The sequence below is a fragment of the Chitinophaga alhagiae genome, assembly GCF_003568665.1.
GTDB lineage: Bacteria > Bacteroidota > Bacteroidia > Chitinophagales > Chitinophagaceae > Chitinophaga > Chitinophaga alhagiae.
The window spans coordinates 1,038,087-1,095,757 of record NZ_QXMH01000001.1 but is presented as its reverse complement, the minus strand read 5'-3'; the positions used below and the strand labels follow the sequence as shown (position 1 = coordinate 1,095,757).

Genomic DNA, 57,671 nt, shown 5'->3' with positions numbered 1-57,671 from the left:
AGGGTATTTCTTTTCTACGTAGTGCTGGATCTTTTCGCCCAGGTAGCCCACCACAAATACGAACTCACGGATGCCGGCTTCCACGAGCTGATCTACAATGATGCTCAAAATGGTGCGGCCCGCCAGCGGTATCAATGCCTTGGGCTGTGTATATGTGTGTGGGCGCAGTTTGGTGCCGGCGCCCGCCACTGGAATAATTGCCTTCATGTATCGGGTTTAGAAATGGTTCACTGCTGCGAATAAACCGTTGTCACACTTCTATTTGCGGGCAAATTACGGAATCAATCATTAATAACCGATTAGGAAATCAGATAAACCTATTTATATTAGGAATTTGGTCTATATAGCAAGAGTACTCTTTTCGTCAATTCCTAGTTTTATAATTAATAAGAAGATGATTAATTTTGCGTCTTAAATTTTCCTTCACCATGCAAAGAGACCAGCAGATATTTGATATCATTGGCCAGGAACTGGAAAGGCAGCGCCATGGCATTGAGCTGATAGCTTCGGAGAACTTCACCAGCCTTCAGGTTATGCAGGCCATGGGCAACGTAATGACCAATAAATACGCGGAAGGGTACCCCGGCCGCCGCTACTATGGCGGTTGCGAGGTGGTAGACCTGAGCGAGCAACTGGCCATTGACCGCGCCAAACAGATGTTCGGGGCCGTTTATGCCAACGTGCAGCCGCACTCCGGCGCACAGGCCAATGCCGCAGTAATGCTGGCCATTCTTCAGCCCGGAGACAAAATACTGGGCCTTGACCTGAGCATGGGAGGCCACCTTACCCACGGCTCCGCCGTTAACTTCTCCGGCAAGCTGTACCAGCCGTTCTTTTACGGTGTGAACAAAGAGACCGGCCTGGTGGAATATGATAAAATGGAAGAAGTGGCCCTGCAGGAAAAACCGAAGCTGATCGTTTGCGGTGCTTCTGCTTACAGCCGAGACTGGGACTATAAACGCATCCGCGAAATTGCGGACAAGGTAGGCGCCTTTGTGCTGGCAGACATTGCGCACCCCGCGGGCCTCATTGCCAAAGGGCTGCTGAACTCTCCCTTTGCGCATTGCCACTTTGTGACCACCACCACCCATAAGACCCTGCGCGGCCCCCGTGGCGGCATGATCATGATGGGGCAGGATTTTGAGAACCCCTTTGGCCTCAAAACGCCCAAAGGCGAAGTGCGCATGATGAGCTCCCTGCTGGATACCGCCGTTTTCCCCGGCATACAGGGCGGCCCGCTGGAGCACGTAATTGCCGCCAAGGCGGTGTCTTTCTTTGAAGTACTGTCTGACGAATATGATGTATACGCCCGCCAGATGGTCCGCAACGCCCAGGCCATGGCCCGCGCGTTCATGGAAAAGAACTACCAGATCGTTTCCGGCGGTACGGACAACCACCTGCTGCTGATAGACCTGCGCAACAAGAACATCAGCGGCAAAAAGGCCGAACAGGTGCTGGTAACGGCAGACATTACCGCCAACAAGAACATGGTGCCGTTTGATGACAAATCTCCTTTCATCACCTCCGGTATACGCGTGGGCGTGCCCGCCGTTACCACCCGCGGCATGAAAGAAGAGCATATGCCGCAGATAGTGGAGTGGATAGACAAGCTGCTGCTGGATGCCGATAACGACGGCCTGATCAAAAAGGTACGCGGCGAAGTGAACGAATTCATGAAACAGTTCCCGCTCTACCCCGAGCTGGGCTAATATATAATGTGATGCTATGGCATGCAAAGGGCTGGTCGGATGGTTCGATCAGCCCTTTTGTTGATGTGTGCGGAAGCGGAAGCCTTCTTTGGCCTGGCAGCCGCCTGCACTATTGAGAACGCTGCTGCCCTGCCGCGGCAGGCGGGTACCTTTGCATGCAAGTGTTCACAACCGCCTTATTTCCCTACCTGCAGCTCCTGCTGCCGCTGGTTGCGGAACACCACTACCGGTATTGTCTGCTTCCACGCGTGTTCCTGGTACAGGGATACAAAGTCTTTAATGTTGTTAACCGGTGTAGCCGCGATCTTTATCACCACATCGCCCGTTCTCAGGCCGGCTTTATAGGCCTCACTGCCTTCCGGCACCTGTACAAAATAAGCGCCCTTCTCGTCTGGCAGGCCGGTGGCGGAGCGCTCGCCCAGCCCTTCAATATTCTTTACCGTGGCCCCTTTCCAGTGAATGGACGCGCCGCTGTTCCCTTTCTGCAAAAACAGCTCCGCGGGCAACGGCACCGGCGCGGCCAGCGCTTTTAACCGGGCAATGCGGGTGCCAAACTCCATGCTGAAGTTTTTGAAACCTGCGGCCAGCGCTTTGCTGCCGGGTTTTACGCGGTAGTTGCCGGCGGCAAGATCTTCAAACTGCGGGTCGCCCGCCAGGGAGTGCGCGTCTGTGCCGTTGGCCTGCGCGGCTTTCAGCGCGGCCTCATCCGGAAAGAGGTTGTGATCCGTTTCCTGGCCCCACACGGGAACCCGTATAGGTTTGTAGGCGGTGGTAACAATGTTGTGGCGGAATACGTCCCCGCTGTTTTTGAACCATACATGCGGGTGGAAAGAATTGTTGATCATGATATTGTTTTCCACCGTTCTGAAAAAACCTTCGCGGAGCTTCAGGCCGCCGTTGAGGCATATGTTGTTGTAGATGCGGTAGTTGGAGGAGCCATCGTCCAGGTCAATATCCCAGCCATGGTCGCAGCGGAAGCGGTTGTTGTAGATCACGGTGGGCTGCACGGCGTCCAGCAGGGCCAGCTCCGGGTTACGGGCGGTGGCGCTGTCCATCACCCGCCGGTCAGGATGCCAGAAACGGTCACGGCCCCAGGAGTTGAAAGCCCCGTGGTCACCGGTTTCCAGAACGGTGTTGTATACATCGTTAAACCCGATCATGTGGCCGCCCCAGGTACCTTCGCTAACGTTGATGCCTGCCCGCGGCACATTGTGGATGGTGTTGTGCGCTACGGTGATGTGCTGGGCCATGGAGATCTGTACGCCGGCCGACTGTTTTTCCACTTCACCCGTGTACTGGATGAGGTTGTCCCGAACATCACAATCCCGCGGATAATCTTCCGTTTTAGGCCCCTTCGTATAGTCCATCTGGTGGTAAGGCACAAACCGGTTGTACTCAAAAGCAGGGGAGCGCACGGCGGAAGGGTTGCCCACAAAGGCAATGCCGCTGGCCCCGGCCTTGTAAATATGGCAACTGTCTATGTTTACGTTCTTGTTGTAATTATTGACAAATACGGCATTGCCGCCTACTTCGTTGAAAAAGCAGTTGCCGATGTAACAATGCTCCGCGTTCTCCACCAGGAGGGCGCCGCCGCGGTAGATCGTCCAGTCGCTGCGCAGCAGCGGCTCCTGTGTTTGCATGAAGCTGCGGGCGTTCTGGGCAAACTGCAGGTTGTTCAGCATCACCTGCCGCACGGGCTTGCCGGGCAGCCCTTTGATCACCACCAGTTCTTTCAGTTCGGCATAGGCCACGGCGGCCGGCGGCGGCGTGCCGGGCGCGGGTTTATAATACAATTGATGCTGGGCGGGATCAAAATACCATTCATGCGGGGCATCCAGCTCTTCCAGCACATTTTCCACAAAGCGGTATTTTGGGTGCAGGCCCATCTGCCGGTTGTTTTGCCAGCCGCCTTCCAGCACGGCGGCTCCTTTTTCATTCACGCCGGTAACGCGGTAGTGATAGCCGCCCCATTCCGCGCGGTGCAGCGCGTGTACAACAGCGCCTTCCGGTTTTTTCCACTGTTGGATGCGGGCGGGAGCAATAGCGTCTTCCGCCGTGCCGTGATAAAAACGGGCACTGGAGTCATAGTTGGGATAGCGGGCCAATACCTGCTGCCGGCCGTTGATGAACAGCCGGTCCATGCCCTTCACCTGTTCCGGCACGGCGGCCCTGTAAATGCCCTGTTGCCAGTGCTCCCAGCGGGGCTGCAGCGGCCTGGCCCCGCTGAGTACCGCCTGCTGGCCGGCCGCGCCCATGATAAAGAGCACCCGGTCCATGCTGTTATTGTCTTCCGGCGTGATCACCAGCGCGCTGTCCAGGTAATAAGTGCCGCCCGCCAGCACCACCATCACGTTCTGGTGGCTGTTGTCTGCCCGCCAGAGCTGCTGCGCGCGGTGCAAGCCCGCTACCGGCCGCTGCTGGGTGCCGGGGTTGGCATCGTTGCCTTGCGGAGACACGTAAATACGCCGGGTTTGCCCCATGGCGGGAAGGGCCGCCAGCATACAATAAAGAGAAAGCCATTTTAACATAACCGTGAAAATAAGGGCTTCTTTCGGTACAGGGTGATATTTATTGCGCAAAAAGTGAGCGGGATTGAATGTATGGCGGGCAGCGGATGTTCCCTCCGGATATTTATTGCGCAAAAAGTGAGCGGGGTTGAATGTGTTGGCAAGGCAGCGGATATTGCGCAAAGTGAGCGTGTTTCTTCCAGCCCGTTTTACGAAATGGTAAAGCGATTTTTTCCCGGGCGGCCTGCCCTTAAATGCTACTGATACGCCGTCTTGTTCGCAAACTTGTTTGAAAAAACCCGCTATTCCTTCGATGATCCTTCGGTGATCCTTCGGTCAACCTTCGGTTAAACACCCTCAAACCCGTACTGCTACCGAACGCAACCGAAGGATCACCGAAGGATGGCAGCAGGATGTCAGTAGGTTGGCCAAAATGCGTGCTGGTAATCAAGGGGCTATATATATCACGGGTTTCAGCCGGAATGGGGAGGCGGCATGCCGTGTTGGTACAAGTGTTGCAGAAAGGAACAAAGGGCTTTCTTTGGGCTTGAAACCATGAGAGAACCGGCTTTCTTTCCTGCCCGGCAATAACATGTAAATGCCCCTGGCCGGTAAGCACCCTTTGAAAATGACCGCCGCCGCCATCCTCAAAAAAAAATTCCCCGGCGTTTGGAAAATAGAAAAATACGCCTACATTTGTAGTGTACTATTTAACTAGTACACCATGTTGGACCAAAATTTTCAACGATATGATATCCCTGCAAGATCTTACGTTTTCTTACCGCAAAGGCCACCTGGTGCTGAACAACCTGCAGCTCCACTTTGAGCCGGGCCGCATTTACGGCCTGCTGGGAAAGAACGGCGCCGGCAAAAGCAGCCTGCTGTACAACATCTGCGGCCTGCTGTACCCGCAAGCCGGCCAATGCCAGGTAATGGGCTTCAACCCCGCCAAACGGCAGCCGGCTTTCCTGCGGCAGGTATACCTGCTGCCCGAGGCCTTTCACCTGCCGGATGTGGACATTGACCAGTATGTACGCCTGTATGCGCCGTTCTACCCCGGCTTTGACAGCGCCGCTTTTGACAGGCACCTGGATGTGTTTGAAGTGCCCCGCCGGCAACAATTGCACGCCCTCAGCCACGGGCAGCAGAAAAAGGTGCTCATCAGCTTTGCGCTGGCCACCACGGCGCGCATATTGATCATGGACGAGCCTACCAACGGGCTGGACATTCCCTCCAAACGCCAGTTCCGCAAGGTCATTGCCGGCTGCCTGCGGGAAGACCAGTGCATGATCATCAGCACTCACCAGGTGAAAGACCTGGACAGCCTGATAGACGAGGTGCTGATACTGGAGAACGGCCGCATCATCCTTAAAGAACCTGTAACCCGCATTACCGAAAAGCTCTCCTTCCGCCAGGTATTGAGCCTTGAGGAAACAGAAGCGCCCCTCTACAGCGAGGGCGCGCTGAAAGGGTACGCCATAGTGGCCGTTAACCGCAGGGAAGAACATTCCCGCCTCGACATGGAAATGTTTTTCAACGCTGTAATGGTTGAAAAAGAAAAGATCCTTCCCTTGTTCACCCGGTAAAACTTTTTGTATGCAATTTTCATTTTCCCGTTTCATTCATCTTTGCAGGCTGCAACTGGCGGCCAACCGCAAGCTCTACCTGCTCGGTATGGCCGCGCTGGCGGGCATGCTGCTGGCCTTCATGCTGTTTTTCCTGATCACGGACGATGAGCTGAGTTATAACACGCAGCAGACCATATACATGATCGGCCTCGTACTTTCTTCCGGCGTGTTCACCACCACCATTTTTAAACAGTATGCGGAAAAAAGCCAGCGGACCCAGGCGCTTATGTTGCCGGTATCCGCGCTGGAAAAAATGGTGCTGGCGGTGCTGCTCACACTGGTGGTGTACCCGCTGGTGTATACGGTTATTTGCCTCTCCTGCCTGAAGGTGATGAATTACATAGACATCTACTGGCTGGGCAACCCCAATGCCCTGTATTGGCTCAATGCCTCGTATACCCCGGGCCTGCTTATCATGTATGTCTACGTGCAGTCTTTCGTGTTGCTGGGCGCCATCTGGTTCAGGAAACAAACGTTCGTAAAAAGCGCCGTCATGATCTGCCTGATCATTATCGGTATACACGCCGTTCACAGTTTCCTGGGGAGAAAGATCATAGGCAGCGCGCAACCCGCCAACGTGGAGGCCGTTGGGCAAAAACTGGGCGCCACCGGCATCAGCAACTTCAGGTATGATGGCGGTATGCCATATATCAACACATTGCTGACGGCGTCTGCCAAGATCAATGGCAAATGGGACACTGAATATTACATGGTGGAACTGCCCCGGCCAGGGTTTGCCATCATGGCTACGGTGCTCATACTGGTGCCTTTTTTCCTCTGGTTCATCACCCTGCTGAAATTGCGTGAGCAGCAGCTTTAAACTCTGACAAATGGAATTTAACAATACGCAGGCCATTTACCTGCAAATAGCAGATTACGTGTGTGACCGGGTGCAGCTGCGCCAATGGCTGCCGGATGCCAAGGTGCCTTCCGTACGGGACCTGGCGGTAACGCTGGAAGTGAACCCCAACACGGTGATGCGCTCTTACGAGCACCTGCAGCAGCAAGGGGTGATCTACACCCGCCGGGGCATGGGGTATTTTGTATCGGAAGATGCGGTGAAAAAGATAGCGGCGCTGCGCAGGGAGCAGTTCCTGCAGGAAGAGCTGCCGCAGTTCTTCCGCAAAATGTACCTGCTGGGCTTTGAGCTGGACGAGCTGAAAACACGGTACGAAAAATACAAGCAGCAGCATGCCAAATCCATTCACTAAAAATGATGTTTACTTATGAAAGCAAGTAATAAATTATTGATCGCCTTCTTTGTTTTTATGCCCCTGTTGTTACTGGTATTTCTCCTGCTGATCAAAGAGCAATACGTGAAAGGCAACATCAGCAAACGGATAGTGATCAACAAACAGCAACCCGTTGTGCATGCGCTGAAACCTTTCCGCCATGTGGTGTTTGACGGGCGGGTGATATACAAGATCGGCAACCTTGAGAAACCGATGGGCAGCACGGAGCGCCTGGAGATGAATGTAGGCGGGCCTGGAAGTTTCCGGCTGGAAGTAGACCGGAACAGGGAGCAGATACTGAGATACGCATACGTTGGGGATACGCTTTTCATCCGGTACAGGCTGGAAGACTTTAACGGCAGGGACCATTGGTGGCGTGGCGGTGTTACCCTTTATGCGCCTGAACTGGCGTCTGTTACCGGCACCGCGGGCAGCGTAGTATTGCAATCTTTCCGGCAGCATGCGCCGCTGGTGCTGCATACCGGCTGGGCCGGGGAGTTTTCCGCATTCAACCTGCGCGTACCGCTGCTGCAACTCAACATGGAAAGCGCTTCAAAGCTGGAGCTGCAGGGAGCGGAAATAGATTCACTGGCATATGATATGCAGGAGGCCAGCGAGCTGATCATCAAACAGCCGTATACTATCCGTGCGTTAAACCCCGGAAAGGTGGACAGCCTGAGCAACATCACCCTGTCCGGCAGGGCATCGCTGATGCGGCCGCTGGTGCCGTTTGAAATGAAGCTGGGAAAGAAGATAACTACAAAACAATAATTCTAGTCTCAAAAGATGCAACAACCGTTCCGATGTCTATCGGAACGGTTTTATATTTTTCAGAACTGTGTAGCGAGGTAAGCCATGGTGCCGCTGCCAATTTCCAGCGCGCTTTCGTCTACGTCAAAGAGCGGGGTATGCACGCCGTGCGTAATGCCGCGCGCCTTGTTGCCGGTGCCCAGCCTGAAGAAGCAGGCGGGGATCACCTGGGAGTAGTAGGCAAAGTCTTCCGCGCCCATGCGCAGCTCCGTATCTTCCACATTGTTTTTGCCCATATAGTCTTCCGCCAGCGAGCGGGCGGTAGCGGTAACGGTTTCGTTGTTGTACAGCATGGGGTAGCCCACCAGTATGTCTATGTCTATTTCCGCGCCCATGGCCTGTACCAGTTCCGTGCTCTGTTTGCGGATCAGCTCATGCGCCTTGAAACGCCAGGTTTCGTCCATGGCCCTGAAGGTGCCCATGAGCTTTACTTCGCTGGGAATCACGTTAGTGGTGAAACCGCCGTTGAAAGCGCAAATGCTGAGTACGGAAGGGGAGAAAGGGTTGTTGTTGCGGCTGATGATCTGCTGCAGGCTTACCACCAGGTTAGACGCGATCAATATTGTATCCGCGGTGAGGTGGGGCGCTGCCGCATGCCCGCCTTTGCTTTTTACCGTAATGTAAATTTCATCCGCGCTGGCCATGTACTGGCCGGCCCTGAAGCCCAGCTTGCCGGTTTCCATGGCGGGCAGTACGTGCAGCCCCAGGATGGCGTTTGGCTTCGGGTTTTCCAGCGCGCCGTCTTTGATCATCAGGCTGGCGCCGCCGGGGTGTTTTTCTTCTCCCGGCTGGAACAGTATTTTGATGGTGCCTTCAAACTCGCTGCGCACTTCCTGTAAGATACGCGCGGCGCCCAGTATAACGGTGGTATGCACATCGTGCCCGCAGGCGTGCATCACGCCCGGGGTTTGCGATCTGTAAGGTACATCGTTGGCTTCTTCTATGGGCAGGGCGTCTATGTCCGCCCGCAGGGCAATCACCTTCTTTTCCGGGTTTTTGCCTTTGATGAGGGCCACCACGCCGGTGCCCGCCACGTTTGCCGTGTAGGGGATACCGTATTCGTCCAGTTTGGACCGGATGAACTGGGATGTTTCATATTCCTGGAAGGAAAGCTCCGGGTGGGCGTGTAAATGTCTTCTGCAGGCTATCAGGTCAGAGGCATAGGTTTTGGCCAGGGATTTGATCCGCTCCTTCATTCTAATTCTTTTTCCGGTGATACGTTGATAATGGTGGGCACTACAAATACGCCCCCGCTGAACTGGCCAGATAATTTTTCGCGCAGTTCTGTGGCCTCCGGCCTGGTTTTAAAATCCCCCACCCGCACTTTGAAATAAGGCGCTTCCCAGTCCAGGTAAGTACGGAACTCCGGGTACAGCTGCATGGCCCTGGCCTTGGCATCATTGGCCTCATTGCGTTTGTTGGTGGTGAGTATCTGCACCCTGAAGCCGGGCTGGTTACGGATGGCCAGGGTATTGATATAGATCTGTTTCTTGATGAGGATGTCTATCCGGCTGTCTTTCACTACTTTCACGCCTCCTGTGGTACCGGTGTTGTCCTGTGCCCGCAGCATGCCCGCCGCGGAAAGCAATACGATCAATAAACAGCCTGTTCTTAACATCATATATAAATAGTTAGTTTTCAGTTTTATGGGCTTGGGCGGCTTCTTTCATCAGGGCCACGCCCGCGCTGGTGCCAATGCGGGTGGCGCCTGCATGGATCAGCTGCTGCGCAAAGGCAAAGGTACGAACTCCGCCGGAAGCCTTGATATGAATACCGGCGGGGAGGTGTTGGCGCATCAGCGCCACGGCTTCCACGCTGGCCCCTTTCTCCGCGTAACCGGTAGATGTTTTGACAAAATCCACCCCGTAGCGGGCATACAGTTCGCAGCACCTGATGATCTCATCCTCCAATAATATGCCACTTTCAATGATCACCTTGATGACCCGCTGTTTATTACGCACCAATGGCATTACGGTGGCTATTTCTTTTTCCAGGTAGGCCCAGTCCCCGTTGCGGATGGCCAGCAGGTTGGCCACCATGTCCAGCTCATCGGCCTCGTCAATAATAGCCAGCACGGTTTCGGCCACTTTGGCCTCAATGGCGGAGTAGCCGAAGGGGAAACCTGTTACGGTAGCCACTTTGGTAGTAGTGCTGCCTACAAACGTTTTGGCGATCTTGACGAAGGGCGGGGGCACGCAAACGGCGGCAAAATCATACTCAACGGCCTCCATGCAAAGTTTTTTAACATCCTCCAGGGTGGTAAGGGGTTTGAGTATGGTATGATCAATGTAGCGGTTCAGGTCCATAGCGGCGGTTTATGCTGAAAGCAAAACGGAGCTACGCGGGCCGGGCCGTGTAACTCCGTTCTGTATGTTTAAATATGGTTATTACACGTCTTTGCCATGACAGTTCTTGAACTTCTTGCCGCTTCCGCAGGGGCAGGGGTCGTTACGGCCTACTTTGGGGCCTACGCGTACCGGTTCCGGGCGGTGCGGCTCTTCGGCGGGAGCGTATTCTTCACGCTGCTGGGGGCCGGCCTTGCCGCCGCCGTTCTCAAACTCCTGGTGAGAGGCGCGCATGCGGCTCATGTCTGTTTTTTCCTCGCGGCCTTCGGTGATCTGGCCGCTGTTATTCTCGCTTTGCTGGCTGGGAATACCTGATTTGCAGAGGAAGGATACAATTTCCTTGCTGTTGTCCGCGCTCATTTGCTTGAACAGTTCAAACGCTTCGAACTTGTAGATCAGCAGCGGGTCTTTCTGTTCATACACGGCGCTTTGTACGGACTGCTTCAGGTCGTCCATGGCGCGGAGGTGTTCTTTCCAGGCCTCGTCTATCAGGGCCAGGGTGATGCTGCGCTCCAGGGCGGCCACGGTTTCGCGGCCTTCTGTTTCCACTACTTTTTTCAGCGGGGCCAGCACGTTGATGCCTTTGCGCCCGTCTGTAAAGGGAATGGAAATATTTTCGATGTGCTGGCCCTGCTCTTTGTGGATCTGTTTGATCACCGGCAGGGTGCCTTCTATCAGCTCCGCTGTTCTGCGGTGATAGTTGGCCACGGCCTCACCGTAGAGTTTCTCCGCAATTTCGTTGGGTTGGCCTTTTTGCAGCTCTTCTTCGGAAATAGTGGTGTCTACGGCAAAGTTCATGATCACGTCCAGCTTGAAGGCTTCATAGTCCCCGCTTTCACGGTGGGTGGTCACAATGTTCTCCGCCACTTCGTAGAAGGAGTTGTCCGTATCAATGGCCAGGCGCTCGCCAAACAGGGCGTGGTTACGCTTGGCATAGATCACGGTACGCTGCTTGTTCATCACGTCATCATATTCCAGCAGGCGTTTACGGATGCCGAAGTTATTCTCTTCCACTTTTTTCTGCGCTCTTTCAATAGAGCGGGTGATCATGCTGTGCTGTATCACTTCGCCTTCTTTATAGCCCATACGGTCCATCAGCGCGGCAATACGTTCTGAGCCGAACATGCGCATCAGGTCATCTTCCAGGGATACAAAGAACTGGGAGCTGCCGGGGTCTCCCTGGCGGCCCGCACGGCCGCGCAACTGGCGGTCTACACGGCGGCTTTCGTGCCTTTCCGTACCAATGATGGCCAAACCGCCGGCTTCTTTCACACCGGGGCCCAGCTTGATGTCCGTACCACGGCCGGCCATGTTGGTGGCAATGGTCACAGCGCCGGGCAGGCCTGCTTCCGCAACTATCTGCGCTTCACGGGCGTGCTGTTTGGCGTTCAGTACGTTGTGGGGTATCTTTTCGAAGGTGAGCATTTTGCCCAGCAGCTCGGATACCTCCACGGAGGTGGTCCCTACCAGTACGGGGCGGCCTGCGGCCTTCAGTGTTTTGATCTCTTCTATAACGGCCTTGTATTTGTCCCGCTTGGTCTTGTACACCAGGTCTTCCGCGTCTTTACGGGTAATAGGCAGGTTGGTGGGGATGCTCACCACATCCAGCTTGTAGATCTCCCAGAACTCACCGGCTTCCGTGGTGGCCGTACCGGTCATGCCGGCCAGCTTGTGGTACATCCTGAAATAGTTCTGGAGGGTAATGGTGGCAAATGTTTGCGTGGCCGCTTCCACTTTCACGTTCTCCTTGGCTTCAATGGCCTGGTGCAAACCGTCTGAATAACGGCGCCCGTCCAGTATACGGCCGGTCTGCTCGTCTACGATCTTCACCTTGCCGTCCATCACCACGTATTCCACGTCTTTATCAAAGAGCGTATAGGCTTTCAGCAGTTGCTGCACGGAGTGGATGCGTTCTGATTTAATGGCAAAGTCTTGCAGCAGCTGGTCTTTCCGCGCCAGTTTCTCTTCGGCGGTAAGGTCCAGTTTTTCCAGTTCCGCAATTTCGGAGCCTACATCTGGCATGAGGAAGAAGTTGGGATCTTCCCCGGCGCCGGTGATCAGGGCAATGCCCTTTTCTGTCAGCTCCACGCTGTTGTTCTTTTCTTCAATATGGAAATACAGCCCTTCATCCACTTTCGGCATTTCGCGCTGCTGGTCCGCTATGTAATAGTTCTCTGCTTTTTGCTGCAGCACCTTGATGCCGGGCTCGCTTAAGTATTTAATGGTGGCGCTGTTCTTCGGCAACCCGCGGTGTGCCCGCATCAGGGCCAGGCCGCCGGTTTTGGGATCGTCTTTCCCTTCCGCTATCAGCTTTTTGGCTTCCTGCAGGTAGCCGTTCACCACTTTCCTTTGTTCTTCCACCAGGCGCTGGATGCGCGGTTTCAGCGCATGAAACTCCTGCTCGTCACCGCGGGGAATGGGGCCGGAAATGATGAGCGGGGTACGCGCATCGTCAATCAGCACGCTGTCCACCTCATCCACCATGGCAAAATGGTGTTTGCGCTGCACCATTTCTTCAGGGCTGTGTACCATGTTGTCACGCAGGTAGTCAAACCCGAACTCGTTGTTGGTACCGTAGGTGATATCTGCCTGGTAGGCGGCGCGGCGGTCTGCCGAGTTGGGCATGTGTTTGTCTATACAATCTACCGTAAGGCCCAGGAACTCGAACAGGGGGCCGTTCCACTCGGAGTCACGTTTTGCCAGGTAATCGTTCACGGTTACAATGTGTACGCCTTCCCCGGCCAGCGCGTTGAGGTAGGCCGGCAGGGTGGATACCAGCGTTTTACCTTCGCCCGTGGCCATTTCGGCAATCTTGCCCTGGTGCAGTACGGAACCGCCAATGAGCTGTACATCATAATGCACCATGTTCCAGGTCACAGGCGTGCCGTTGGCATCCCAGGAGTTGGCCCAGGTCACTTTGTCACCCTCAATGCGGATATACTGGCGCGTAACCGCCAGCTGCCGGTCCAGCTCCGTGGCGGTGGCCGATATATGGCTGTTCTCTTTCAGCCGGCGGGCAGTTTCCTTTACTACGGCAAACGCCTCCGGTAAAAGCTCCTGCAGTATCTCTTCAATTTTTTTGTCGCGGTCTTTGGTGAGCTTGTCTATTTCGCGGTAAGTGAGGTCTTTGGTGTTTACATCTTCTTCAATGTCGGCGGCGGCTTTTTTATCGGCCAGCTGCCCGTCAATATCTGCCAGGTGTGATTGTATACGGGCACGGAAATCCTGCGTTTTACGGCGCAGATCGTCTATAGGCAGGGAAGACAGTTTTTCATACTCCTCAGTGATCTGCTTCACAACAGGGAGGATCAGTTTGATATCTCGGTCAGACTTGTTGCCTCCAAAAAGCTTTGTTAAAAAACCTAGCATGTTAAAATTTTCGATTTCGTAAGATAAAAGTAACCTCTGCGGCCGTTCTGCTATACAGTCAAATATTGCGCCCGGCCGGGAGGTTGTGCCAAGGTGTCAGGCCGGGCCTGTTTTCCGAGGCTCGTAAAATTAGGAATTTTTGGGTGAAAACATTGAAAATAGCGGGCTATGCCGGGTTTTAATAAAAATTTAAGGGAAAGCGGTGACAGCCGTTGATCAAAAAAAGTTTAATTTCCCGCTCTTTCCGGGAACGGATTGTTAATTTGTTCAATAATCCGGGGTTATCCGTCATAAAAAGATAACAATGTGTAAATACTTTTTATAAATTTAAACGTTTTAAACGAGCTATTGAATTTTGTACAAAACACGTCTATGAAGCAGATACGGCCTGGGAGTCTTTTTGTTGCAAGTTGTCTTGCCTTGCTTGTTACGTCACTATCATTCGGCATCCGCGCCGGTATTCTCGGCCAACTGGGGGTAGAATTTCATCTCAACGGCCCGGAGATCATCCATGTAACAATGGTGATCCCCATGGTGCTCATTGTGGCATTCGGCGGCCTCTTTTTCTACAAGAGAGGCCATAAAATAAAACAAGCATTACAAACCGCATAAAATCATACGTGAACATATGAACAGGAAACTTAGAATGGGAATGATCGGCGGGGGGAAAGACGCTTTCATCGGCGCCATTCACCGCATCGCCGCCAATATGGACGGCCTCATTGAACTGAAGGCCGGCGCTTTGAGCATCAACCCTGACATTGCAAAAGATTCAGGACGCTCCCTCTTCCTTGATGAAGACCGCACCTACCTCGACTTCAAAACGATGCTCGAAAAAGAAGCGGCCATGCCGGCAGACAAGCGGCTGGACTTCGTCACCATCGTTACGCCCAACTTTGCGCACTTTGAGCCTGCCATGATGGCGCTGGACAAAGGGTTTCATGTAGTGATCGAAAAACCCATCACCTTTACGCTGGACGAGGCCAAACAACTGAAGGCCAAGGTAGCGCAGACAGGCCTTACCCTGCTGCTCACCCATACTTACACCGGCTACCCCATGGTGAAACAGGCCCGCCAGATGGTGAAGAACGGCCTGCTGGGCAAAATACGCAAGGTGTGGGTGGAATACCCGCAAGGCTGGCTCAGCAAAATGAGCGAGCGCGAAGGCAATGCCCAGGCTGCCTGGCGTACAGATCCCAAACGCTCCGGTAAAAGCGGGTGCATGGGAGACATTGGTACCCACGCCGCCAACCTGGCCGAGTATATTTCAGGGCAAAAAATCGATAAATTGTGTGCCGATCTTAATATTATGGTAGAAGGCCGTGCGCTGGACGATGATGGCGCCGTACTGCTCCGCTTTGACGGCGGCGCGGCCGGCGTGCTCATGGCCTCCCAGGTGGCGGCCGGTGAAGAGAACGCACTCAAGATACGCGTGTATGGCGAAAAAGGCGGCCTTGAATGGGCGCAGCACGAACCTAACACGCTGCTGGTGAAGTGGCTGGAGAAACCGACCGAAATTCTCCGCGCCGGCGCCGGCAACCCGCACCTGGACGCATTTGCCACGCATAATTGTCGCACCCCCGGCGGCCACCCGGAAGGGTACCTGGAGGCATTCGGCAACCTGTACCGCAACTTTGCGCTCACCCTGCAGGCGAAAATAGACGGGCAGCAGCCCACCAACGCCATGCTGGACTTCCCGGGCGTAGATGACGGTATCCGCGGTATGGCTTTCATAGACAACGTGGTGAAGTCTTCCGCCAGCGACGCCAAGTGGACAAAGTTCGAGATATAGGAACTGAGCAAGATCAGGTCCCAACAAGAGGCAGATCAGCAGCGCCCTGAAGGAAAGCACTGATCTTGGTCCATCAATCATAAGGAAGAGCACATATGAAAACGGGGCACGATGTGAATGCGAGATTCCATCCGGCCCGTAAAAAATCAAAATTAACAGATGAAAACTATCAAAGGACCCGGTATTTTCCTGGCGCAGTTCCTTGACGATAAAGCGCCTTTCAACGCCCTGGAAAGCATCTGTAAATGGTCGGCAGGCCTGGGTTTCAAAGGCGTGCAGATACCCACGTGGGACAGCCGCGTGATCAACCTGCAGAAAGCCGCCGAAAGCAAGACCTACGCAGACGAGATCAAGGGAACGGTGGAAAGCGCCGGCATGCAGATCACAGAATTGTCTACCCACCTGCAAGGGCAACTGGTGGCCGTACACCCGGCCTATAACGAGCTGTTTGACGGGTTTGCGCCCAAAGCGGTGCATGGCAATGCCAAGGCCCGTACAGAATGGGCGGTACAACAGTTGAAATACGCCGCTAAGGCCAGCGCCAACCTGGGCCTCAATGCCCTGGCCACTTTCAGCGGCGCGCTGCTGTGGCATACCGTATACCCCTGGCCGCAGCGCCCCGCGGGCCTTGTAGAAACGGGTTTCAAGGAGCTGGCCGCGCGCTGGCTGCCCATCCTGAACGAGATGGATGCCCATGGCGTAGACCTCTGTTACGAGATACACCCCGGAGAAGACCTGCATGACGGCATCAGCTACGAACAGTTTCTGGCGGCTACCGGCAACCACGCCCGCGCCTGCCTACTGTACGATCCCAGCCACTTTGTGCTGCAATGCCTGGACTACCTGGCGTACATAGACATCTATCATGAAAAAATAAAGATGTTCCACGTAAAAGACGCGGAATTTAACCCCACCGGCCGCTCCGGCGTGTACGGCGGGTACCAGGGCTGGATAGACCGGCCCGGCAGGTTCCGCTCCCTGGGAGACGGGCAGGTGGATTTTAAAGCCGTTTTCAGTAAATTGACCCAGTACGGCTTTGCCGGATGGGCGGTGATGGAATGGGAGTGCTGCATGAAGCACCCCGAAGACGGCGCCCGCGAAGGCGCGCCTTTCATTAAAGAGCACATCATCCGCGTAACAGAAAAAGCGTTTGATGACTTCGCAAATACAGGAACGGACGAAAACTTAAACAAAAGAGTGTTAGGTTTGTGAATACAGAATGCTAAAACGATTTTCTCAATTATAACAAACAACCAAATAAAGATGAAGAAAAACATATGGATGCCGGCTTGCCTCAGCCTGGCAATGTTCCTGGCAGCGTGCGGGGGCAGCAGTGACAAGAAAGCAGAAGAAAAAAAGGCAGAAGAAACAGTAGCGCCTGCGGCAGATAACTCCATGGTGCAAAGCGTGGAAGGCAAAGGCAAAGAGCTGATGGCGGCGCAGGATTGCGCTACCTGCCACAAGGAAACTGAAAAAGTGATAGGCCCGTCCTTCAAGGAAATTGCGGAAAAATATCCTAATTCAGACGAAAACATCAATACCCTGGCAGACAAGATCATCAAAGGCGGTTCCGGCAACTGGGGAGAAGTACCCATGGCGCCGCACTCCGGCATTACGCACGATGATGCCAAGGAAATGGTGAAATACATCCTCTCGGTTAAATAGCGCTAAACATCATTTATGAAAAAGATACTATCCTCCGCGCTGCTGGTAGCCCTGCTTGCAGGTTCCGCAGCCACATACGCCCAGGGCGGCCCGGCACTCAGCAAAAAAGAGAAAAGGGCCGGCTGGAAACTGCTGTTTGACGGCGCCTCCACCGCAGGCTGGCGCGGCTACCTGAAAAATGAGGCCCCCGGCGCCTGGAAGGTGCAGGACGGCGCGCTGTTCCTGGATACCGACGCCAAAAAGGCCGGTGCTTCCGGAGGCGACCTGATTACAGACGGCGAGTACGAAAACTATGAGCTGGAGCTGGAATGGAAAATATCCGAAGGCGGCAACAGCGGCATCATCTTCGGCGTGCATGAAGACAAGAAGTTCAAAGCCACGTACGCCACCGGTCCGGAAATGCAGGTGCTGGACGATGACAAACATGCAGACGGCAAGATATACAAACACAACTCCGGAGACCTGTATGACCTGATCGCTTCACCCGCCCGGTACGCAAAACCCGTAGGTGAATGGAACAAGGCCAAGATCATCAAAAAGGACGGCAAGCTCACCCTCATCTTCAACGGCCACAAAACCGCGGAAGTGACCATGGGCAGCGAGCAGTGGAAAGAACTGGTGGGCAAAAGCAAGTTCAAGGCCTGGGAAGGTTTCGGCGCGTATGCCAAAGGCCACATTGCCCTGCAGGACCATGGGGACAAAGTATGGTACCGCAATATCAAGATCCGCCAACTCTAAACTATGGCAAGGCATAAATACCTCCTGCTGCTGGCAGGGCTGCTGATAGTGGTGGCCGGCTCCGCCTTTAAAAAAGCGAAGCCCCGCCTGCTGGTGTTTTCCAAAACGGCCGGTTTCCGGCATGATTGCATCCCCGATGCCAAACTCGCCATGCTCAGGCTGGGCGCGGAAAACGGCTTTGAGGTGGATACCACGGAAGATGCCGCCCTGTTCACGGAAAAGAACCTGCAACGGTACAAGGCCGTGATGTTCCTCAACACCACCGGCAATGTGCTGGACGATGCGCAGCAATCCGCCATGGAATCGTACATCCGCAAGGGTGGCGGTTACATAGGGGTGCATGCGGCCACTGACACGGAGTATGACTGGCCCTGGTACAACCAGCTGGTAGGCGCGTATTTCCTCAGCCATCCCAAACAGCAAACGGCAACCCTGCATGTGGTAAACCGCCGGCACCAGGCTACCAGGCACCTGGATGAGACCTGGGTGCGCAGGGACGAATGGTACAATTTCAAAAGCATCGTGCCCGGCCTCAACGTGCTGATCAGGATCGATGAAAAATCTTACGAGGGCGGCAAGAACGGAGAGGATCATCCTATGAGCTGGTACCGGGAGTTTGACGGCGGCCGTACATTTTACACAGAACTGGGCCATACCAAAGAATCCTACAAGGAAGAAGCATTCCTGAAACATGTGCTGGGAGGAATTGAATATGTAACCCGTAAAAAGAAATGATCCGGCCACCCGGCATACAATATTACCGTAGAGACGCATCCACATGCGTCTCTACGCACTTTAACAACCGCCACGTTTACATTACAACACAATCAAGCATTCATTCATGAAACAATTATCTCTCGTTCTGTTGCTTGCAGCCTTCGGTTTAGGCATGGCGGCATGCAGCAAATCCCGCCCCGGCAAACCCAAGGTGCTGGTATTCACCAAAACGGCCGGCTTCCGCCATGCGTCCATACCGGAAGGTATCAAAGCTATTCAGCAGCTGGGCCAGGCAAACGGTTTTGATGTAGATACCACGGAAAATGCGGCCCGCTTCACAGAAGATTCCCTGCAGCAATACTCCGCCGTGATCTTCCTCAATACCACCGGCGATGTGCTGGATAACCGCCAGGAAGCGGACTTTGAACGCTACATACAGTCCGGCGGCGGTTTTGTGGGTATCCACGCGGCCACAGATACGGAGTATGACTGGCCCTGGTATGGCAAAATGGTAGGCGCCTATTTCAACGGCCACCCGGAAGGAATGGCCAAGGCAAAACTGGTGGTAACAGATAAAAGCCACGGCTCCACCAAAGACCTGCCGGATACCTGGGAGCATACAGACGAGTGGTACAATTTCAAGAACTTCAACAAGGAAACCAAAGTGCTCATCAAGGTAGATGAGAAAACATACAAGGGCGGCACCATGGGAGACGATCATCCCATCAGCTGGTATCACGAGTATGACGGCGGCCGCGCGTTCTATACCGAACTGGGCCACACCACGGAGTCATATACGGAAGATAATTATCTCAAACATGTGCTGGGCGGCATCCAGTATGCCATTGGCAAAAACCTGGTGCTGGATTACGCAAAGGCCACATCTCTGCGCGTACCGGATGAAGACCGCTTTACCAGGCAGGTGCTGGCCGGCGGCGAATTTTTTGAGCCCACGGAAATGGCCATCCTGCCTAACCTTGATGTACTGGTGGCGCAACGCCGCGGTGAAATACTGCTGTACAACAACGCCACAAAAGCGCTCACGCAGGTGGGTTTCCTGAACGTGTACCACAAAACGGACGTGCCCAAGGTGAACGCGGAAGAAGGCCTTATGGGCCTGGCGGCAGACCCTGACTTTGCCAAAAACAATTTCATCTATGCTTTTTATTCCCCCGCGGATACTTCCGTGAACCGCCTGAGCCGCTTCGAGTTCAAAAACAACAAGGTGGTGCCGGAAAGCGAAAAAGTGATCCTGCAATTCTATTCGCAGCGCCAGATCTGCTGCCACACCGGTGGTTCCATTACCTTTGGCAGCGACGGGCTGCTGTACCTCTCTACCGGAGACAATACCACGCCCTTTGACGAACCGGGCCAGCCCTACGTCAGCAAAGGTTACGGCCCGGTAGACGACCGCCCCGGCCACCTGCAGTACGACGGCCGCAGAACGTCTTCCAACACCAACGACCTGCGCGGGAAAATTCTCCGCATCCGCGTTAAGGCAGACGGCTCTTATGAAATACCTGAAGGCAACCTCTTCAAGGCATCCGATAAAACAAAACCGGAAATTTACGCAATGGGTACCCGCAACCCCTACCGCATTTCCGTAGACCCGAAAACGAATTACCTCTATTGGGGCGAAGTAGGCCCCGATGCGGCCAACGATGATTCTACCCGCGGCCCGCGCGGTTATGATGAAGTGAACCAGGCCAAAAAGGCCGGGTACTACGGCTACCCGCTGTTCATTGCGGATAACAAGCCGTACCGCGCATATAATTATGAAACCGGCGAATCAGGCCCTTACAACAATCCTGAAAAGCCCATCAACAACTCCCGCAACAACACCGGTTTAACAGCGCTGCCGCCCGCGCAGAAAGCCTTCATCTGGTACCCGTACGCCAAATCTGAAGAGTTTCCGCTGGTGGGGAGCGGTGGCCGCAACGCAGAAGCCGGCCCCGTGTATTACAGCGACCTGTACCCCGCCGCTACCCGCTTCCCGGACTATTATAACGGCAAGCTGTTCATTTACGACTGGATACGCGGCTGGGTAATGGCCGTTACGATGGACAAGGACGGCAACTACCAGAAAATGGAAAAGTTCATGCCGTCTACCAAATTCAACGCGCCCATAGATATGGAAATGGGGCCTGACGGGCGCATGTATGTGCTGGAGTACGGCAAAGGCTGGTTCAGCAAGAACCCCGATGCGGCGCTGGTACGCATAGATTACAACGGCGGCAACCGCGCGCCCAAAACAGGTTTGAAGGTAGACAAGATCACCGGCAGCCTGCCCTTTAAAGTGAAGCTGGAAGCTGAAGGCGCTACAGACCCGGATGGCGATGCCATCACGTTCGTATGGAACTTCGGTAACGGCACCACCAAAGAAACAAAAGAACCTTTTGTTGAGCAGACCTACACCGTAGCCGGAGAATACCCTGTGTTTGTAGACGTAACAGACAGCCAGGGCGCCACAGTACGCAGTAAAATGATCAATGTCTACGCCGGCAACGAAACACCGGAAGTGCAGATCAACCTCGCGGGCAACAGCATGTTCTACTTCCCCGGCAAGCAGGTACAGTATAACGTTGTAGTCAAAGACAAAGAAGACAGTGTACCAGACCCGGCTAACCTTTACATCAAGGGCATGTACATAGAAGGGAAAGACAAAGCAGCCATGCCGCAGGGCCACCAGATCGTTTCCGGTACTATTGCCGGCAAGAACATTATTGAATCTTCAGACTGCCGCACCTGCCATAAACCCGATGAAAAATCCATCGGCCCCAGCTTTATGGATATTGCAGGCAAGTACAAAGATGATCCCAAATCTCCGGACTACCTGGCTCAAAAGATCATCAAAGGCGGCGGCGGCGTTTGGGGAGAAACCGTGATGGCCGCACACCCCACTATCAGTACGGGCGAGGCCAAACAGATAGTGGAGTATATTTTTTCCCTGGCCGGCAAGGCCCGGCAAGAGCCCTCGCTGCCGGCCTCCGGCAGTGTATCTCCCACCATGGGCGGCGAGCTGAAAGATGGCGGCATCCTTTACCTGATGGCCAGCTATACAGACAAGGGCGGTGCAGGCATACGCCCCATCACCGGTTTGGCTGACGTGGAACTGAGAAACCCGCGGTTCCAGGCAGAAAACTACAAAACCGCAGACGGCGCCGCCGTAGTGGAGATCAGCGGTATGAAACTGCTGATACCCACGGCCAATGCCGTAGTGAGATATAAAGACATGGACCTTGCCACGGTGAACGGCATTGAGCTGACCTATTTTATACAGGAGCAGCCGCAGCACGGTTACACCGTGTCAGCGCACCTGGACAAGCCGGACGGTGAAAAGCTGGGTGAGGTGAACATTGGCGCAGGCGCCAGAAAAGAAGCCCCCAACACCGCGGTGATCAGCTTCCCCGCCCGTGCGGACAACAAGCGGCGTTCGCTGTACCTGGTATTCAAGGCAGACGCTGCGGAAAAAGCGCCGGTAGGCATAGATGTGATCAAGCTGCTGTCCAGGTAACCTTCCCGGTTGGCAAAGAAGAAAAAGGCCCGGTGCAATTGCACCGGGCCTTTTTCTTCTTTGTTATCATTTGATTTTCATCATTTTCTTTCTCATTTTTTTGGCCCTTTTCTGCCCGGCGTTCACAAAATTGATCAGTAGTACCAGAACGATGATGAACAGGCCGAAGAACTCGCGGGTATCTTCTATCCAGGGTTTTTCCGCTTTCATGCTGCCGGCAATATTTTCCGCATGATGCTCCGTCATCCAGCTCAGCACGCCGTCTTTCGCAAAGAACAACGTTACCGCGTACACCAGGCAGGCTACGATACCAAACAGGTACCAGCCTTTGTAATACCGGCCGGTAACGGCCAGGGCGCAGAAAATAGCCCCGTAAAGGTAAATAGGCACCCAAATGTACGGGTCAGGGTCATTCCATTGCAGTGCGGCAAAGAGTACAAACAGCACACAAAAAACAACATTGAAGATTTTCATGATAAATTTAAATGAAAATGAAATAGCTAAATTGGTTAAACTTACGTAAATTCCACCATACAAAGCCATTTCCCGTTTTGTAAAAAATATTTTAGAAAAAATGAGCCAGATGTTTGCGGTTGTTAAATTAATGTTATAATTTACAAACAGATCAAACGGAAGTCGAACTAAACCTTTTGCATTATAAGAAACATCCACACCTTGACCGGTTATCCAAAAAAATATTTGCCTTTATAAATTCCACTTTGTTCAGCCTGAATGGCTGATCCACACGCAATAAATGGGCAACCGGTCAATTTTTTTCTTTTCTTGCAAAATCGTTTTTCCAAAGAGAATGTTAATATTTTGACACGTTGGGGTGAGCGTTGAACGGTTTTTAATCATTATATTGCATTCCAAATGCCGGCTTACCACTCTTCCTACCAGGGAAAACGGTTCGCAAGGTGCCATCCGGTCACTGAAACGGATGAAAATACTTGAAAATACGGGGCATAGCCCTTGAAGAATATCCTGGTTACTAATCAGGTTTTAGAATGGCGGAAGGAGAGGCACTAGTTGCCTCTCTTTTATTTTTACGGGAACAGCTTCTCCCCAGCGAGGGTCCGGGCAGGTGGTAAAACCCGGCCGGGGCTTGAGGCGGGGAGAAAAAAATAGTACATTAGCTACATGGGATACGCATACGACGAGCAAACAACAGCAGCACTGTTACGCCAGATCATTTCTCGCCACATTTCGGAAAAGGCCGCACAATGGGTGCAGGACCGCCTCACTGCGTGGCAGCAGCAACAAGCGTTATCCGTTTTCAATATGGCTTTTGCCGCGGCCCCGCGTTTCATTGGCCGGGAGCCGGTTACCGCTACCATAGCGGAAAGCCCGGTTTTGCCGGTAGACCTGGAAGGGTATACGGCAGACCGCCTGTTCCGTATCTGGTGGCTGCTGCAGTTGCCGGTAGACGACAAAAAAAAGTATATCGAAATAATTGAGAATCTTTTCAATACCGCGGAAATGAACGAGCTGGTAGCCCTGTACGGCGCCCTTCCGCTGCTCGCTTTTCCGGAAGCCTGGCAGCTGCGTACCGCCGAAGGCATCCGCTCCAACATCGGCGGCGTACTGGAAGCCATTATGCTGCACAACCCCTACCCGGCGGCCAACCTTGACCAGCCGGCGTGGAACCAGCTGGTAATCAAGGCGTTCTTTACAGAAAAACCGGTGCATCTCATTGCCGGGCTAGACAGGCGCGCCAACCCCGAACTGGCCCGCATACTGCTGGACTACAGTCACGAACGCCGCGCCGCCGGCCGGCCCGTACACCCCATGCTCTGGCGGCTGGTAGGGCCTTTCCTGGAAGAAATGGGATTGGAGGATATAGAACGGCTCTGGCTCTCCGAATACAACGCGGAAAGGGAAGCGGCGGCGCTGGCCTGCCATGCCTCCGGTTACGGCCCGGCCCGGGAACTGCTGGAAAAAAGGCCGGAGCTGAAAGCGGAAATAGAAGCCGGGCAGCTCACCTGGGAAACAGTGGCGCACCGCGTGAATATGGCCAATTAATGCTATTCCCCGGTAGCGGTTTTATGATTAATTTAATGACATTTGTAATTTATAATTCTATATGTGTTGTAGTGCTCAGCTGACGGAAAAAGACCTGGCGCCTCAAGCTATGAACCCGGCTTACCTGGACGCCATTAAGGGAATGCGCTTTTTTGACCCGCATATTCACATGACCTCCCGTACCACAGATGATTACCAGGCCATGGCAGACGCCGGCGTGGTGGCCATTATAGAGCCCGCCTTCTGGCTGGGCCAGCCCAGAACGGGCGTGGATACCTTCAGGGATTATTACAGCAGCCTGGTGGGCTGGGAACGCTTCCGCTCTTCGCAATTCGGCATCAAACATTATTGCACCATTGGCCTCAATTCCAAAGAAGCCAATAATGAAAAGCTGAGCGAACAGGTGATGGAAATACTCCCGCTGTTCCTTTACAAGGAAGGAGTGGTGGGCATTGGCGAAATAGGCTTCGATGACCAGACGGCGCTGGAAGAAAAGTATTACCGCGCCCAGCTGCAGTTGGCTATGGACGGCGGGCTGCCCGTACAGGTACACACGCCCCACCGGGATAAAAAACAGGGCACCCAGCGCAGTATGGACATTGCCATAGAAATGGGCCTTGACCCCTACATGGTGATCGTTGACCATAACAATGAAGAAACGGTGAAAGAGGTGCTGGACCGCGGCTTCTGGGCGGCTTTCACCATCTATCCCTTTACCAAAATGGGCAATGAACGGATGGTGGAAATTGTGAAGCAGTACGGCACAGCACGTATTATGGTGAACTCCGCCGCGGACTGGGGCATCAGTGACCCGCTGGCGGTACCCAAAACCGCGGCCCTCATGCTGGAAAGAGGTATCAGCAAGGCAGACGTGGAACAGGTCACCTACCGCAACGCCATCACTGCCTTTGCGCAAAGCGGGCAGATCAATGAAGCAGACTTTGAACGCACGCAGGACATTGACCAAAGCCTGAAATATAATGGCAGCACTATTTTGCGCGGCGGGCAGCAACCAGCCCCCGATAAACGATCTACCATTATCAGATAGCACCTGCCAGATCCTTTGTACCCGAAAAACCTGACTGAAAACGTGAACTATATCTTGCATAAATTGGGCGGCTACCTCCGTTTAATGAGGCCCGCCAACATCCTGACCGCTATCACAGATATCATGGCCGGCATTGCCATAGCCGGTTTCCTTACTAATGGCCTGCAAGATGTGCAGGGCGTGCTGCAGGTGATTTGCCTGGCCATAGCGGCCATAGGCCTCTATGGCGGCGGTGTGGTATTTAACGATGTATTTGATGCGGCGCTGGACCGCGTGGAGCGGCCGGAAAGGCCCATCCCCAGCGGGGTGGTATCCCGCACGCAGGCTACCGTACTGGGCATATACCTGCTGCTGCTGGGCATACTGGCCGCCTTCTCCGTAGGGGAGTGGCCGGGCGGCCTGGCCACAGGCGTGGCCGTATCCGCGCTGGTATACAACAAATGGGGCAAACACAACGCCCTGCTGGGCCCGCTCAACATGGGGCTTTGCCGGGGGCTTAACCTGCTCATGGGCATGAGCATTTTGCCGGAAGCGCTGGCAGTACATGGCTGGCTGGCCTTTGTACCCATTCTCTACATTGCCGCTATCACCATGATCAGCCGCGATGAAGTGCACGGCGGTAAAAAACGCACGCTTTACCGGGCGGCCATCGGTTACGGCGCCGTGTACGCCATCATACTTGCCGAAGCGGTAAAACAGCACCGGCTGGCCGAAGTAGTGCCTTACCTGCTGGTATTCATCTGGCTGATCATGCGCCCCCTGCTGAGGGCCATCCGCGAGCCTGTTGGCCCCAATATCGGCAAAGCCGTAAAAGGCGGCATTATAGGCCTTATTGCCATGAACGCGGCCTGGGTAGCGGCCTTTGCCATATTTCCCTATCCCCTGATCGTACTGGCCTTTTTGCCCCTGTCTTTCCTGCTGTCACGCGCTTTTGCCGTTACCTGAGGCCTTTTGCCGGCAGGGTAGAAAAATGGCCGCATTATCCCCCTTTTTTGTACATTTAAACGTTTTTAAAATTTCAACGGACCTGCGTAGGGCGATTCAGCTATGTCATACATTCAGCAATCTTTCAAAGTTCAGTTTGAATACAAGGTTTTCTTTACAGAAAAAATATTCGATCCCACCAATACCTGTTTTGCCGGCTTCCTGGGGTCGCTGGCGGATGAAGGAACAAGAAGGAAACTTCTGTTTATTGTAGATGACGGCGTTACCAAACACCATGAGCAACTCCAGAGCCAGATAACGGCCTATTGCAGCGCGCTGGACAATTTTGAACTGGTGGAAGACATTATTGTGGTGCCCGGCGGAGAAGCGGCCAAAAATGACCTCCAGCTGTTTTACTGGCTGGTAAATGAAGTAGACCAGCATGCCATAGACCGGCATTCTTTCATAGTAGGCATCGGCGGCGGCTCTGTGCTGGACCTGGTAGGGTATGTGGCCGCGGTAAGCCATCGCGGCGTAAAACATGTTCGTATACCCACTACCGTATTATCGCAAAATGATTCCGGCGTGGGCGTGAAGAACGGCATCAATTACCATGGTAAAAAGAACTTCCTGGGTACTTTTGCGCCGCCCGCCGCGGTGTTCAACGATGCGCAGTTCCTGGCCACGCTCGATGAGCGTGACTGGCGGTCAGGCATGATAGAAGCAGTGAAAGTAGCGCTCATCAAAGACGCTGCTTTTTTTGAGTGGATGGAAACATACGCGCACCTGCTCTCCGAGGCTGATCCGCAAAGCATGCAATACCTCATTTACCGCTGTGCGGAACTGCATATGGCGCATATTGGCGGCGCAGGAGACCCGTTTGAGAGCGGCTCTTCCCGCCCGCTGGATTTTGGCCACTGGAGCGCGCACAAGCTGGAACAACTGACAGATTTTGAACTGCGGCACGGTGAAGCAGTGTCTATCGGCATTGCGCTGGACAGTGTGTATTCCTGGTTGCAGGGCATGCTCGACGAACAATCGCTGCACCGCATCATTCACCTCCTCAAAACGCTGCGGCTGCCCCTCTACCACCCGCTGCTGGAAATTGAAGACGGGGAATCCGCTATTGTAGCAGGCCTGGAAGAGTTCCGGGAACATCTCGGCGGAAGGCTCACCATTTCCCTGCTCCGCACCATCGGCAAAGGAGAGGAGGTGCATACCATGGACCTTGAGCTGCTGCGCAAGGCCGTCACCATGCTGCGCGAAAAATGGTGATATGCCGGACCTGTTTATTTGAACAACTATATATATCATGAACACTCCATTTGGTCACCTTACGTATTGTACCAACATTCACGCAGGGGAAAACTGGGGAGAGCATTTTTCTCAATTGAAGCAGTACATCCCTGCCGTAAAAGCGCAGGTATCGCCAGATGCCCCCTTCGGCATCGGCCTGCGGCTTAGCAACCTGGCCAGCCTTGAACTGGCCAAAGAACCGGCGCAAGAAGAGCTGAAAGAATGGCTCCGGGCCGCCGGCTGTTATGTGTTCACCATGAACGGCTTCCCCTATGGCGGCTTTCACGGGGAGCGGGTGAAAGACCAGGTACATATACCAGACTGGGCCACCGCGGAACGGGTAGCCTATACGATCCGCCTCTTCCGTATACTGGCCGCGCTGCTGCCCGCCGGCATGCAAGGCGGCATCTCCACCTCACCCCTGTCTTACAAACTGTGGCACCGCTGCGAGGAAGAGCACAATTCCATTATGGAAAGCGCCACGCTCAACATGCTGCTGGTGGTGGAACAGCTCATTGCCATACACCGCAACGGCGGCCCGCTGCTGCACCTCGACGTGGAGCCGGAGCCAGACGGCATGCTGGAAAATTCCAAAGAGTATATAGACTGGTACTTCCAGCACCTCCTGCCTGCGGGAGTGATCATGTTCGGAGATAAATTCGGCATGGGAGAGGAAGAAGCCATAGCCGCCATCAAACAGCATGTGCAGTTGTGTTATGACGTGTGCCACTTTGCCGTGTCTTACGAAGACCCGCAGGTAGTGCTGGAACGCCTGCATTACTTCGGGCTGAAGGTAGGCAAGGTGCAGATCAGCGCGGCGCTGAAGGCCCGGTTGCCTAAAGACGGCGGCCGGCAGCAGATAGTGGCCGCTTTCAGGGACTTCAACGAATCTACTTACCTGCACCAGGTGATAGCCCGCAGGAGCAACGATACAAAGATCCATTACCCGGACCTGCCGGAAGCCCTGGCAGACGCTGAAAACCCGGACGTGGAAGAATGGCGCGCGCATTTTCATGTGCCCGTGTTCGTCAAAGACTTTGGCGTGCTCAGCTCTACGAGAGACGATATCAGTCGCGTGCTGGCCCGGCAAGCCGCCAAACCCTTCACGCAACACCTGGAGGTGGAAACCTATACCTGGGAGGTGCTGCCCGCGGGCCTCAAGCAGGAAATGGGCGGCTCCCTGGCCCGTGAAATGAAATGGGTACTGCAACAGTTGGAATTATCCTGAGAGCGCGGTAGCTTTGGACCGGATTAGAAACGGAGAACGATAGCTATGAGAAAAACTGTGGTATTAGACGTTGTAGGCCTTTCTGCAACACTGGTTGGAGAACATACGCCATTTCTGGCAGCATATGCAAAAAAGCACCATCAATCCACGATAGCGCCCATGCTGCCGGCGGTGACCACCGCTGTGCAATCTACCTACCTCACCGGGCAGTGGCCCGCCGAGCACGGCATTGTAGGCAACGGCTGGTACGACAGAACGGATGCAGAGATCAAATTCTGGAAACAGTCCAACCACCTGGTAGCCGCGGAAAAAGTGTGGGAACGCGCCAGGCGCCTGCATCCCGGCTTTACCTGCTCCAAAATGTTCTGGTGGTACAACATGTACTCCAGCGCAGATTTTTCCGTAACGCCGCGCCCGCAGTATTTGTCTGACGGCCGCAAGATGCCCGATTGTTATGCCCACCCCGCTTCCCTGCGGGACGCGCTCCAGAAAGAACTGGGCCAGTTCCCCCTCTTCCAGTTCTGGGGCCCCGGCGCCAATATTGCTTCTTCCCGGTGGATCGCCCATGCGTCTATGCTGACAGACAAGTGGCATGATCCCTCCCTCACGCTGATCTATCTTCCCCACCTGGACTATTGCCTGCAGAAATACGGTCACGATCATACGAAGATCGCGCCGGAGCTGCGCGCTATTGATGACTTGTGCGGGGAGCTGGTAGCGCACTATGAAAAGCAGGGTTGCGAGATCATCATCCTGTCAGAATACGGCATCACCAATGTAAACCGGCCTATTCACCCCAACCGCCTGCTGCGCGAGCATGGGCTGATAGCCATAAGGGAAGAGCGTGGCCTGGAGCTGCTGGATGCCGGCGCTTCCCGCGCTTTTGCGGTGGCAGACCACCAGGTGGCGCATGTATACATAAACGATGCTTCCTGCTTCCGGAAAGTAAGAGAGCTGATGGAGCAGGTGCCCGGCGTGCAGCTGGTGCTTGACCGGGAGGGTAAACGCCAACACCACCTGGCGCATGAGCGCAGCGGAGACCTGGTGCTGGTAGCAGACGCAGACAGCTGGTTTACTTATTATTACTGGCTGGATGATGCGAAGGCGCCTGATTTTGCCCGCATTGTAGATATTCACCGCAAACCCGGCTACGACCCGGTAGAAATGTTCCTCAACCCCGCGGACCCTTTCGTAAAACTGAAGGTGATCGGGAAAGTGCTGAAAAAGAAACTGGGCTTCCGTTACCTGATGGATGTTATCCCGCTGGATGCCACGCTCATCAAAGGCTCTCACGGCCGGATGGAGGAAGACAGCCGGCACCATCCCGTACTCATTACCACCCAACCTGTCAAAGAGCACGTAGTGGCTACAGATGTACATGACATCATCCTGCAGCACCTCGGGTTGTAAAAGCCCGGGGCAGCGGGGTAAGGTACCTGTGTTTTTGCAATGCCGGCTTTGGGGCGCTGGCTTTCCCTGTAGCACTATACGTGTTGGTTTCACACTTCCATTCATCATAATTTGCGTAAAAATTGAGCAGGCTGTTTTATACCTTTAGTATAACCGGTTGTTATTGGCCGGCATAATTCCACGTAAAAAAGGTATGAACATGAAACGTAGAGACTTTCTCAAAACCGGCGCCATGGCCGGTGTAGGGGCAGGAATTACTATCCTCAACTTTCCCGTGTTCGGGAAGAACGCCCCCAGCAACAAAATTGTAATAGGCGTGATGGGCGTCAACTCCCGCGGTAACTGGGTGGCGCAGGTGGCCTCCAAGCTGCCGGGCGCGGAAATAGGTTTTATCTGCGATGTGGAAGACGGCGCCGTGCAAAAAGGCCTCAAAGCCGTTAGCACGCAGGCCCGCAAACCGGAGGTGATCAAAGACATCCGCGAATTGCTGGCGCGGAAAGACGTAGACAGCATTATGATAGCCGCTCCTGACCACTGGCACGCCCCCGCCGCCATCATGGCCTGCGCTGCCGGTAAACATGTATACGTGGAAAAACCCCTGAGCCACAACCCGCAGGAGGGAGAATGGCTGATAGACGCCTCCCGCAAATATAACCGTCCGGTGCAAATGGGCAACCAGCGCCGCTCCTGGCCCAATATGCAGCAGGCCGCGAAAGAAGTGCTGGAGGAAGGGATCATTGGCCGTGTATACTACGCCCGCGGCTGGTATGCAAATGACCGCAAGCCTATTGGCACCGGCAAAAAAGTAGCCGTGCCTGCCACCCTGGACTGGGACCTCTGGCAAGGCCCCGCGCCGCATACGGATTACCTGGACAATATTGTGCATTATAACTGGCACTGGCGCTGGGTGTGGGGCACCGGCGAAGCCTGCAACAACGGCACGCACGAGATAGACTGCATGCGCTGGTTCATGGGCGTGGAGTATCCTATTAAGGTCACTTCTTCCGGCGGCCGCTTTGCTTATTCCGGAGATGATTGGGAAACGCCGGACACACAATCCATCACCTTTGAATTTGAAGGGAACCGCGCTATTACCTGGGAAGGCCGCAGCTGCAACCCCTACAAGCTGGAAGGCAGCGGGCGCGGCTTTGCCGTTTTTGGTGAGAATGGCGCGCTGTACTGCGATGGCGGAGACAGCTACCGCGTGCTGGACAATAAGGGAAAGGTGGTGAAGGAGGTGAAACAGAACACAACCGCGAACCAGGAATCTACCAACGTGGTAAGCCCTGCCGGGGAGTTCCTGGATGCTGTACATATCAACAACTGGCTGCAGAACATCCGCGGCCAGGCAAAACTTAATTCAGAAATTACAGAAGGGCACAAGAGCGTACTGCTTTGCCAGCTCGGCAACATATCACAACGCACCGGAGACATATTGCATACAGACAGTAAAAACGGTCACATCCTGCAGAATGAGGAAGCGGCCCAACTCTGGGGCCGCAGTTATGAAGGCGGATGGCAGCCGAAAGTATAATACGTAGAAAGGCGGAACGTTTGTTCCGCCTTTCTTTTGCAATACCCCCAAAAAAAGGACATCCCGAAGAATCGGGATGTCGGTTGAAAAACAGTGAACAATGAAATAGTCGCTGACTATCTCAAAATCTTTATCAGAGTGTTTTTATTTTGATGCTGCGGAAGCTCACGGCATTACCGTGGTCTTGCAGCAAAATACGTCCTTTTTCGGCCAGGCCAAAATTATCGAACTTGGCGTATTTACTGCGGGCCACCAGGGCCTTGTAAATATTATCACCGCGCTTGTAGCTCACCACCAGGTGCCCGTTCAGCCAGTGCTCCACCCGGTTGTCCGGGTAAACCACTACCCGGCCATGGTTCCATTCGCCAATCTTTTTGTGGGAATTGGTGAATTTATAGGCCGGTATCAGGTCGTACAGGGAGCCTACCTTGCGGTTGCCTGCTGCGCCCATGTTGGCATCAGGATGCTTGGCATCGTCCAGCACCTGGAACTCCAGGCCAATGGCGGAGCCGGTGTTGCCTTCTTTCTCCGTAACAAAGTATTTCACACCGCTGTTGGCCCCTTCGGTGAGTTTGAAATCAAACTCCAGGTCAAAAGCGCTAAATTCTTCTTCCGTTACAATATCACCGCCGTTGGTAGACTCGCCGCCGTCTGAGGGAGCTACGTTGAGCGTACCGTCTTTAATTTCCCAGCCTTTGGAAGGGAAAGCCGGTTTGTAAGCCCCACGCCAGCCTTTGGAGGTGGTGCCGTCCCACAGCAGGCGTACGCCGTTGCGTTTTTCCTGTGCAGACACGTTGTTGGGGATGTTATTCACCACGTAAATGCTGTCATACGGGGAATACTGGGAAGCCGCCGGATTTTCTATGATCCGGATGTTGCGCCAGCGGATCTTTTTACCCACATCTTCCTGTTTTTTACCGATACCGTGTACCTGCAGGGCTATGAAGCCTGAAGGCAGCTCGGCATCTACCAGGTGCGCCGCCGGAATGCCGTTGATAAATGTACGGATTTCCGGGCCGCGGCATTCAATACGGTACTTGTTCCAGGCATTGGCCTTATAGGCGTTCTGCGCAGACGGGTTCAGGTCCAGCGGGTACAGCCAGCCACGGCGCGCCTCTTCATAAATACCACCGCTCCAGCGGCGGGCAGAGGGGTCTACCTCCATCTGGTAGCCGTACACCCGGCCGTTGTTATACTCCGGTTTGCTCTGGCTGCGGAACTGGATGCCGGAATTGAAGTCCTGGTCCAGCTTGTACTCCACCTCAAAAATAAAATCGCCGTAGTCTTTTTCTGTTGCCAGGAAAGAATTAGGCTCCGCAATTACCGTTGTGCCTATGATCTCGCCACTTTTTACTTCATAGGTGGCTTTACCGTTCAGTTGTTTCCAGCCTTTGAGGTCTTTACCGTTGAACAGGTTCTGCCATTTGCCGTTCTGTGCCTGCGTGGCTGTCATCAGAAGCAATCCACAGCCAAGAAGGAAATACTTTTTCATGGAATTTTGTTTGTATGAGATAAGCCGCTGTCTGCAATACGGGCTTTTTGCACCTGCTGCTCTCTTGTTTAGTTGACCGTTTGCGCACGCTGCCCGTGGTGGCGCGCCGCCAAGGCCCAATACACTGTAAAATTGGCCTCCGCGAAGCCAAGATAGAAAATTCCTCTCAATATTTGCAAACGATTGCAAAAAAGATATTCCACATGATTTCCGGTTCCCAAGATAAGCGAAATCTCGTTTTGGTAGTATGCCCGGGCAGAAATATCTTTATGCAGATAAGTTGACCTTAAAAAAATCATACATATGGCAAAGAAAAAGATAGTGTTCCTGACGGGGGACTACGCCGAAGATTACGAAACGATGGTGCCTTTCCAGATGTTGCAGATGATAGGGCACGATGTACATGCCGTGTGCCCGGACAAGGCGGCCGGGGAAAAGATCATCACGGCCATTCACGACTTTGAGGGAGATCAGACCTACAGCGAGAAGCGGGGCCACCTGTTTGTGCTCAATGCGTCCTTTTCGGACGTGGACCCGGCGGAATACGACGCCCTGGTGATAGCCGGCGGCCGCGCCCCGGAATATCTCCGGCTCAACAAGAAGGTGATTGACCTGGTAAAACATTTTGCGGCCGCTAACAAGCCCATTGCCGCCGTATGCCATGGTATTCAGATACTTACGGCGGCAGATGTGGTGAGGGGCAAAAAACTGACCGCCTACCCCGCTGTGGAGCCGGAGGTGACCATGGCCGGCGGAACATATGAGGCTGTAAATGTATATGAGGCCGTTACGGACGGCAACCTGGTAACCGCCCCCGCCTGGCCCGCCCACCCGCAATGGATGGCCGCTTTCCTGCAGGTGCTGGGCACTACGGTTACTTTGTAAAATCCTGACCAGAATCAGGAGAAATATATCGGGCAGGGATTTCCGAATTATACGGCCTTTGCTTACCTTTGCAGCCAAAATTTCATACATAATATATGTCTGGACAGCTTAAAGAAGTTCGTAACCGCATTAAATCCATCCAATCTACCCAGCAGATCACGAAGGCCATGAAAATGGTGAGTGCTGCCAAGCTGCGCCGTGCCCAGGACGCTATTGTTCAGATGCGCCCCTATGCTGAAAAACTGCAGGAAATGCTGCAGAACATTGTCAGCAACTCGGAAGGTGACATCGATATGGCGCTGGCGGCCAACCGTTCGGTAGAAAAGGTATTGATAGTGGCTATCACATCAGACCGCGGATTGTGCGGGGCTTACAACACCAACGTGATCAAGCTGGCCAAACAGACCATCCGGGAAAAATATTCCGCCCAGTTTGCCAAAGGCCATGTAGAAGTGCTGCCCATCGGCAAAAAAGCATATGAGCATTTTTCCAAGAACGGTTACAAGGTGAACGATCACTTCTGGGGCCTGTTCGGCCACCTCACCTTTGAGAACGTAAAAGAGGCCGCAGCCGTGGCCCTCAACGGTTTCGTAAAAGGAGAGTACGATGCGGTGGATATTGTGTACAGCGAATTTAAGAACGCCGCTACCCAGCGCTTTAAAGTGGAGCAGTTCCTGCCCATTGCCAAAGTAGAACAGCAGGAAGGGGCCAAACAGACCAAGGCAGACTTCATTTTCGAGCCGGAAAAGGAAATCCTCATCACTGAGCTGATGCCGAAGATCCTCAATACCCAGTTTTTCAAGGCCGTACTGGACGCCCACGCTTCCGAGCATGGCGCCCGTATGACCGCTATGGACAAGGCCACGGAAAACGCCGGAGAACTGCTGCGCAGCCTGAAGATAGAGTACAACCGCGCCCGCCAGGCCGCCATTACAACGGAACTGACCGAGATCGTAAGCGGCGCCGCGGCTTTGATGGGTTGATCTTATTCACAACTAATCAACAACAGGATATTTATATTTCTCAAAGAATGTCAAAGGTCTTATTTTCGGCCTTTGACATTTTTGTTTTACGGCCCGCGCCCCGGGCAAATTGAAGGACCATGGAAATTTCCCAGCTCATACCGCATGTAGAAGCGCTGATATTTGCCGCAGACCGCCCGCTGCCGGCGGCAGACATACTGGAGCTGCTCAATAACGCCCTGGCTTTCCTGGAAGACCGCGCCACCCCCGAGCAGGTAGATGCGGCCATAGAAGCCATCCAGGAAAAATATAACTCGGAATTTTATGCCTTCAGCGTGCGCGAAAGCGGCGGCGGCTACCAGTTCCTCACCAAAAAAGACTATTACCAGACCGTGGCCCAGCTTAACGGCGAAAAGTTCCTGAAGCGCTTGTCTACCGCCGCCCTGGAAACGCTGGCCATTATTGCCTATAAACAACCCATTTCAAAAGGGGAAATAGAGCACATCCGCGGGGTGAGCACAGACTATTCCATCACCAAACTGCTGGAAAAAGAACTGATCGTGATCTCCGGCCGCAGCGAAGACCTGCCCGGCAAACCGCTGCTGTATTCCACCTCCAAGGCTTTCATGGACTACTTCGGCCTCAACACGCCGGCAGACCTGCCCAAGCTGAAAGAGGTGTTTGAAGAAGATTTTGTGGCGCCTACCCAGCTGACGCTGGAGAATGTACAACAGCCTGAAGCGGCGGCGGAAGATGAAGACGGCTTTCTGGTAGTGTCCGAAAACGGGGAGCTGACGGAAACCACTACCACCATCATGATGGATGATACCCTGCCCGAAGAACCTACGGAGGAACATGAAGCTGAAGTAGAGGATGTAGCGATGGAGAGCGATGAGGCGGGGGAAGAGCCGGAGGAACCTGGGGGAGAAGATGATGATAGCGAGGAAGAGGATGAAGACGAAGGAAGAGATGATGATGAGGAAGATAACGAGGAAGACGAAGAAGAGGATGACGAGAAGGAAGAAGATGATGATGACAACGATGAGGAAGAAGATGATGACGAGGAGGATGATACTGAGGAAGAGGATGGTGAAGAAGAAGATAATGATGACGATGATAACGAGGAAGACGAAGAAGAGGATGATGAGAAGGAAGATGATGATGACGGCGAAGATGGTGATGACAACGATGACGAAGATGATGACGAAGAAGAGGAAGATGAAGATGAAGATGGTGACGATGATAGCGGGGAGGATGAAGAGGAAAATGGAGGTGACGACGAACCGGAAAACGAAACAGTTGAATTTAAGGACGATGCCTATGACGAAAATGACGTGGAGAAGGAAGACGATGCGGACGCTGAAATAGAAGATGCGGATGACAGGATGACTGACGAGGAATCTGACGACGAAGAAGAGGAACCGAAAAGCTAATTACAATATAAAAATGCTGATCCTTGCAAACGGGCCATATGCCTGCTTGCAAGGATTTTTTTATGCTCGCCGGGAAATGGTATGGACCCTACTGCAATCCTTCCACCACTTCCGCAAATATCCCGCTCAATACTTTATCCGCTTTGGCGGCCACTTCCAATATTTCAGCCAGTGAGACAGGGTGGAGGTTGTCCGGGTCGCACTCATCCGTTACTACGGAAACGGCGGCGCAGGGGAGCCCTATCTGGTTGGCTACAATAACTTCCGGCACGGTGCTCATGCCTACTACGTCCGCTCCTATCATCCGCAGAAAACGGTACTCCGCCCGCGTTTCCAGGTTGGGGCCCATCACGGCGGCATATACGCCTTTGTGCAGCATATTGCCGGAGGCGGCTTGCAGGCGGGCGCTGAGGTCCGGGTCATAAGGCTGGTGCATGTCCGGGAAACGGGGGCCGAAATCGGGAGAATTGAGGCCCCTCAACGGGTTTTCCGGCTGCAGGTTGATATGATCGTCCAGCAGCACCAGGTCTCCCTTTTTCAGGGCCTTGTTCATGCCGCCCGCCGCATTGCTCAGCAGCAGCTTGGCAACACCCAGCGCTTTCATCACGCGGATGGGAAAGGTGATCTGTTGCATGGTATACCCTTCGTAGTAGTGGAACCGGCCCTGCATGGCAATTACGGCCGTTTTGCCGATATGGCCGAAAACGAGATGCCCTTTGTGTGATTCTACGGTAGACTCCGGAAAGTGGGGGATGTCCGCATAGGGAATGCTTTTAACAATATCAATTTTGTGGATCAGTTCGCCAAGGCCGGTACCGAGCACAATGCCCGCGATGGCGCCCTCAAAGCCTTGTTGGCGCAGGTGCAGAACGGTTTCTGCCAGTTGCTGTTGTAAAGTCATGCTGCAAATTAACGGAATAAAAACGGAGCAGGTGCCTGCCGCTCTTGCTGTGGAGACCTCACACCGCCGCGGAAGCGATGAAATTGCCGGGGCGGAAGCAGGTCTGAAAAGCGGCGCGGCCGCTGCCTGGAACATACCGGCGGCAACCTGGCAAAAAAAAGGCGGCTGTGCGGCCGCCTTCAAAAGTTTGTCTGGAATTTATGATTTCAATTCCTTGATCCTGATATTTTTCCAGCGTACCTTGATGCCGCCGCCGGAGTGGATCTGCAGGGCAATCTGTCCGCCTTTGGCGCCGATCTTCTCATCGTTCAGCGTGATCATTTCCACACCGTTGAGGTAGGTGGTAACGTTGTTGCCTTTCACCACTACCTTCATGGTATTCCATTCGCCCATTTTCAGGTGCTTGTCTTTTTCCGCTGCGGGTTTAATGAGCCAGCCGCGGCCGTAAGATTCGTAAATGCCGCCGGTGTTGTTGCCGGGAGGGGCTACTTCGGCCTGCCAGCCGGCTATTTTGGTGCCTTCCAGGGAAGAGTGGAAGAATACGCCGCTGTTGCCGTTGGCTTCCTGTTTGAATTGTACGGTCAGTTCAAAATCCTTGAAGGTCTTTTCTGTGGCCAGGTAGCCGTATTCCTTGTCAGGGCCGCTTTCACATACCAGCTCGCCTTTATCTACGTACCATTTCTCTGTGCCGTGTATTTTCCAGCCATCCAGGTTTTTGCCATTGAACAGCTTTTGCTGTTTTTGCGCAAACACAGTGCTGATGGAGAGCAGGCCCAGCACTGCCAGCGTCATGAATCTTTTTTTCATACAACCGTAGTTTTTTTGATGGGTTGAAAGATACCTATAATTGACATCAGAAGCAATAAAAAAAGGCGCACCGGTAAAGTGCGCCTTTGGAGTGTAAATATCCTGTATAACTAGCGTGCCACGTTGACGGCCCGGCGTTCGCGGATCACGGTCACCTTGATCTGGCCGGGGTATTGCATGTCGTTCTGGATCTTGTTGGCGATCTCGAAGCTGAGGCGGTCCGCATCATTATCTGATACTTTCTCGCTTTCCACAATTACGCGCAGCTCGCGGCCGGCCTGGATGGCGTAGGCCTTTTCCACGCCGTCGTAACCCATGGCCAGGTTCTCGAGGTCTTTGATCCTTTGCAGGTAGCTCTGCATGATCTCGCGGCGGGCGCCGGGGCGGGCGCCGCTGATGGCATCGCAGGCCTGTACAATGGGGGAGATCACGTAGGCCATTTCCATCTCGTCGTGGTGGGCGCCTATGGCGTTCACAATGGCGGGGTGCTCTCCGTATTTTTCAGCCAGTTTGGCGCCCAGCAGGGCGTGGCTCAGTTCAGATTCTTCATCGGGTACCTTGCCAATGTCGTGCAGCAGGCCGGCGCGTTTGGCCAGTTTGGGGTTGAGGCCCAGTTCCGCGGCCATTACGGCGCAAAGGTTGGCGGTTTCCTTGGAGTGCATGAGCAGGTTCTGGCCGTAAGAAGAACGGAAGCGCATTTTACCTACCATGCGCACCAGTTCCTTATGCAGGCCGTGAATGCCCAGCTCTATGACGGTACGTTCGCCTATTTCCATCACCTGTTCTTCCAGCTGGCGTTTTGTTTTTTCCACTACTTCCTCAATGCGGGCGGGGTGGATGCGGCCGTCCTGCACCAGGCGCTGCAGGCTGAGACGGGCAATTTCGCGGCGCAGGGGGTCAAAAGAAGACAGTACAATGGCCTCCGGCGTATCGTCAACGATCAGGTCTACGCCTGTAGCGGCTTCAATAGCGCGGATGTTACGGCCTTCGCGGCCAATGATCTGGCCTTTGATCTCATCGCTTTCCAGGTTGAACACGGTAATGGCGTTCTCAATGGTCTGTTCCGCGGCAGTGCGCTGAATGGACTGGATGATGATCTTTTTGGCTTCCTTGTTCGCTTTTATTTTAGCGTCTTCTATAATTTCCTGGATGTGACTGAGGGCCTGGCTGCGGGCTTCTTCTTTCAGGCTTTCTACCAGCTGGTGGCGGGCTTCTTCAGCGGTGAGGGCCGCTACCTTTTCGAGGCGGCGGATGTGCTCTTCCTGGTGTTTTTCCAGCTCGGAGCGTTTGATGTTTACCAGCTCTATCTGGCGACCGAGGTTTTCTTTGATGGCCTCATTCTCGGTGGCCTGTTTCTGCAGTTGTTCTGTTTTCTGGTTCAGGGTGTGCTCTTTCTGCTTGATGCGGTTTTCTGACTCCGCCAGTTTCTGGTTACGCTGCATCACTTCTTTCTCGTGCTCCGACTTCATCTGCAGGTATTTTTCCTTGGCTTCCAGCAGCTTGTCCTTTTTCAGGGTTTCGGCGGTCTGCTGCCCTTCCGATACTATCCGCTTTGCCTGTTCTTCCGCTTCCTGGATCTTTATTTGGGTGTTTTTTGAGAAAATCAGTTTTCCGAGCAGTATACCTAACGCCAGCGCAACAACTCCGGCCACTATGATCATTAAAGGATCTGTCATATTTTAATTAGTTTAAAAAGTATTTATAAATGCCTTCCCGGCCCATTTTTTTGAACAGGCGGGAACAGACCCGCGAAAATAACAAAAAAATGGCACCAAAGCACAGGAGGTTGTGATAATGAGTTGATTAGGGATTAAAAATGCAGCACCGGCGGTTATTTTAAATGCTCATCCAGCAGATTGTCAAGGTGTTGCAGTTTTTCCAGTAAAAAAGGGGCTACGCCGGCCTGGGCCTTGCCGCCGCTGGTGGCAGGGTGCGTGGCGTACATGATGAGCGCCATGGCAATGTAATCCTGGATGTCTTTGCCCGCATACGCCGCCTTGAATTCGATGATCTTCTCGTTCACCTCCTTCATCACCCGGCGCACGTCTTCTTCCTCTTCCGTCCGGATCTTTATCCGGTAAGTGCGGTCCGCTACTACGATATTTACAGGTATGAGTGTTTCCATTTATTGTTGTTTATACGTGGGTCTGTGACAGTTACAAATGTAACAAAAGGAACGGGATAGGCTGCTTCCGCCACCTTTTTTCATGGGTGCTCCTTTTTTTCATCATCGCCGTTATTTTTTTTCTGCCGGCCCTCCTCCGTCACTCTGCGCTCATGGCTGCTTTGGAATTTTTTCTTTCTTAGCTGTGAATATCTTCAGGTGAAATGATGAAGTCTTTCGATAATATTGGAGAATATTAAGCACAAAAATGTGCAGGTATTTGTACAATATTTAAAATCGCTGTTCTGAATGAGCGCATTGCCTGTTAAGGGCAAATCCGGGCGGGATGAAAGAGGAAAAGGGGCTTTTTTCACAAAAAAAACCGCAGGTGATCTGTTAAGTACATATGAGTCCATCCTGGGTTTGCAAACAATTCCATTTACAGAGAAAGAAAAAATTGTAAAGCGTGGTATTTCGAAAGACGAACTGGCCACGCTCAAGGAGATTTTTGAATTTGACTATAACACGCTCAGTGACCTGCTGGCGGTAACAGACCGTACGCTGCACCTGAAAAAAGGGAAAGACACTTTCAGCCTGATCGTGAGTGACCGTATCATGGCCGTAGTAGAATTGTACAGCCATGGCTATACCGTTTTTGGTGACAGGGAGCTGTTCCATAACTGGATGAAAAGCCCTAACCGCACCTTCGGCGGCCGCACGCCGCTGGAAGTGATAGAAACGCACCCCGGGTTGCTGGAGGTCAGAAGCCTGATCCACAAAGTAAAAAAGGGGGCGTAAGGGATGCGGCTGTACAAACTCGGGCATTGGGAAGAGGCGCATGACCTGAAAGGGGCGTACCTGGAAAGCGGCCGCTGGAACCTGGCAGCAGACAGCTGTATTTACGTGTTCGATTCATGGCCGCTCTGCATTCTTGAAAGCAATATTTACGCCGCTACCGGCAAGCTGCCGCCTACCATGGTCATTTCGGAGCTGGACGTGCCGGACGGCAGCTGTGAGCTGTTTGACGAAGAAAACCTGCCGCCTCACTGGCGGGAAGAGCCGCGCCCGCCGGCCGCGCTGGAATTTGGCTCCGCCGCGCTGCGGGCCCGTCGCACCCTGGTAATAGGTTTCCCTTCCATTTACTGGCCCGGGCAAAAAAATTACCTCCTTAATCCGAAGCATGAGCTGATGAAGGAGGTAAGTATCGTAAAAGTGGATAAATGCAGTTATTGAACAACTACGAGTTCAGCAGCGCAATGCACCGGTCAATTTCCCTGATATAGTCATTGATCTTCCCGCGCACTTCTTTTCTGAAGGCCGCTTCCTCTTCAGACAAACCATTCCCCTGCGTAACCGTAGCTATCTTGGCGAGCTTCAGCTTTTCATCGAGGCCGGTAATAACGGCTTCCTGCCGGCGCAATTCTTCCTGGTGCTCCAGCAATTGTGTGCGCAGCATGGCATTATCTGCCTGCGACTGCTGCAGCTTTTTTATCAGCTGCTGCAGTTTGTCCTCAATGCGTTGTATGGTTTGTTCCAGTGCCATTATTTGCGGATCTCCGCCTGTAATTGCGTTTCAAATGCTTTGATGAATTTGCCCATCAGCGCGTCAGTTTCCTGGTCTGTGAGCGTTTTCTCCCTGTTCTGGAAGGTGAAGCTGACGGCGTAAGACTTTTTACCGGCGCCCAGCTTCTCGCTTTCAAAAACATCAAACAGGTTGATCTGTTGCAACAGGTTTGTTTTTACAGAGCGGGCGGCCGTTTCCACAGCGGCAAAGCTCACCTGTTTGTCCAGCACCAGCGCAAGGTCTCTCCTTACAGCCGGGAATTTAGGTATTTCCTCGAAGAAAGTATCTTTTACCTGCAATTGCTGCAGTATCACGTCCCAATAAAAATCAGCGTACCAAACGGGTTGTTTGATGTCAAACGCCTTCAGTTGTTTACTCTCTACGCCGCCCAGCACGGCCACGGTGCGGCCGTTTACGCTTACTTCAAAGGCCGGCTGCAGGCCATGTACGGTGGTGGCCGTCATTTGCGGAGCGGGCAGGGCCAGTTGCTGCAATATGTTGGCCACGTATCCTTTCAGGTAGTAGAAATCCACCGCCTGCGGTTTGTGCATCCAGTTCTCCGGCAGCTTCTGCCCGGTGAGGTAGAGGCTGAGGTGGGCCGTTTCCGGGTATTGGCCGGTGGCCTCCCGGGCATATGTTTTCCCGAACTCGAAAAACAGCAGGTCGTCGTTCCGGCGGTTCAGGTTATAGGCAATCCGCTCCAGGCCGGATTCCAGCATGGAAGGGCGCATCACGTTCAGATCGGCGCTCAGGCTGTTCAGCATTTTCACCAGGCTGTCAGGGTCCAGGTGCGTGTAATACTGGCTGTTGGTGATGGAGTTGGTGAATATTTCGGAGAAGCCGTTGGCGGCCAGGTAGTCCGCGATCTTTTCCTTCACCCTTTCCTTGTCTGGCTGCGCCTGGCGGGAGGGCACCATGTGTACCAGTTCGGGGATGGGAATATTGTCCAGCCCGTCTATCCGCATAATTTCCTCCACAATGTCTGCCGGGATGGTGATGTCCGGTTTATACAGGGGCGGGCTTACTTTCAGCTCCGCGTCAGCTGTTGCATGAATGGTGAAGCCCAGGCTGTGCAGGATGTTCTGCACTTGTTCCGGCGCGTACTGGTGGCCGCTGAGGCGGTTGATGTACGCATAAGTAACGGTGATGGACGGGCTTTCTATGGGTTTGGGATACACGTCCGTAATACCGGAGGCCGGCAGGCCCTGGGCAATTTCGCCAATGAGGGCTACGGCGCGCTCCAGTGCAAAAGGCGCCAGGCCAACGTCCAGCCCCTTTTCAAAACGCACGGCGGCGTCTGTACGGAGGCCGTGGCGCATGGAGGTTTTACGGATGCCGGTGGCGCTGAAATAAGCGCTTTCCAGGAAGATGTTCACCGTACCGTCTTTCACGCCGGAGTTCAGGCCCCCGAAAACGCCCGCAATACAAAGGCCGTTGTTCTCGCCGTCGCAGATCATCAGGTCTCCCTCATCCAGCTTGCGTTCCTTGCCATCCAGCGATATGAACGGGGTGCCGGTGGGCAGGTTCTGTATCACCACTTTGCCGCCCTTTATCTGGTCCGCGTCAAAGGCATGCAGGGGCTGGCCGGTTTCATGCAGTACGTAGTTGGTGATGTCAACAATATTATTGATGGGCCGCACCCCGATGGCCTGCAGGCGGTGCTGCATCCAGGCGGGGGAAGGGCCGGTCTTGACGCCGGTAATGGTTTGCCCGCAATAACGGGGGCAGGCTTCGGTGTTTTTCACTTCCACGCCTATCTGTAAAGGCTGTTCCGCTGCGCAGGCGGTGTTCAGCCCCGGTTTGCGCACGTGGTAGGCCTGGGTCTTTTCCCGGTTGTTGAGGTAGGCGCATACGTCCCGCGCCACGCCAATGTGGCTCATAGCGTCCATATGATTGGGGGTAAGGCCTATCTCGTATACCCAGTCCTGTGCGGGCTGGAACAGCTCCCGGGCGGTGAGGCCAGGTTGAAGGGCGGGGTCCAGCACCATAATGCCGTCATGGCTGGCGCCAAGGCCAATTTCGTCTTCCGCGCAGATCATGCCGTAGCTTTCTTCTCCGCGGATCTTCGCTTTTTTCATGGTCATGGGCTCTCCGGAAGCGGGGTAGATGGTGGCGCCAACGGGGGCTACCACTACCTTCTGGCCCGCCGCTACGTTGGGCGCGCCGCAAACAATGGCCAACGGTTCCCCGTTGCCGATGTTTACCCGTGTAAGCCGCAGCTTGTCTGCATTGGGGTGTGGCTCCACGCTCAGCACTTCGCCAATTACCAGGCCTTCCAGGCTTCCTTTCACGCTTTCGAACTTTTCCAGGCTTTCTACTTCCAGGCCTATTGCCGTCAGTATCACAGAAAGTTCCTCCGGGCTGGGTTTTACCGGCAAATAGTCACATAACCAGTTATACGAAATTGTCATCTGTTATTCCTGTCAGCACCCAGGGTGCTGTTTTAATTTTGTGAAAATCAATTATTTCCATCACTTTTGCAGCCTTTGCGCAGCCGTGGTGGCGCCGCGTAAAGTTAACAACTTCCGTTGTATGGAACGGGGGAAATTTCCGCAAGCAAAATGTGGAAAATCTTTTTGCACAGGAAATGTGAATAATCGGAACTTTGCTAGGGATTTTTATCGTTTTTGGTGGATAACTCCCCCTTGAACGGTGGATAACCGGGTATACGTGTTGGCATAACCTGTGCGTTACTGATTAATAAATATAGTTCCGGAGAATGAAGGTTATATTGGAAAAATGCCGTTACCTTAGTTTTCCCGGCTTGAAAAAATTTACAATTTGTTAAAGTTGATGCATGCTGCGGCATGTATAAAAGTTGTAAACCTATAGTCCAAGGAACCTTCGGTAACCATTTTTTTAACCTTACTTAACTAACTGATATAAATGGATCTCAATCTTAAGAAAGACCGTAATACGCGTCGCAAGCCGGGTATCGACATTTCCACGATGGTGTATGGCAAAGTTCCCCCTCAGGCCAAAGAGCTGGAGGAGGCGGTGCTGGGCGCCCTCATGCTGGAAAAAGGCGCTTTTGACACGGTCATCGAGATCCTTAAAGCGGAATGCTTTTACGTAGAGGCACACCAGAAAGTATTTGCCGCCATGCAGCGGCTGGCCGCCAAATCCATGCCGGTAGACATCCTTACCGTAGTGGAAGAGCTGAAGTCTACCGCGGAACTGGAAGTAGTGGGCGGCCCTTTTTTCATTACCCGCCTCACCAACATGGTGGTATCTTCCGCCAACATTGAAGCGCATGCCCGTATTGTGCTGCAGAAGTTCATCCAGCGGGAGCTGATCCGGATCTCTGGCGAAATTATCAGTGAGGCTTATGAAGATACGGCGGATGTGTTTGACCTGCTGGATACCGCGGAGTCCAAACTGTTTGAAGTAACCAACAATCACCTTCGCAAAAATTACGATTCCATAGACCGCATTCTCGTTAATACCATCAAACGTATCGAAGACCTGCGGAACAAGGGAGATGATATTACAGGGGTGCCTTCCGGCTTTCCTACGCTGGACAAGATCACCTACGGGTGGCAGCCTTCCGACCTTATCATTCTGGCGGCGCGCCCCGCGGTGGGTAAAACGGCCTTTGCGCTCAACCTGGTGCGTAACGCGGCCATGCACCCCAAGTTTGCGAAAGGCGCGGCGGTGTTCTCCCTGGAAATGTCCAGCGGGCAGATCGTACAACGTATCCTCTCCGCGGAATCAGAAATAAAGCTGGAAAAAATTACGCGCGGCAAGCTGGAAGAACATGAAATGCGCAAGCTGATGACGCATGGTATTGAAAGGCTGGCCAAGGCGCCCATTTTTATAGATGACACCCCGGGCCTCAACATCTTTGAACTGCGAGCCAAGGCGCGCAGGCTGGTGCATAACCATGGCGTGGGCCTCATCGTGATCGACTACCTCCAGCTGATGAGCGGCGCCAATGACGGCCGCAATACCAACCGCGAGCAGGAGATCAGTAAAATTTCGAGAGACCTGAAAATGCTGGCCAAAGAGCTGCACATCCCCGTGATAGCGCTTTCCCAGCTGAGCCGCGATGTGGAGAAACGGAAAGACGGCAATAAAATGCCGCAGTTGAGCGACCTTCGTGAATCAGGCGCCATTGAGCAGGATGCGGACATGGTCATGTTCATCTACCGCCCCGAGTATTACGACATCACCACCAACGAAATGGGCGAGTCTAACAAAGGGGAAACGCACGTGCGCATTGCCAAACACCGTAACGGCCAGCTGGATACCGTGAAACTCCGCGCCATACTGGAGTTTCAGCGTTTTGAAGACGATGGCTTCGTAGACGGCCCCCCGCAAGCCGCCAGTAATCCGTTTGCAGGCATGAAAGGCCATGGTGGCGGCGGGCATGATGAAGCGAAGATCTTCATCCAGAAAGGGTCGAAGATGAACGACATGAATTTTGATGACGACGCATTTGGAGACGCTCCATTCTGACAGAGGGAGCAGAAAACATACCAGGCCGGCGTCAGTACACTGAACGCCGGCTTTTTAATTTGAAAGGGACCATGAAGCAGCTTTATAAGAAATACAAGGCACACTACCAGGACAATTTTCACCTCGCCTACCCCGTAGTTATCTCGCAACTGGGCCATACCCTGGTGGCGCTGAGCGACAGCATTATCATAGGCCACACCGGCAAAGTGCCACTGGCCGCCGTTTCACTGGGCAACAGCATGTTCACCGTGTTCATGGTAACAGGCATTGGCATGTCTTACGGCCTTACCCCGCTCATTGCGCAGGAGAATGGCCGCGGCAACCGCAGCAGCTGCGGCAACCTGCTTTCGCACAGCCTGGTTATCAATATCATTACCGGCATTGTGCTTTTTGCCGCCATCTGGCTGGTAGGCCAAAACCTGGAAAGAATGAACCAGCCGGCGGACGTGGCCTCCGAAGCGAAGATCTTTCTCCGCTACCTGGCCTTCTCTTTTTTGCCGCTGATGATATTTCTCACCTTCAAGCAGTTTGCGGAAGGGCTGGGCTTTACGCGGCAGGCCATGAACATCAGCATCGTCGGCAACATACTCAACATCCTGCTGGGCATTACGCTGGTGTACGGGTTGTTCGGCATTCCGAGGATGGGCATTGCCGGCGTGGGCATTGCAACGTTTACAGACCGGCTGTTGATGGGCGTTACCATGGCCTGGTACGTGATGAGATCGCCGCGTTTCAAGGAATACCTGCAAACCTTCAACCTGCGTAATATCAAGGGCGCCACGCTGCGTAAAATTGCGGGCCTGGGCACGCCTGTGGCGCTGCAATATATTTTTGAAGTGAGCGCTTTCAGCGGCGCGGCACTGATGGTGGGGTGGATAGGCGCTACAGAACTGGCGGCCCACCAGATAGCCATCAGTCTTGCCGCCATGACGTACATGATGGCCAGCGGCATTTCCGCCGCTGCAGGCATCCGCAGCGGCAACAACCTGGGCCGCGGCAATTTTACCGACCTGCGCCGTTCCGCCATTGCCAGCTACCACATGGTGCTGGTGCTGATGGGCATTACCGCGGTCATTTTTATGCTTGGCAACCGCCTGTTGCCCGCCATGTACATCAACGATCCGGCGGTGATCCACGTAGCGTCTGGCCTGCTGCTCATTGCGGCCTTCTTCCAGTTGTTTGACGGTACGCAGGTAGTGGGCCTGGGCGTGCTCAGGGGCCTGGGAGACGTGAAAGTGCCCACCATTATCACCATGCTGGCTTACTGGGGGCTGGGGCTTCCGGTAGGGTATGTACTGGGCTTTCACCTGAACTTTGGCGTACAAGGCATCTGGTGGGGCCTGTTGCTGGGCCTGCTGGGCGCTTCCGTGCTGCTGTTCTTCCGTTTCCAGACCATCACCCGCGGTCTGGAAAGGCAGGCAGACAACCGCGGGGTACCGTCCGGCCATTAAAAAATCAGCAATGAAAGCTATAATTTTACGGCATGGAGTTACCGGTTTTTTACGCCAGGGATGCACAGTCCGGCTTTTATACCATGGATGAGCCAACATCCAAATATTGCATACAGGTGTTACGGAAGGAAAAGGGCGATGCGGTGCTGCTGGCCGATGGCCGCGGCTCGCGGTACGAAGCCGTGATAGTGGACGATCACCGGAAGAAGTGCGTGGCGGAGGTGACCGCTCAAACCCTCATGCCCGCGCCCGCCGTGGCGCTGCGTATAGCCATTGCCTTTACCAAAAACGCCGCCCGCATGGAATGGTTCCTCGAAAAAGCGGTGGAGATAGGCGTACAAGAAATCATACCCCTCATTACACTGCGCACCGAGAAAGAAAAGCTGAAGGCCGAACGGCTGCAGAACATCCTGGTATCAGCCATGCTCCAGTCCCGGCAATGGCATTTGCCCGTGCTGGCGGAGCCTGTACCGCTGGAGCGCCTGATGGCCTCCACAGAGCAGCGTTTCATTGCGCATTGCCTGCCCAATGAAAAAAAGCACCTGCTGGATGCCATGCAGCCGGGGCAAAATACCCTGTTGCTGATTGGCCCGGAGGGAGACTTTGCACCCGCTGAAATAGCGCTGGCGTTGCAATACGGTTTTGTGCCCGTAACACTGGGCAATACCCGGCTGCGCACGGAAACGGCGGGGCTGGTGGGTTGTACGCTGATGGCGGCGGTGAACAGGTGATGATGGCGTTTGGGCGCAAGTACGGCAAAAGCTGATAGTATTGCTGTAAACGAACGCCCGCTGCAAAGCGGTACAACCGCAGCACCGTATTTTTAATCCTTATTGTCCCTGATCTTCGGTTCCCGCAGTTCCACCGGGGGCGGCGCCGTTTTCTTCCGCATCCGCATGTTCAGCAGCTCTACAGAGAAAGAGAACGCCATAGCAAAGTAAACATAGTTCTTGAGGTGCAGATCATGCACTACGGTGGGGTTCCAGCCTTCAATAATAAGAATGCCGCCTACCATGATGAGGAAAGAAAGCGCCAGCATTTTAAGCGTGGGGTGCTTGTGAATGAAATTGCTGATGCGGGGCGCAAAAGAGAACATGATGAACATGGCAATGATCACCGCCACTATCATGATCTCCACATGTTTGGCGAGGCCTACGGCGGTGATAATGCTGTCAAAGGAGAATACCATGTCAATGAGAATGATCTGTCCCACCACGTTCATCAGCGTGGCGGCCCCTTTGCCGCCTGCTTTTGGAGAGGCCTCTTCTTCTCCTTCCAGCTTGTGGTGTATTTCCAGCGTGGTCTTTACGAGCAGGAAGAGGCCGCCGGCCAGCATGATGAGGTCGCGGAGGCTGAGGCCTTTCCCGAAAATATAAAAGAGCGGGTCTACAGCTTTTACAATGTAGCCGATGCAGAGCAGCAGTACCACGCGTACGGCTATGCCGGTAAACATCCAGATGCGGCGGGCCTGCAGCCGTTTTTGCTCCGGCAGGCGGTTCATAACAATAGATACGAAAATAACATTGTCTATGCCCAGCACTACTTCCATGAGCGTGAGCGTAAGCAGGCTGACGAGTGCATCGAGGGTGAGGAGGTCTTGCATATAATTATGGATGTTGAGATAATCCCTGGCAGATCTTCTTCACAATGGCAGGCCCTTCATAAATAAAACCGGTGTATACCTGTACGAGGGAGGCCCCTGCGTTCAGTTTTTCCTGTGCGTCTGCGGCGGTGAAAATGCCGCCTACGGCAATAATGGGAATTTTACCGCCTGATTGCCGGTGAATGTAGCGGATCACTTCCGTGGCCCTTTCCTTTACCGGCAGCCCGCTCAGCCCGCCGGCGCCTATCTGCTCCAGCGTTTCGGCCGGTGTTTGCAGGTGCTCGCGGCTAATGGTGGTATTGGTGGCTACAATGCCCGCCAGGCCGGTTTCCGTCACAATTTCAATGATATCGTCCAGTTGCTCGTTAGTGAGGTCGGGCGCTATTTTCAGCAAGATGGGTTTCGATCTGCTTTTTTGCGTGTTCAGCGTTTGCAGGTGGTGCAGCAGTTGCTTCAGCGGTTCCTTTTCCTGCAGGGCGCGCAGGTTGGGCGTATTGGGCGAGCTTACGTTCACCACAAAGTAGTCTACCACGTCAAACAGGGCATGAAAACATTTTTCGTAGTCACTGATGGCCTCTTCGTTGGGCGTGGTTTTGTTTTTGCCGATGTTGCCGCCGATGATGATGTTGGTACGGCGCTTTTGCAGGCGCTTGGCGGCGGCCCTGGCCCCTTCATTGTTGAAGCCCATGCGGTTGATGAGCGCCTGGTCTGCCGGCAGCCTGAACAGCCGCGGCTGGTCGTTACCGGGTTGGGGCAGGGGTGTTACGGTGCCGATTTCCACGAAGCCGAAACCCAGCCGCGCCAGCTCGTCTATATATTTACCGTCTTTATCGAAGCCGGCGGCCAAACCAACGGGATTGGGGAAACGAAGTCCCCACAAAGTTCTTTCAAGCCCGGCATTTTTAGGCTGGCAGAAAGCGTCCAGCAGGTTTTTTCCGAACGGCAGGCCGTTCACGATCTTTAAGCCCCGCATCACGCTGTGGTGAATGCTTTCAGGAGGGAAACCGAAGAGTATTTTCTTGATGAAACCGTACATGTAGGGGCAAAGATATAAAATCAGTACCTATTTGGTTAATCAGCCGTAGCCGCCTAATTTTGCCAGCGTTGTAACATGCTGGACCTCCGCACCTTCGAACGGCTATTCAAAGAGCATCACCCGCACTGTCTCGCCTTCGCCATTCATTACACCGGCGATCCCCACGACGCAGAAGAAGTGGTACAGCTCGTTTTTTCCCAGTTGTGGGAGAAGCGGGCAGGTATTGCCATTACGGGCTCGGAACGTTCCTACCTGTTTACGGCCATTCGCAATACGGCTATCAGCCAGTGGCGCAAACAGTCCGTACGGTCGGAAAAAGAACAGTCTTTCGGCCAGATGCAGGAGGTGGAGGTCCATTTGTCCGTACAGGCCCGCGAGCTGGAAAACCGGCTGGAGCAGGCGCTGAAAAAGCTGCCGGAGCGTTGCCGCGAAGTGTTTCTCCTGAGCCGCCGCCAGCAGTTAAAGTATGCTGAAATTGCCGCGGTGATGGGTATTTCTGTTAAAACTGTTGAAAACCAGATGGGTAAGGCCCTCAAAATACTCCACCAGGAGCTGAGAGAGTACCTGCACCTGTTTTTATAAAGCGCCGGCATAGGGGGAGCGCGCCGCCGCAGGCGTCCTCTAACCGGAAATCTGTTAACATTACAACTGTACATGAGCAATTTGCAACCTGAAGAGGCTTTATATTCCCTGCTTTGCAAGTATCTGCTGAACGAAGCGGATGCTACGGAGCGCCAGTGGGTGGAAGCATGGCGCATGCAACAGCCTGTTAATGAAGAGGTGCTGAATGCCATTGGCCGCGTACTGGAGGCTTCCGTACCGGCTGCCGCTTACCCCGGCCTCAATACGGAAACCAGCTGGCAGCGGTTGCTGAAGGGGATCAACGGCGGGCAGGCAGATGGAAGGCAGGAAACACCGGCAGCAAACCAACAGGAAGAAATTATTTCACATAAACCGGCAGACAGCCGTCAGCCCACCCCCGCGCAGAAAGCAATCATCATCCCCATCCGCCGCCGTTCCCCCTGGCCGAAAATAGCGGCCATATTAGTAGTAGCGCTCGGCCTGGGCTATTGGCTCTGGCCGCGCCCCGCCGCGGAACCGCAGGTATTTGCCGGCGGCCGGCCGGCCGTGCTGGAAGACGGCAGCCGCGTAGCCCTGGAACAGCATGCCACGTTGAAAGTGGTGGCCGGCTTCGGGCAGAAAGAACGCCGCGTTCAATTTTCCGGCAAGGCGGTTTTCAATGTGGCGCAAAACCCGGAAAATCCCTTTGTGGTAGAAATGGGGCAAACGGAGATCAAGGTGCTGGGCACAGAGTTTACAGTGGATTACGACGGGCGGGCGGAACTCACCGTACACGTCAGCAGCGGCAAAATACTGGTAACAAACCGGCAGCGGGGAGACAGTGTGGTGCTGACCGAGGGCATGATGCTGCGGCGGGAAGAAAAACAGCCCCATTTTTCAGTGGCGGAAAATATTACGAACTTGTCCAGCAAACAATTGGTGTTCCATAATGTACCTTTACACAAAGTGCTGGCCGCCGTTGAAGCCGTGTACCATGTACAGGTCTCTGTGGCGGACTCCACACTGTTGCAGAAAGAGGTAACCGCCAATTTTGAGAATGAGTCTGTAGATAACGTGATGGCCACTATCGCCTATATGACCAACTCACAGGCCGAGAAGACCGGTGAGCAGCAGTTTTCCATCAAATAGAGGACCTAACTAAAAAAACTTTTTATAATGTCGTTGGCGAGGAAACTCCTGCTCGGCCTGGTCATTGCTTGTATTCCCATGCAGGTTTTTGCCTGGAACTGGCGCACAAAAATTTCTTTATCGCTCAAAGACCAACCCCTTTCCGTTGCCTGCGAATGGATGGAGAAAGAATACGGCATTCATTTCTCCTACAGCCGTGATGTGGTGACCATGACCCGCCGCGTAACCCTCCGGGTAAAAGACGTGCCCCTTCGCCGTGTGCTGGACCAGCTGTTTACAGAGAACGGCATCCAGTACAAGCGCATCGGGGACCAGTTGGTGCTCACCGTGAAACATGCCGCCAGCCGCACTATCAGCGGGTTTGTGGAAGATGCCGTAACGGGCGAAAAACTGATCGGCGCCACCGTATACGCTCCCGGCCTGCATACCGGCACCACCTCTAATCAATACGGTTTTTACAGCCTCACTACCGCCAAAGACACCAGCAGCCTGTCTGTTTCCTACATCGGTTATAAACCCGTCAGCATCCCGCTGAAAGACGGGGAAAGCCGCCGTGTGAACATCAAACTCTCCCCCGCCAACACCCTGCAGGAAGTGGAAGTAACAGACAACCTGCCCAAGCTGCAGGAGCAAACGCAAATGAGCAAGGTGAACCTGGCCGTGTCTCAGACCAAAACCATGCCCCGCATGCTGGGCGAAGCGGACGTGCTGCGCACCATCCAGGCCATGCCCGGCGTAAGCGGCGGCATGGAAGGCTCCAGCGGTATTCATGTGCGCGGCGGCAGCCCTGACCAGAACCTTATTTTGCTGGACGGTACGCCGGTGTATAATTCCACCCACGCCTTCGGCATCTTTTCCGTGTTCAACCCGGATATGGTCAAGAACGTGGAGCTGTACAAGGGAGCGTTCCCCGCCCGGTATGGCGGCCGTCTTTCTTCCGTGGTGGACATTTCCATGAAAGACGGCGATATGCATGAGTATCACGGGGAGGTATCGCTGGGCCTGCTGGCCTCCAAGGTGATGGTAGAAGGGCCTATTGCCAAAGGCAAAACATCTTTCATTGTTACCGGCCGCCGTACCTACGCGGACCTGTTGGCGCAACAGGTGGCGCAGCAGCAACTGAACCTCGGGAAGGAAGGTGAGTTCTGGCTCTACTTCTTTGACGCCAACGCCAAGATCAATCATATCTTTTCACAGAAAGACCGGCTCTACTTCAGCGCATACGGCGGCAGGGACCACCTCAGCGTAAAACGGGACCATGAGTTTGATACCATGAACGGTGAGGCCAAGCGGTATCACGAACAAATGCGTTTCCGGCTCGGGTGGGGCAACCAGGCCTACTCCCTGCGCTGGAACCATATTTTCAGCCCGCGCCTTTTTTCCAATACCACGCTTAATTATTCGCAGTTCAATTTCAATACGGACTACCAGTACAAATACATGGCGCTGGATACGCCGCGGGTGCAGGAATCAGACAACATGAACGGCCGGTATTTCTCAAAAGTGCAGAACGCCGGCGGCAAAATAGACTTCGATTATCGTCCCAATCCCAATCATGCCGTGCGTTTCGGCCTGCAGGCCACCTACAATATTTTTCAGCCCGGCATTTTGCGGTTCAATAATATTTCAGATAACCAGCAGCTCACCGATACGTCTTATAACGATGAAACCTCCGGCGGGCTTGAGCTGGCGGTGTATTTTGAAGACGACTGGAGAATTGGCGACTCCGTACACCTTAACCTGGGCGTACACGCATCGTCTTTTTTTGTGCCCGGGCGCTCGTACCTGTCCGTTCAGCCCAGGCTGGGCTTCCGTTACCTGCTGCCGCGCAGGTGGGCGCTGAAGCTGTCTAACACCGTGATGACGCAATACCTGCACCTGCTCACCAACAGCGCTACCTACATGCCTACAGACCTCTGGGTGGCCGCTACAGACAAGGTGCCGCCCATGCATGCCAACCAGGTGGCGGCGGGCCTGGCAAAAACCAGCCAGAGCGGCATGTATGAAGTATCTGTGGAAGGATATTACAAGACCATGTTTAATGTGATCGAGTACAACGAGCTGGCGGACAACTTCCAGTCCGCCACACGCAGCTGGGAAGACAATGTGATCGTTGGCCGCGGCTGGAGTTACGGCGGGGAGTTTTTCCTGCAGAAAAAGAAAGGTGATTTCAGAGGATGGATCGGTTATACCCTTGCCTGGTCCCAGCGGTCGTTCCCCAACGTAAACCAGGGCCGGGTGTTCCCCTACAAATATGACCGCCGGCACGATGTGGAGCTGGTGCTTACGCAGCGCCTGGGCAAACGCTGGGAACTGTCCGCGCAATGGCAATACGCCAGCGGTGCGCCGCTTTCCCTGCCGGTGGGCAGCTATGAAGAAACAGGCGAATCGTCTCCCCACATGCCGCCGCCGCAGGAGCCGGGCGGCGAAGTGGATATAGTAGGCAACCGCAACATGCTGCGCATGCAGGATGTACACCGGCTTGACCTCGGCGCCACGCATGTAAAGGAAAGGAAGAAGGTGAAGTATACGCTGAACATCAGCCTGTACAACGTATACAACCAGCAGAACCCTTTCTTCTATTATTATAAACGGAACAACGAAACCAGGGCGCGGGAGCTGACCATGCTCAGCATATTGCCGATACTGCCCAGCGTTTCCTATTCAATCAGGTTTTAACATGAAAAGGATACCGGTTTATATGATGTTGATCTTTTCACTGGCCGCTGCCTGTGAAAAGCAGGTGAACATACCCATTCCGTACGATGGGGACAAGATAGTGGTGAACGGCCTGCTGCAGCCGGACAGTCTGCTGTACATCCGCATCACCCGCTCCCAGCCGCCGGGCGCCAGCGTATTTCCCGAAATTGCGGACGCCGGGGTGGAAGTAAAAGCCGGCGGGCAATGGCTGCCGGTGCAGCGGCAGGAAATAGGCGGAAAGGGGTACTTCGTATCGCTGGCGCCCGTAGCCGCGCATTTGTCTTACAGCATTACCGTTACCGCTCCCGGCCTGGATACGGCCCACGCCGCGGATACCTTGCCCCGCAGGCCCTTTCTCCGGGAGCCGTTTGCACAGGCCGGCGGCAACCGCGTGAAATTCCTGCTGAAAGACTTGCCGGGCAAAGACTTCTACCGGTTCAGGCTGTTCAGCGGGGAGAAAAATGCGGCCGGCGTGGTGGTGCCTGTAAAAAGACTGCGCTACCGGTTTGACCCGTCTTACAACAACAGTTTCACAGATCTCATCACCAATAATTACCTGGAAAGCACCCTCATACCAGATGAAAGGTTCGACGGCCGGGAAACCACCATTGTGATGCAAACAGAGGAGATGAACAAAGCCGGCGATTACCTGCTGCTGGAGGTAACGGGCCTTACCTACGATACCTGGCATTATATGAAAACGCTGGAAGTGCAGAACGCCAACGAAGGCAACCTGCTGGTGGAGCAGAACCGCGTACACAGCAACGTAAACGGCGGCTATGGCATCTTTGGCGGCCTCCATGCGGCGTATTTGGAGATAGCGATCAAATAAGGCCCAAAATCCTTAAATTTGAATGGTATCAAAAAAAAGGAGTAGATCATGCAGGACGCATATATAGTAGCAGGGTTCAGAACGGCGGTAACAAAATCCAAAAGAGGCGGCTTCCGTTTTTACCGGCCGGATGACCTGGCGGTGGATGTTATTACAGGGTTGTTGAAAACCATCCCGCAGCTGGAACCGGGCAGGGTAGATGATCTGATCGTGGGTAATGCCGTGCCGGAGGCCGAACAGGGCCTGCAGATCGGGCGGATGATCTCTGTGCGCGCCCTGGGCATTGAAGTGCCGGGGGTAACGGTGAACCGGTATTGCGCGTCTGGCCTGGAAACCATTGCTATTGCCACCGCAAAGATCCAGACGGGACAGGCGCAATGTATCATAGCCGGCGGTACGGAAAGCATGAGCCTGGTGCCGGTGGCCGGGTGGAAAACAGTGCCCGCCTACAGCGTAGCCTCCACTACGCCTGACTATTACCTGAGCATGGGCCACACCGCGGAAGCAGTGGCCAAAGAATTTTCGGTAAGCCGCGAGGAACAGGACGCATTTGCCCTCCGTTCTCACCAGCGCGCCATCCACGCAATCAAAAGCGGGTATTTCAAAGACGGTATCCTCCCCATCAATGTGGAAGAAGTATATGTAAATGAAAAAGGCAAGAAAGAGACCCGCAGTTATGTGGTAGATACGGACGAAGGCCCGCGGCCGGACACCTCGCCCGAAGCCCTGGCCAAACTCAAGCCGGTGTTTGCCGCCGGCGGTTCGGTAACGGCCGGGAACTCTTCACAAACCAGCGACGGCGCCGCTTTTGTGGTTGTAATGAGCGAAAAGATGATGAAGGAACTGAACCTGCAGCCCATTGGCCGCCTGGTATCTTGCGTGAGCGCGGGTGTACATCCTCGCATCATGGGCATTGGCCCCGTGGCCGCGGTGCCCAAGGCTTTGCAGGTGGCCGGCAAAACCCTGCAGAACATAGACCTGGTAGAGCTGAACGAAGCATTTGCCTCCCAGTCTGTAGCCGTTATCCGCGAGCTGGGCCTGGACCCTGAAAAAGTGAATATCAACGGCGGGGCCATTGCCCTGGGCCACCCCCTGGGCTGCACCGGCGCCAAACTGACCGTGCAATTGCTGCATGACATGAAACGGCTGAACAAGAAATACGGCATCGTAACCGCCTGTGTAGGCGGCGGGCAGGGAATTGCGGGTGTGATCGAGAACCTTGCGTAATATCATTTGCAACGAGTTATAGGAAGAAGGTGTGCCGGGGAAACCAGCACACCTTCTTCATGCCTGGGTGCGCGCGCTTTCCCTGCGGCTGTACCCTTTACTGCCCGTTGGCGCTGTATTCAGTGTATGTTATCCGTGAAGGTTCTGCCGTTGGCGCCCCGCCTTCCGTCTGCCGCCCTATTTTTCTTCCCCATTTCATATAAAATAATATGATTGAATTAAACTTTTTACTAATTTGCTTCCGGAAAACCGCTATTGCCTTGCCTTAAAAAAGGCAACAGCCGCTAAAACCGTATCCCAAATGGACCGTAGAGACTTCTTAACACTAGCCCCTTCCCGCAAAAAAACGGTGAAAGTGAACGCTGCCAGAACTTATTCCGGCCTTACGCCCTACACAGGCGAATGGGGTACGGCGCAAGTGGTGCATTTGCTAAAAAGGGCCATGTTCGGCGCCAAACCCGCCGATGTGAAACACTTTGCCGCCATGAGCCTGGATGCGGCGGTAGACGCACTGTTGCAAACCAATACGGTAACACCGGTCCCGCCTGTCAACAACTACAGCCAGGGTGCGCCAGACAGCACGGGCGTTGCGCCCGGGGCCAGCTGGGCCGCCGCTCCGGAAGGGGACGAAGACCTCAACAACGACCGCCGCGGTTCCTACAAAGCATGGTGGCTGGGCCTCATGCTCAACCAGGAAAGGAACATCCACGAAAAACTGGTGCTTTTCTGGCACAATCACTGGGCAACAGAAACAAATATTATACAGGACGCGCGTTTTACCTACCTGCACAACGTTACCCTGCGCAACCATGCGCTCGGCAACTTCAAGGCCATGGCCAAAGCCATCACCATTGATCCCGGCATGCTGGTATACCTGAACGGCTACCTGAACGAAAAGACCGCCGCGGACGAAAACTACGCGCGTGAGCTGCTGGAGCTGTTCACCTGCGGCAAAGGCCCCGATTCCCTTTACCAGGAAGAGGATGTACGCGCCGCCGCGCACGTGCTCACCGGTTAC

49 protein-coding genes (2 of these 49 cut by a window edge) are annotated in these 57,671 nt (G+C 54.0%); 33 read left to right on the top strand and 16 right to left on the bottom strand.

What is annotated here, in order from left to right; all coding sequences use genetic code 11:
• A protein-coding gene (locus tag D3A97_RS04220; protein ID WP_119076981.1) for a sugar phosphate nucleotidyltransferase crosses the window boundary here: on the bottom strand, positions 1-207 show its start. 786 nt of this gene lie to the left of the window's left edge; the window shows 207 of its 993 coding nt (coding positions 1-207); it begins with the start codon at positions 205-207; its stop codon lies off the left edge, out of view.
• A 221-nt stretch (positions 208-428) separates the two neighbouring features.
• Here D3A97_RS04220 and glyA point away from each other — a divergent pair, with 221 nt between their 5' ends.
• Positions 429-1,709 carry a serine hydroxymethyltransferase gene (gene glyA, locus D3A97_RS04215; RefSeq protein ID WP_119076979.1) on the top strand — a complete coding sequence of 427 codons (1,281 nt, stop codon included), beginning with the start codon at positions 429-431 and terminating at the stop codon, positions 1,707-1,709.
• Positions 1,710-1,885: 176 nt separating this feature from the next.
• Here the strand turns inward: glyA and D3A97_RS04210 are convergent, their stop codons facing one another.
• On the bottom strand, positions 1,886-4,237 hold the full coding sequence (locus tag D3A97_RS04210; protein ID WP_119078416.1) for a PDZ domain-containing protein: 2,352 nt from the start codon (positions 4,235-4,237) through the stop codon (positions 1,886-1,888).
• 728 nt (positions 4,238-4,965) lie between these two features.
• Here D3A97_RS04210 and D3A97_RS04205 point away from each other — a divergent pair.
• From D3A97_RS04205 to D3A97_RS04190, 4 genes are read left to right on the top strand one after another with little or no spacing between them, the layout of a single operon-like run.
• Positions 4,966-5,802: an ABC transporter ATP-binding protein gene (locus D3A97_RS04205; RefSeq protein WP_119076976.1), complete on the top strand. Its 837-nt coding sequence runs from the start codon at positions 4,966-4,968 to the stop codon at positions 5,800-5,802.
• A 10-nt stretch (positions 5,803-5,812) separates the two neighbouring features.
• Complete coding sequence (locus tag D3A97_RS04200; RefSeq protein ID WP_119076973.1) at positions 5,813-6,664, top strand: hypothetical protein; 852 nt, start codon at positions 5,813-5,815, stop codon at positions 6,662-6,664.
• A 10-nt stretch (positions 6,665-6,674) separates the two neighbouring features.
• Complete coding sequence (locus D3A97_RS04195; RefSeq protein WP_119076970.1) at positions 6,675-7,055, top strand: GntR family transcriptional regulator; 381 nt, start codon at positions 6,675-6,677, stop codon at positions 7,053-7,055.
• 15 nt (positions 7,056-7,070) lie between these two features.
• Positions 7,071-7,847: a hypothetical protein gene (locus tag D3A97_RS04190; RefSeq protein WP_157986341.1), complete on the top strand. Its 777-nt coding sequence runs from the start codon at positions 7,071-7,073 to the stop codon at positions 7,845-7,847.
• 59 nt (positions 7,848-7,906) lie between these two features.
• Here D3A97_RS04190 and D3A97_RS04185 read toward each other — a convergent pair whose 3' ends face one another.
• From D3A97_RS04185 to secA, 4 genes are all read right to left on the bottom strand, one after another.
• Positions 7,907-9,082 (bottom strand): M20 metallopeptidase family protein, encoded by a 1,176-nt coding sequence (locus D3A97_RS04185; RefSeq protein WP_119076966.1) that lies wholly within the window; start codon positions 9,080-9,082, stop codon positions 7,907-7,909.
• Positions 9,079-9,507 (bottom strand): SPOR domain-containing protein, encoded by a 429-nt coding sequence (locus D3A97_RS04180; protein ID WP_119076964.1) that lies wholly within the window; start codon positions 9,505-9,507, stop codon positions 9,079-9,081. Before D3A97_RS04180 ends, D3A97_RS04185 begins: the two co-directional genes overlap by 4 nt.
• A 10-nt stretch (positions 9,508-9,517) precedes the next feature.
• Positions 9,518-10,192 (bottom strand): deoxyribose-phosphate aldolase, encoded by a 675-nt coding sequence (gene deoC, locus D3A97_RS04175; protein WP_119076962.1) that lies wholly within the window; start codon positions 10,190-10,192, stop codon positions 9,518-9,520.
• A gap of 81 nt (positions 10,193-10,273) precedes the next feature.
• On the bottom strand, positions 10,274-13,600 hold the full coding sequence (gene secA, locus D3A97_RS04170) for a preprotein translocase subunit SecA (protein ID WP_119076960.1): 3,327 nt from the start codon (positions 13,598-13,600) through the stop codon (positions 10,274-10,276).
• 372 nt (positions 13,601-13,972) lie between these two features.
• Between secA and D3A97_RS25000 the strand changes: the two genes are divergently transcribed.
• The 7 genes from D3A97_RS25000 (at position 13,973) to D3A97_RS04135 (ending at position 22,026) form a co-directional block, all read left to right on the top strand.
• Positions 13,973-14,212 carry a hypothetical protein gene (locus tag D3A97_RS25000; protein ID WP_198673856.1) on the top strand — a complete coding sequence of 80 codons (240 nt, stop codon included), beginning with the start codon at positions 13,973-13,975 and terminating at the stop codon, positions 14,210-14,212.
• Between the two features lie 16 nt (positions 14,213-14,228).
• A complete protein-coding gene (locus D3A97_RS04160; protein WP_119076958.1) occupies positions 14,229-15,392 on the top strand; it encodes a Gfo/Idh/MocA family protein in 1,164 nt (387 codons plus the stop codon).
• A gap of 159 nt (positions 15,393-15,551) precedes the next feature.
• Positions 15,552-16,604 (top strand): sugar phosphate isomerase/epimerase family protein, encoded by a 1,053-nt coding sequence (locus tag D3A97_RS04155; RefSeq protein WP_119076956.1) that lies wholly within the window; start codon positions 15,552-15,554, stop codon positions 16,602-16,604.
• Between the two features lie 51 nt (positions 16,605-16,655).
• Positions 16,656-17,057 (top strand): c-type cytochrome, encoded by a 402-nt coding sequence (locus D3A97_RS04150; protein ID WP_119076954.1) that lies wholly within the window; start codon positions 16,656-16,658, stop codon positions 17,055-17,057.
• Positions 17,058-17,072: 15 nt separating this feature from the next.
• On the top strand, positions 17,073-17,795 hold the full coding sequence (locus D3A97_RS04145; protein ID WP_119076952.1) for a 3-keto-disaccharide hydrolase: 723 nt from the start codon (positions 17,073-17,075) through the stop codon (positions 17,793-17,795).
• A 3-nt stretch (positions 17,796-17,798) separates the two neighbouring features.
• Complete coding sequence (locus tag D3A97_RS04140; protein ID WP_119076949.1) at positions 17,799-18,530, top strand: ThuA domain-containing protein; 732 nt, start codon at positions 17,799-17,801, stop codon at positions 18,528-18,530.
• A 106-nt stretch (positions 18,531-18,636) separates the two neighbouring features.
• Positions 18,637-22,026, top strand: a complete 3,390-nt coding sequence (locus D3A97_RS04135; protein ID WP_119076946.1) for a ThuA domain-containing protein — start codon at positions 18,637-18,639, stop codon at positions 22,024-22,026.
• A gap of 66 nt (positions 22,027-22,092) precedes the next feature.
• Here D3A97_RS04135 and D3A97_RS04130 read toward each other — a convergent pair whose 3' ends face one another.
• On the bottom strand, positions 22,093-22,500 hold the full coding sequence (locus tag D3A97_RS04130) for a transmembrane 220 family protein (protein WP_119076944.1): 408 nt from the start codon (positions 22,498-22,500) through the stop codon (positions 22,093-22,095).
• A 666-nt stretch (positions 22,501-23,166) separates the two neighbouring features.
• On the opposite strand from D3A97_RS04130, the gene D3A97_RS04125 reads away from it, so the two are divergent.
• The 7 genes from D3A97_RS04125 to D3A97_RS04095 all read left to right on the top strand — a co-directional run bounded on the left by D3A97_RS04125 (position 23,167) and on the right by D3A97_RS04095 (position 31,488).
• The gene (locus D3A97_RS04125) at positions 23,167-24,048 is read left to right on the top strand and encodes an EboA domain-containing protein (RefSeq protein ID WP_119076941.1); all 882 of its coding nucleotides are present in this window, start codon (positions 23,167-23,169) and stop codon (positions 24,046-24,048) included.
• A 61-nt stretch (positions 24,049-24,109) separates the two neighbouring features.
• Positions 24,110-25,096: a TatD family hydrolase gene (locus tag D3A97_RS04120; protein WP_119076939.1), complete on the top strand. Its 987-nt coding sequence runs from the start codon at positions 24,110-24,112 to the stop codon at positions 25,094-25,096.
• Between the two features lie 42 nt (positions 25,097-25,138).
• Positions 25,139-26,041: a UbiA-like protein EboC gene (gene eboC, locus D3A97_RS04115; RefSeq protein WP_232825844.1), complete on the top strand. Its 903-nt coding sequence runs from the start codon at positions 25,139-25,141 to the stop codon at positions 26,039-26,041.
• Positions 26,042-26,143: 102 nt separating this feature from the next.
• The gene (locus tag D3A97_RS04110) at positions 26,144-27,295 is read left to right on the top strand and encodes a 3-dehydroquinate synthase (protein ID WP_119076937.1); all 1,152 of its coding nucleotides are present in this window, start codon (positions 26,144-26,146) and stop codon (positions 27,293-27,295) included.
• 37 nt (positions 27,296-27,332) lie between these two features.
• A complete protein-coding gene (gene eboE / locus D3A97_RS04105) occupies positions 27,333-28,544 on the top strand; it encodes a metabolite traffic protein EboE (RefSeq protein ID WP_119076934.1) in 1,212 nt (403 codons plus the stop codon).
• Between the two features lie 45 nt (positions 28,545-28,589).
• Positions 28,590-29,954, top strand: a complete 1,365-nt coding sequence (locus tag D3A97_RS04100; protein WP_119076932.1) for an alkaline phosphatase family protein — start codon at positions 28,590-28,592, stop codon at positions 29,952-29,954.
• A gap of 199 nt (positions 29,955-30,153) precedes the next feature.
• Positions 30,154-31,488, top strand: coding sequence for a Gfo/Idh/MocA family oxidoreductase (locus D3A97_RS04095; protein WP_119078414.1), 1,335 nt, complete (start codon positions 30,154-30,156; stop codon positions 31,486-31,488).
• Between the two features lie 133 nt (positions 31,489-31,621).
• On the opposite strand, the gene D3A97_RS04090 is transcribed toward D3A97_RS04095, so the two are convergent.
• Positions 31,622-32,980 carry a 3-keto-disaccharide hydrolase gene (locus D3A97_RS04090; RefSeq protein ID WP_119076930.1) on the bottom strand — a complete coding sequence of 453 codons (1,359 nt, stop codon included), beginning with the start codon at positions 32,978-32,980 and terminating at the stop codon, positions 31,622-31,624.
• 303 nt (positions 32,981-33,283) lie between these two features.
• On the opposite strand from D3A97_RS04090, the gene D3A97_RS04080 reads away from it, so the two are divergent.
• From D3A97_RS04080 to scpB, 3 genes are all read left to right on the top strand, one after another.
• Positions 33,284-33,865, top strand: a complete 582-nt coding sequence (locus D3A97_RS04080; protein WP_119076926.1) for a DJ-1/PfpI family protein — start codon at positions 33,284-33,286, stop codon at positions 33,863-33,865.
• Between the two features lie 95 nt (positions 33,866-33,960).
• On the top strand, positions 33,961-34,848 hold the full coding sequence (gene atpG / locus D3A97_RS04075) for an ATP synthase F1 subunit gamma (RefSeq protein ID WP_119076924.1): 888 nt from the start codon (positions 33,961-33,963) through the stop codon (positions 34,846-34,848).
• Between the two features lie 119 nt (positions 34,849-34,967).
• On the top strand, positions 34,968-36,260 hold the full coding sequence (scpB, locus tag D3A97_RS04070) for an SMC-Scp complex subunit ScpB (RefSeq protein ID WP_119076922.1): 1,293 nt from the start codon (positions 34,968-34,970) through the stop codon (positions 36,258-36,260).
• Between the two features lie 88 nt (positions 36,261-36,348).
• Here scpB and D3A97_RS04065 read toward each other — a convergent pair whose 3' ends face one another.
• The 4 genes from D3A97_RS04065 to D3A97_RS04050 form a co-directional block, all read right to left on the bottom strand.
• Positions 36,349-37,161 carry a purine-nucleoside phosphorylase gene (locus tag D3A97_RS04065; RefSeq protein WP_119076920.1) on the bottom strand — a complete coding sequence of 271 codons (813 nt, stop codon included), beginning with the start codon at positions 37,159-37,161 and terminating at the stop codon, positions 36,349-36,351.
• A gap of 198 nt (positions 37,162-37,359) precedes the next feature.
• Complete coding sequence (locus D3A97_RS04060) at positions 37,360-37,968, bottom strand: 3-keto-disaccharide hydrolase (RefSeq protein WP_119076918.1); 609 nt, start codon at positions 37,966-37,968, stop codon at positions 37,360-37,362.
• 110 nt (positions 37,969-38,078) lie between these two features.
• A complete protein-coding gene (rny, locus tag D3A97_RS04055) occupies positions 38,079-39,644 on the bottom strand; it encodes a ribonuclease Y (RefSeq protein WP_119076916.1) in 1,566 nt (521 codons plus the stop codon).
• A 155-nt stretch (positions 39,645-39,799) separates the two neighbouring features.
• Positions 39,800-40,093 (bottom strand): cell division protein ZapA, encoded by a 294-nt coding sequence (locus tag D3A97_RS04050; protein ID WP_119076914.1) that lies wholly within the window; start codon positions 40,091-40,093, stop codon positions 39,800-39,802.
• A 402-nt stretch (positions 40,094-40,495) separates the two neighbouring features.
• Between D3A97_RS04050 and D3A97_RS04045 the strand changes: the two genes are divergently transcribed.
• Both D3A97_RS04045 and D3A97_RS04040 read left to right on the top strand, forming a co-directional pair.
• A complete protein-coding gene (locus tag D3A97_RS04045; RefSeq protein ID WP_157986340.1) occupies positions 40,496-40,870 on the top strand; it encodes an Xre family toxin-antitoxin system antitoxin in 375 nt (124 codons plus the stop codon).
• 3 nt (positions 40,871-40,873) lie between these two features.
• A complete protein-coding gene (locus tag D3A97_RS04040; RefSeq protein ID WP_119076909.1) occupies positions 40,874-41,305 on the top strand; it encodes an RES family NAD+ phosphorylase in 432 nt (143 codons plus the stop codon).
• A gap of 4 nt (positions 41,306-41,309) precedes the next feature.
• Here D3A97_RS04040 and D3A97_RS04035 read toward each other — a convergent pair whose 3' ends face one another.
• On the bottom strand, positions 41,310-41,615 hold the full coding sequence (locus tag D3A97_RS04035; protein ID WP_119076907.1) for a hypothetical protein: 306 nt from the start codon (positions 41,613-41,615) through the stop codon (positions 41,310-41,312).
• Complete coding sequence (pheT, locus tag D3A97_RS04030) at positions 41,615-44,047, bottom strand: phenylalanine--tRNA ligase subunit beta (protein WP_119076905.1); 2,433 nt, start codon at positions 44,045-44,047, stop codon at positions 41,615-41,617. Before pheT ends, D3A97_RS04035 begins: the two co-directional genes overlap by 1 nt.
• Positions 44,048-44,522: 475 nt before the next feature.
• On the opposite strand from pheT, the gene dnaB reads away from it, so the two are divergent.
• The 3 genes from dnaB (at position 44,523) to D3A97_RS04015 (ending at position 48,276) form a co-directional block, all read left to right on the top strand.
• A complete protein-coding gene (gene dnaB / locus D3A97_RS04025; protein ID WP_119076902.1) occupies positions 44,523-46,094 on the top strand; it encodes a replicative DNA helicase in 1,572 nt (523 codons plus the stop codon).
• A 71-nt stretch (positions 46,095-46,165) separates the two neighbouring features.
• Positions 46,166-47,545 (top strand): MATE family efflux transporter, encoded by a 1,380-nt coding sequence (locus tag D3A97_RS04020; RefSeq protein WP_119076900.1) that lies wholly within the window; start codon positions 46,166-46,168, stop codon positions 47,543-47,545.
• Positions 47,546-47,577: 32 nt separating this feature from the next.
• A complete protein-coding gene (locus D3A97_RS04015; protein ID WP_119076898.1) occupies positions 47,578-48,276 on the top strand; it encodes an RsmE family RNA methyltransferase in 699 nt (232 codons plus the stop codon).
• 92 nt (positions 48,277-48,368) lie between these two features.
• Here D3A97_RS04015 and D3A97_RS04010 read toward each other — a convergent pair whose 3' ends face one another.
• Complete coding sequence (locus tag D3A97_RS04010) at positions 48,369-49,148, bottom strand: TerC family protein (RefSeq protein WP_119076896.1); 780 nt, start codon at positions 49,146-49,148, stop codon at positions 48,369-48,371.
• Positions 49,149-49,152: 4 nt separating this feature from the next.
• Positions 49,153-50,184 (bottom strand): quinone-dependent dihydroorotate dehydrogenase, encoded by a 1,032-nt coding sequence (locus tag D3A97_RS04005; protein WP_119076894.1) that lies wholly within the window; start codon positions 50,182-50,184, stop codon positions 49,153-49,155.
• Positions 50,185-50,259: 75 nt separating this feature from the next.
• On the opposite strand from D3A97_RS04005, the gene D3A97_RS04000 reads away from it, so the two are divergent.
• The 6 genes from D3A97_RS04000 to D3A97_RS03975 all read left to right on the top strand — a co-directional run.
• Positions 50,260-50,766 (top strand): RNA polymerase sigma-70 factor, encoded by a 507-nt coding sequence (locus D3A97_RS04000; RefSeq protein WP_119076891.1) that lies wholly within the window; start codon positions 50,260-50,262, stop codon positions 50,764-50,766.
• Positions 50,767-50,838: 72 nt separating this feature from the next.
• Positions 50,839-51,894, top strand: coding sequence for a FecR family protein (locus D3A97_RS03995; RefSeq protein ID WP_119076888.1), 1,056 nt, complete (start codon positions 50,839-50,841; stop codon positions 51,892-51,894).
• 27 nt (positions 51,895-51,921) lie between these two features.
• Positions 51,922-54,573 (top strand): TonB-dependent receptor domain-containing protein, encoded by a 2,652-nt coding sequence (locus D3A97_RS03990; RefSeq protein ID WP_119076886.1) that lies wholly within the window; start codon positions 51,922-51,924, stop codon positions 54,571-54,573.
• Position 54,574: 1 nt separating this feature from the next.
• The gene (locus D3A97_RS03985) at positions 54,575-55,426 is read left to right on the top strand and encodes a DUF4249 domain-containing protein (protein WP_119076884.1); all 852 of its coding nucleotides are present in this window, start codon (positions 54,575-54,577) and stop codon (positions 55,424-55,426) included.
• A 48-nt stretch (positions 55,427-55,474) separates the two neighbouring features.
• The gene (locus D3A97_RS03980; RefSeq protein WP_119076881.1) at positions 55,475-56,653 is read left to right on the top strand and encodes a thiolase family protein; all 1,179 of its coding nucleotides are present in this window, start codon (positions 55,475-55,477) and stop codon (positions 56,651-56,653) included.
• A gap of 301 nt (positions 56,654-56,954) precedes the next feature.
• Positions 56,955-57,671 carry the start of a DUF1800 domain-containing protein gene (locus D3A97_RS03975; RefSeq protein WP_157986339.1) on the top strand. It continues 924 nt past the right edge of the window, so the window shows 717 of its 1,641 coding nt (coding positions 1-717); it begins with the start codon at positions 56,955-56,957; its stop codon lies off the right edge, out of view.

Excerpts from the sequence above, each read along its gene's own strand:
- glyA (WP_119076979.1), top strand. The coding sequence starts at position 429 with ATGCAAAGAGACCAGCAGATATTTGATATCATTGGCCAGGAACTGGAA.
- D3A97_RS04210 (WP_119078416.1), bottom strand. The coding sequence starts at position 4,237 with ATGTTAAAATGGCTTTCTCTTTATTGTATGCTGGCGGCCCTTCCCGCC.
- D3A97_RS04205 (WP_119076976.1), top strand. The coding sequence starts at position 4,966 with ATGATATCCCTGCAAGATCTTACGTTTTCTTACCGCAAAGGCCACCTG.
- D3A97_RS04200 (WP_119076973.1), top strand. The coding sequence starts at position 5,813 with ATGCAATTTTCATTTTCCCGTTTCATTCATCTTTGCAGGCTGCAACTG.
- D3A97_RS04195 (WP_119076970.1), top strand. The coding sequence starts at position 6,675 with ATGGAATTTAACAATACGCAGGCCATTTACCTGCAAATAGCAGATTAC.
- D3A97_RS04190 (WP_157986341.1), top strand. The coding sequence starts at position 7,071 with ATGAAAGCAAGTAATAAATTATTGATCGCCTTCTTTGTTTTTATGCCC.
- D3A97_RS04185 (WP_119076966.1), bottom strand. The coding sequence starts at position 9,082 with ATGAAGGAGCGGATCAAATCCCTGGCCAAAACCTATGCCTCTGACCTG.
- D3A97_RS04180 (WP_119076964.1), bottom strand. The coding sequence starts at position 9,507 with ATGATGTTAAGAACAGGCTGTTTATTGATCGTATTGCTTTCCGCGGCG.
- deoC (WP_119076962.1), bottom strand. The coding sequence starts at position 10,192 with ATGGACCTGAACCGCTACATTGATCATACCATACTCAAACCCCTTACC.
- secA (WP_119076960.1), bottom strand. The coding sequence starts at position 13,600 with ATGCTAGGTTTTTTAACAAAGCTTTTTGGAGGCAACAAGTCTGACCGA.
- D3A97_RS25000 (WP_198673856.1), top strand. The coding sequence starts at position 13,973 with ATGAAGCAGATACGGCCTGGGAGTCTTTTTGTTGCAAGTTGTCTTGCC.
- D3A97_RS04160 (WP_119076958.1), top strand. The coding sequence starts at position 14,229 with ATGAACAGGAAACTTAGAATGGGAATGATCGGCGGGGGGAAAGACGCT.
- D3A97_RS04155 (WP_119076956.1), top strand. The coding sequence starts at position 15,552 with ATGAAAACTATCAAAGGACCCGGTATTTTCCTGGCGCAGTTCCTTGAC.
- D3A97_RS04150 (WP_119076954.1), top strand. The coding sequence starts at position 16,656 with ATGAAGAAAAACATATGGATGCCGGCTTGCCTCAGCCTGGCAATGTTC.
- D3A97_RS04145 (WP_119076952.1), top strand. The coding sequence starts at position 17,073 with ATGAAAAAGATACTATCCTCCGCGCTGCTGGTAGCCCTGCTTGCAGGT.
- D3A97_RS04140 (WP_119076949.1), top strand. The coding sequence starts at position 17,799 with ATGGCAAGGCATAAATACCTCCTGCTGCTGGCAGGGCTGCTGATAGTG.
- D3A97_RS04135 (WP_119076946.1), top strand. The coding sequence starts at position 18,637 with ATGAAACAATTATCTCTCGTTCTGTTGCTTGCAGCCTTCGGTTTAGGC.
- D3A97_RS04130 (WP_119076944.1), bottom strand. The coding sequence starts at position 22,500 with ATGAAAATCTTCAATGTTGTTTTTTGTGTGCTGTTTGTACTCTTTGCC.
- D3A97_RS04125 (WP_119076941.1), top strand. The coding sequence starts at position 23,167 with ATGGGATACGCATACGACGAGCAAACAACAGCAGCACTGTTACGCCAG.
- D3A97_RS04120 (WP_119076939.1), top strand. The coding sequence starts at position 24,110 with ATGTGTTGTAGTGCTCAGCTGACGGAAAAAGACCTGGCGCCTCAAGCT.
- D3A97_RS04110 (WP_119076937.1), top strand. The coding sequence starts at position 26,144 with ATGTCATACATTCAGCAATCTTTCAAAGTTCAGTTTGAATACAAGGTT.
- eboE (WP_119076934.1), top strand. The coding sequence starts at position 27,333 with ATGAACACTCCATTTGGTCACCTTACGTATTGTACCAACATTCACGCA.
- D3A97_RS04100 (WP_119076932.1), top strand. The coding sequence starts at position 28,590 with ATGAGAAAAACTGTGGTATTAGACGTTGTAGGCCTTTCTGCAACACTG.
- D3A97_RS04095 (WP_119078414.1), top strand. The coding sequence starts at position 30,154 with ATGAAACGTAGAGACTTTCTCAAAACCGGCGCCATGGCCGGTGTAGGG.
- D3A97_RS04090 (WP_119076930.1), bottom strand. The coding sequence starts at position 32,980 with ATGAAAAAGTATTTCCTTCTTGGCTGTGGATTGCTTCTGATGACAGCC.
- D3A97_RS04080 (WP_119076926.1), top strand. The coding sequence starts at position 33,284 with ATGGCAAAGAAAAAGATAGTGTTCCTGACGGGGGACTACGCCGAAGAT.
- atpG (WP_119076924.1), top strand. The coding sequence starts at position 33,961 with ATGTCTGGACAGCTTAAAGAAGTTCGTAACCGCATTAAATCCATCCAA.
- scpB (WP_119076922.1), top strand. The coding sequence starts at position 34,968 with ATGGAAATTTCCCAGCTCATACCGCATGTAGAAGCGCTGATATTTGCC.
- D3A97_RS04065 (WP_119076920.1), bottom strand. The coding sequence starts at position 37,161 with ATGACTTTACAACAGCAACTGGCAGAAACCGTTCTGCACCTGCGCCAA.
- D3A97_RS04060 (WP_119076918.1), bottom strand. The coding sequence starts at position 37,968 with ATGAAAAAAAGATTCATGACGCTGGCAGTGCTGGGCCTGCTCTCCATC.
- rny (WP_119076916.1), bottom strand. The coding sequence starts at position 39,644 with ATGACAGATCCTTTAATGATCATAGTGGCCGGAGTTGTTGCGCTGGCG.
- D3A97_RS04050 (WP_119076914.1), bottom strand. The coding sequence starts at position 40,093 with ATGGAAACACTCATACCTGTAAATATCGTAGTAGCGGACCGCACTTAC.
- D3A97_RS04040 (WP_119076909.1), top strand. The coding sequence starts at position 40,874 with ATGCGGCTGTACAAACTCGGGCATTGGGAAGAGGCGCATGACCTGAAA.
- D3A97_RS04035 (WP_119076907.1), bottom strand. The coding sequence starts at position 41,615 with ATGGCACTGGAACAAACCATACAACGCATTGAGGACAAACTGCAGCAG.
- pheT (WP_119076905.1), bottom strand. The coding sequence starts at position 44,047 with ATGACAATTTCGTATAACTGGTTATGTGACTATTTGCCGGTAAAACCC.
- dnaB (WP_119076902.1), top strand. The coding sequence starts at position 44,523 with ATGGATCTCAATCTTAAGAAAGACCGTAATACGCGTCGCAAGCCGGGT.
- D3A97_RS04020 (WP_119076900.1), top strand. The coding sequence starts at position 46,166 with ATGAAGCAGCTTTATAAGAAATACAAGGCACACTACCAGGACAATTTT.
- D3A97_RS04015 (WP_119076898.1), top strand. The coding sequence starts at position 47,578 with ATGGAGTTACCGGTTTTTTACGCCAGGGATGCACAGTCCGGCTTTTAT.
- D3A97_RS04010 (WP_119076896.1), bottom strand. The coding sequence starts at position 49,148 with ATGCAAGACCTCCTCACCCTCGATGCACTCGTCAGCCTGCTTACGCTC.
- D3A97_RS04005 (WP_119076894.1), bottom strand. The coding sequence starts at position 50,184 with ATGTACGGTTTCATCAAGAAAATACTCTTCGGTTTCCCTCCTGAAAGC.
- D3A97_RS04000 (WP_119076891.1), top strand. The coding sequence starts at position 50,260 with ATGCTGGACCTCCGCACCTTCGAACGGCTATTCAAAGAGCATCACCCG.
- D3A97_RS03995 (WP_119076888.1), top strand. The coding sequence starts at position 50,839 with ATGAGCAATTTGCAACCTGAAGAGGCTTTATATTCCCTGCTTTGCAAG.
- D3A97_RS03990 (WP_119076886.1), top strand. The coding sequence starts at position 51,922 with ATGTCGTTGGCGAGGAAACTCCTGCTCGGCCTGGTCATTGCTTGTATT.
- D3A97_RS03985 (WP_119076884.1), top strand. The coding sequence starts at position 54,575 with ATGAAAAGGATACCGGTTTATATGATGTTGATCTTTTCACTGGCCGCT.
- D3A97_RS03980 (WP_119076881.1), top strand. The coding sequence starts at position 55,475 with ATGCAGGACGCATATATAGTAGCAGGGTTCAGAACGGCGGTAACAAAA.